Genomic DNA, 57,152 nt, shown 5'->3' with positions numbered 1-57,152 from the left:
GCAAGCTTCCTGTCAGAAGCAGCACCCCGTCGCTGAGCAGAAACACCACCTGATAATAAGGCTGCGGCCACCAGGCGAGCAGCGGGATCAGAAAGCGGCACACCGGCAACAGGATCCCCATGCCCACCATGGCCAGAGCGATGTAACGAACGCTGTGCGCCAGGGAGAGGCTGAGCACGCTGCGCTGGCGGACGCTACGGGTTACCTTCATGCCCTGCCAGATAGCGAACGCGAACAGCCCGGCCGGAAGATACAGCAGGGCCAGCAGCAGCAAACGTCTCGCCATCCCCGGCGCCTGGGCCGGGTTGTCGGTTAACGGCACTTCAGCAAAGTGCAGCAGGGTGGAAAGAAAATATCGTTCGCCGGTAAAGAAAATCCACAGCGGCATGATCAGGGCGAGCATAAAAAAGAGGGGCAGTATGCCGCTAATAATAGCCAGACTCAGCCGGGTTCTGGATTGCTTCACAATTTACCTTCCTGATTGATGAGAATAATTAAAGCACCAGCCGCGCCAAGCATGACATAAGGGCCACGGCGAAGACAACGCTCATCGCCCGGACGCCGCGACGACGGCTGGCAAACCACGGACGGGTCCAGACGCGGTAGAGGCTGAGGGTGATGAACGACGCCTGGATGGTCCAGGTCAGCATCCGAAACAGGTAGCCCATTTTGCCGAGATTCTGCAGGGTCTGGAAAACCTCGGCGAGATAAATAACCCCGGTCGCCAGCAAAACATAATTGAGCAGGCGTATTTTTCGCTGCGCCAGCCAGTCGCCGGAAATAAACAGGATCACCGACAACAGCGTTAACAGCGCCCAGAGGATGTCAATTCCGTTCATTACGCGCCTCCTGTTCATCAGGGGTGGCAGCCAGTAAGAGCTTGATGGCAGGTCCGATCACCGGCCAGGCGGTATCGGAGAGGATCACTACCGCGGTCTGTCGCTGTCGGTCGAAGGCCATCATTGCCTCAAAGCCGCCACTCTGCCCGTCATGCCAGACGATCTCCCGTCCGCGGACGCGGGTAGTGAACCAGGCATAACCCACCCGGGAATCGGGATCATCGGTGGCGAACAGGGAGTGCATACCTTCACTGCCCGCCAGGTTTGCTGCCAGCAGCGCCTGGGCATATTTCGCCATATCGACAATCGTGGCGCGGACGCCGCCGGCGGGGGCGAAGGCGTCCATCACCCATGGCTGCTGAGGGAAACCAGGGGCTGACCAGCCCATGGTAAACGTCGGCGAGGCTGGAGTATTGTGCCGGGCCACTTCCGCGCCCTGCATTCCGGCGGGGGTAAAGACCCGTTGCGCCATCAGTGTGGCAAAATCGCGATGGGACGCCCGCTCCAGCGCCAGTCCGAGCAGGGCAAACCCGGCGTTGGAATAATCAAACCATTTCGTCGGCTGCAGGGTGGCCTGGTTCATCATCGCGATCAGCGCGGGTCGATCGTAGCGCCAGGGATTCTGCCGCCGGGCAATATCGCTCAGAATAGCCAGCCGCTGCCCAACCGACGCGGTGAGCGGTGGCAGTCCTGAACGGTGAGAAACCAGTTGCTCCAGGGTAACATCCCGCACCGGGCTGACAATCTCCGGGACCAGCGCCGACACCGGCGTCTGCGCGGTGACTTCGCCGCGGCGAATAGCCTCCAGCAGCAGGCTGGCGGTCATGGTTTTGCTCAGGCTGGCGATCTCATACTGTGTCGTATACTCGCTCCCCCACAGACCGTAGCGCACCCCCTGAGGCGTAATCAGCGCTGCGGCGACCTGTCCGCGGGCGCCATTAAGCAGGGGCGTTAATATCGAGACCAGCTGTTTATCCCCCGTCGTCCGGGAGCTGGGGGGATGAAAGCCGGGCTGCAGGGCGATCCCCGCCGCCACGATGACGGTAAAAACCAGCACGGCGGCAATGATCTGTCTGTCCCGGCGATAGCGGTTCCAGCGCATGTTTTCTCCTTAACGCGGTACGAAATCCAGGTGAGGGAATACCGCTTCTCCCTGGTGTTAAAGTGAGCGCAGGTTAGCCTGGTGTTTATCGTTTTACAATAAATTTTTATCGTTTTATGATTAACTTTATGAGGAGTAAAGCAGACACTCCCGGCGCGGTGTGGAGAACGCGGGGGGCAATAGAGGCCTGGGGATAAAGTGCGCTGACGAAGGGAGGTACTCGCCAGCGAGAAATGTCGGCTATGCCGGTATACCGGGAGAAGAAAACTTAGCGGATCCGCGACTGCTCGTCGTCGCGTAGCGTCAGCACCTCAAATCCGTTGGCGGTGACGGCCACGGTGTGCTCCCATTGCGCGGAGAGTTTTTTATCGCGGGTGACGACCGTCCAGCCATCTTTTTTGGTTTTGATGCGGCTGTCGCCCTGGTTCACCATCGGCTCAATGGTGAACACCATTCCTTCGCGCAACACGGCGCCTTCCCCGGGGCGGCCGTAATGCAGCACCTGCGGTTCCTCATGCATTTCCTGGCCGACGCCGTGACCGCAATATTCTCTGACCACGCTGTAGCCATGGTCCTCGACCCAGCGCTGAATAGCGTGACCAATATCGCCCAGCGTCGCGCCAGGTTTCACCACCTCAATGCCTTTCCACATCGCTTCATAGGTGGTCTTTACCAGCCGGCGGGCCAGCGGGGAGACATCGCCTATCAGGTACATCTTGCTGGAGTCGGCAATCATGCCCGCTTTCTTCAGGGTGATATCGACGTTAACAATCATCCCGGCGCGCAGATGTTCGGTCGCTTTGGGGATCCCGTGGCACACCACATCGTTAATGGAGGTGTTCAACACATAGGGAAAATCGTATTGCCCCTTGCTGGCCGGGCGGGCATGCAGCTGGTTGACGATAAAATCTTCCACTCGATCGTTAATCGCCATCGTCGTTACGCCGGGAACGATAAAGGTATCCAGCATATCAAACACCGACGCCAGCAGCTGGCCGGCATGGCGCTGACGTGCGAGTTCATCGGCGGTTTTAATGATTATTGATGGCATTGATTACCTCCAGCAGACGGTCAGAGCCGGATTTCAGCATCAGCAGTTTGATCTGCTGGTGGTTAAGCTCGGGGTAGAGCTCGCTCATCATGCCCAGACGGATCCAGTATTCCGCCTGGGCATTGACGGAGCGGGACATAGCTTTGCTGGCATCACGAATATCATCGTGCAATAGATCGGAGATTTTGACGATTCCCATAGAGACAGTCCATATATGATTCGTATATGTATCGTATACAGGCCGGCACGGGATGTCATGGGCATTTTGTGTCGTGACCGGGGGGAGGCGAGAGGCCCACGCAAAAAAGCCCGACCAGCGGGCTTATTTTCAGCATTTTTTTCGGGTTAATCATTCGCGCCATTCACCATGGCGAAAATACCCATTAGATTATCGGTATGCAGAATGAAAATAACATGACGGCGGCGAAGCGCGGCGCATCAATATATTTAATGCAGGTGTTAATTTTGCGTATGAATATTCTCCCGTCAGGCCGGGAATCCGGAGGAGTTACAGCGCGTCAGTGAGTTTATCCACCACCACTTTACCCGCATTATCGAACTGCGTAATGCGAAAGCTGTCGCTCCAGGAGCGGCGGGTGGTGAAACGGTCGAACAGGGATACCCGACCTTTACGCTGACCATCTTTACTCAAAATAACCCATTCAGTCACCGCAGAATAATGCTGGCTATTGTCATGACGGCTCTGTTGTTCAACAAGCTGGTCTTCTTTTTCCACTTTTAAATAATCACGCAACATATTTAACCTCCATAGAAAGTATTATTAACATTACTCCTTTTATTTATTCTTTCAATCAAACTTTTTAATCAATAAAAGTAACTATTAGTGGGCGACCTAAGTGCAAAAATCGTCAGATTGTCATTACCCGGCGCAGTGGATTCCACTACGCTTAACAGAGCTGTCTGGCGCGCTATCTGCGGTTGCCAGGGCCAGAAAGGCGGCAACAAAACGTCTTAACCTTGTATTCATCATGGGCGTTGTTCTGCTATATCTAGTGCGTTTTGCCACGACCGAGCCACAGAGAGCGCTGTACCATGAGTAACGATCACCTGACGGATATCGCCTATCGTCACTTTATTGAAAGTGTTAAAGATTATGCCATATACATGCTGAGCACTGACGGTATGGTCATCAGCTGGAACGAAGGTGCCCGCCGGGCAAAAGGGTACCTGAGCGACGAGATCATCGGTTGCTACTTCGGTCTCTTCTATAGCGAATCTGAGCAACTCTCCGGTGTACCGGCGAAAAACCTGGAAATCGCCCTGCGTAGCGGACAGTTCGAAGGGGAAGGCTGGCGTTACCGCAAAGACGGCTCCCGATTCTGGGCGCATGTCATGATCGATACCATCCGCGATGAGCAGAACACCCTGCTGGGTTTTGCCAAAATCACTCGTGACATCAGTGAACAAAAAGCGATTAATGACCGCATCGCATGGATGGCGCGCTACGATGCGCTGACTGGTTTACCTAACCGGGTGGAGTTCTTTGAGCGGGTGGAAAAGCTGATCACCGGTAATGATGCCCGCCGCTTTGCCATTTTCACCATCGATTTAGACAAGTTTAAAGAGATTAATGACCTGCAGGGCCATCTGATTGGTGACCAGCTGCTGCAGCGTGTGGCAGGCGCCGTGCTGAAAACGCTGCAGAAGGAGGAGATGGTCGCGCGCTTTGGCGGCGATGAGTTTGTGGCCGTTAAACCTTTTGCCGATGAGGGTGAAGTGGATGCCTTTGCTGCGCGCCTCTGGCACTGCTTCAGCGGTAAGCAGACGTTTGCCGCGACGGAAGTGGTTCTCTCCGCCAGCATTGGCATCTCGGTCTACCCGGAGGACGGTACGGATATTAACACGGTACTGAGCAATTCCGATCTGGCCATGTATCGGGCAAAGAGCAGTCTCGACCACAAGATTTGCTGGTACGAACGTGAAATGGATGACAAGACGCGGCAGCGCAATATGATGGCCGCCGATATCCGGCGCGGTATTCACGCAGGAGAATTTTCGCTCCACTATCAGGCTATCCGCAACATCAAAGACCGCCGGATCACCGGTTACGAGGCGCTGCTGCGCTGGCAGCATCCGCAGCTGGGGCCGATCCCGCCTGACGTGTTTATTCCCATCGCCGAAGAGAGCGGCGCCATCGTGCCCTTAGGTTACTGGGTGCTCGAGCAGGTGTGTAACGAATCGCTGGAAAAGGGTCTCAACAGAAAAGTTTCGGTCAATATCTCGCCGGTGCAGTTGCGTCACCGCAGCTTTATCGAAAAAGTCCGCGAGATCCTGATGCGTACCGCCTATCCGGTCAGCCTGCTTGAGTTTGAAGTGACGGAGACGGCGTTCATCATCAATAAGCAGCTGGCCTTTAGCGTCCTGCATCATCTGCAAAAAATGGGGATCAGTATCGCGCTCGATGACTTCGGTACCGGCTACTCCTCCCTGAGCATGCTGCGCGATTTCCATTTCGACGTGATTAAACTCGACCGCAGCTTTATGCTTGATGTGGAGAGTAATCCCCAGGTCCGCTCATTCGTGCGGGCCATCATTTCGCTGGGAAATTCAATTAATACGCCGCTTATCGCCGAGGGTGTGGAAACCGCCGGGCAACTGCAGATCCTCGAAGAGGAAGGGTGTGACGAGATGCAAGGCTTTCTGTTCGGCGAGCCGGTGGATATTAAACACCTGCCTCCGTCGTCCTGATACGCCCACCGGCTGCGGGTGGGCGCTGCGTCATTACTGATGCGCCAGCGGAGCCTGCCCGGAAAGATGCAGCAGAGCCGACTGCAGCGAGACGTCAAACATCTGACCGTGCGTCATACCAGGGTAGCGCCAGAAAGCCACCGTCAGGCCTTTGTCGGCCAGCTGCTGCTGAGTGTGTCGCAACAGACTCAGGGAAGCCACGTGGCCGGTGGGTTCCCGGGCAGCTTTGCCATCACCTTCCAGCAGATACAGCGATTTCCCGATGAAGGCGGTGGCGCTTAAAGCTTCGCTGCCCTTCAGCGGAGATTCCTGCGCCTGGCCCAGCGACGGGCTGGCCGAATAATAGAGATGAAACAACGAGGTCTTCCGCCACGCGTCGAGCACAAACAGCCCGCCGTAGGAGTGGCCCCAGATCGCGCGCTGGTGGGGATCTATTTTCAGGTGAGCTTCCGTTTGCGGCACCATTGTTTCGGTCAGCAACTGACGAAACAGGTCATTACCTCCGGTTTTTCGCGGCGGCAGCGCGGGTTTCCCGACTTGCGGTTTGAAGGCCTTTAGCGGAGGAGTGTAATCCCAGGCCCGGGCGGCGGTATCGAAGGGCAGCGTTGTCTGGTAACCGATAGCGACGATCACCGGCGGGGAGCCGGCGGAGAGCTGCTGCAGAAGGGCGTCGTTAAGCTTATCCATCACCGCGTTACCATCCAGCATATACAGCACAGGATAGCCGGCGGCGGGCGGGGCTTTGTCCGGCACGGCAGTCCACACCCGGTAGTGGCGTTCGCCATCGGCGGAGTCATACTGACGTTGCGTAAAATGATAGTACGCTGACCCTTTATCGGCGATGTTTGGCCCCAGCGGCTGAAGATCCGGTCGGGCGGTGCTACCGCTACTGTAGAAGAGCACGCCAACCGCCAGCGTCAGCAGCCCGCGCGCCCGGATGCTCCTTGAATTCCGCTTCACCTTGTCTAACCCCCTGTATTCTTTGAGCTGTCATTTTGTTGGGCTGACACGGTAACACAGCTTGTTTGATAATGGTTCTCATTTCTTTTGTGCGCTTTGGATCTGCGTGGGATACCGGACGGGGCTGGTGGGGGGGCGAAGCGAAAACGCAGGATACATGGCCGCCTGTCGGCGGCCATCAGGACACGGTCAGGGATCGCCGTTGATGCTACGCAACAGCCTTTTTACCAGCGGGATGAGCGCAATAAGCACCAGCGCAATAACCACGATCAGTAACAGCGTCAGCCCTTTATGATGACTGATAAGCACCCACAGCATCGCCAGCGTCATGAGATGATCCTTGCATTAACAGCGTTAACCACCGCCAAGGTGAATGAAATTTAACAGAATGGTGATGACCACCCAGGCCAGCAGCAGAAAGCGTCGTTTATCGCGTCGAGCTTCCAGCGCAGCGAAATAATTAGCGCTGTACCAGGTTGATATAATAATAGCCAGCGTGATGATGACCTGCCAGACCACTTCGCTAAAGCCCGTCACGATGCTTATCGCGCGAAAGCAAAGCACAATCGCGATGCCGTTAAGCGCGTTACACATCAACCATCCCCACAGGCTTGAGGGACGGCTAAAGAAATATCCAAGTCGTAAAACCAATGTCGTATACACCTTGCCAAAATAATCGCGCTGTAAAATGCAGTTTAATGCCCGACGAGGTATTGATATAAATCAAAATTAATGGAATAGCGCAGTAATCACTGGCATGCAGCGATCGCAGCATGGCAATGGAAAGGCGTAGAGAATGGTGGGTAAAAAAACGAAATCACTTGTTTTTATTGGTGTTTTTTTTAAAATTTATTGTGGCAGTGAAATATTCTCCATGGCCCATTTAACAATATGACGGTAATTTCCATTGTTATTATTTTATGTAGCTCTATCACCAGCTAAATTAAAACCTATTCACTATTCACCGCTGGCCGCTTGCGGGAGTGGTCTGAAACAGCCGGAGCCAAGGCTCCGGCTGGCGTCATACCTAATGAGGCAAGGCATTATGTTGCAGAATTTTCAGGAAGTCATTTTTGTCTGAAATTAATGACAGCGCGTTAGCGATCAGTTCATCGCTAAATATCGAGGCAATTTCTTTGAGCACATCAATATGCTCTTTTTCTTTCGCGATGACGCCGATGGCAATAAACATCACGTTGCTGCGATCCCAGATAACGCCATCAGGGAACTGAAAGATCTCAATGCCGGTTTTGAGAATGATATCCGTCGCGGATTTCGGCAAATGTGGCAAGGTGATGCCATTCCCCAAAAAAGTGGAAACCTGATGTTCACGCTCCAGCAGAAAGTGAACGCACTCCTGATTCACATATCCTTTGGCTTTACACTCCGCGCCAATCATAGCGATCACTTCCGCTTTATTACTGGCCTTGCAGCCGATATGCAAATTATCCAGCGTGATGTTATCGATCATAGCCAACCTCCCTGGTGAGACGCGTAGATTTTTTACCCTCATGATTCGCTGACAGCTCTTCTTCTAACTGCTCGAGCGATTTATTGGAGGTCTCCGGTAGGGCGAAGACCACGAACAGAATCGCTAAGTAGTTGATGGCTGCGAAGATGAAGAAGACCGGCCCAAGGCCCAGTTTCGCCTGCAGCAGCGGGAACAGGTAGCTGACCACCGCGTTCATGATCCACATGAAAAATACCGAGATCCCCATCGACAGCCCGCGGAATTTCAACGGGAACAGCTCAGCTAATACCACCCAGGTAATAAAGCCCATGGAACCCTGCATCACACCGACGAACAGCGCGCCCAGCAGCCAGATGGCGGTGGCTTTCAGATCGCCCACCAGGGTGTAATCGACAGCGGCGATAATCAGGTGCAGCGTCGCCATAATGGCAAAGCCGTTGATAATGATCGTCTTACGTTTGAAACGGTCGACAAGGAACAGCACGCCAATCAGCATACCGCCGACGGAGAAGACACCGTTCAGCACGTTACAGATCAGCGAGGTACGCTCTGAGAAGCCGGCGGCACTCAGAATTTCCGTGCCGTAGTACATAATGACGTTAACCCCAGTAGTTTGCTGCAACGCGGCCCAGGTAATACCGACCAGCAAAATTTTGAGGATCCATGGCGTTTTGAGGATAGTCGTGAAGGTGCCCTGAGCGCTGTACTTATTGCCGGCTTCAATTTTGATCAGGGTGGAGATGTCGTCATACTCCTTCTGCGCGCGTTCCGCCGGGCGGATCTGTTTGAGAATATGCAGCGCTTCCTCGTGGCGATTTTTGCTGATCAGCCAGCGCGGGCTTTCCGGCGCGCGCCACATGCCAACAAAGAGGCAGATAGCGGGAATGGCCTGTACCAGCAGCATATAGCGCCAGACGTCCGGCAGATGGCCCCAGATGATGCCAATGATCGCGTTGATGGCAAACGCCGCCAACTGGCCAATGACGATGGCGACTTCATTCAGGCCGGTCAGCTTACCGCGCATCTCGGTAGGCGCCACTTCCGAAATAAAAGTGGGGGCAGTGACCGACGCGCCGCCGACGGCGTAGCCCAGCAGGGCGCGGGCAATCAGCAGGGTGGTGATATCGGGAGCTGCGGCGGAAAGCAGGGCGCCGATAAGAAAAATAAAAGAGAGGAAGAGTAAATATTTGCGCCGGCCGAAGAAGTCGGCAAACTTGCCGCCAAACACGCTGCCCAGCGCGGCGCCGATCAGCAGGACGCTCATCACCAGCCCTTCGGTAGTCGGGGTCAGCGCCATGTACTGCTTCAGTGAGGAAAAAGCGCCGTTGATAACGCCGGTGTCGTAACCGAAAAGCAGGCCGCCGAAGGTGGCCACTAAGGTGATCTGATGAAGTCGTTTTCTCTGTTGCTGGTTCAGGTTTGTTATAAATGACATGGTAGTCCCTTTATTTTGTTGAACGACACAAGATAAAAATACATCTCCCCAGTCAGGATTTATCACGCCTGTGTTGTCGTATCTAACTGAATTAAATGATTTTCTTCTTTGTGTAATTGCTCAGCACAAGGCAGGGTACGCTAAGCAATGGCGGTCAAAGAGGTTTACGGCTTGGTGTTGATATGGATGTAGTCGATATCCGTTCTCCTTATCGGGTTAGCGGTCTTCAGTGCGTCGGCAGTGCCGACGTCTGCCGGTGGACAGCGCCCTGGTGTGGCACGTTGCTGTCGTTGCGGCGATTTATCGTGATAAGAATATGGCACAAAGAAATGGAATGAGCATGCTACAAGATCACATTATGAAAATTTAATTTCAAATTGGTGTTGCAGAATGGTAAATGCATGAAGCCAATCACAAAGGATACAAGGTGCATATCCCCATGAAAACCAGGTTAAATTTACATCATGGTAATAATGATGTTGTTTTCAGTGGGTTAATGTAAATCAAAGAATACAACGCAGATCACATTTTTACGCCATAATATCCTGGAATAGAATTTATATTTCATTGCTGTAATCAGAGTAAAACGAGGATGGGCGGCCTTCTGGCATCGGTCTGGAGGGGAAGAAAGCCCGTGGGGGAGGTTATAGGATGAATGTGTGGCCGGCGGGAACGCTGGGTAAAAATGCAGAGAAGGGGGATCCTCTGCATTTTACCCATCACGAAAAAGATCAGTGCAGTGCGGGCCAGTAGCCTTCGTTGGCGACGATCAGTTCATCGAGGATGGCTTTCGCCACCGCGGCGCTGGGCACCGTTTTCGATAGCGTAATGGCCTGCCACAGTTTCTGGTAACTACCCTCAACCCAGGCGTCAACCACCAGCTTTTCGACCGCCACCTGCTGCTCCATCAACCCTTTCTGGAACGACGGGATTTTCCCCATCGCCAGCGGCTCCGGGCCATTGACGCCCACCAGGCAGGGGACTTCCACCATCGCCGTCTCATCAAAGTTGGCGATCGCCCCGTTGTTCTCAACGATCAACAGCATCCGCTCCTGGGTGTTAAAAGCGATGGCGCAGGCGAGGTCGACGATAAAGGTGGCATGGGCCCCGGCATGAAAATGCGCGCCTTCCGCCGTGCCCCGACGGGTAATCTCCCGGGCCATATCGAAGACCTCTTTTTCACGTCCGGCCATCACCTCGTTCGCCCGCGTAAAGTCTGGATCGGCGTGCGCCACCTCATAGTCAGGATAGAGGTAGTATTTCAGATAGGTGTTAGGCAGTGTCGACGGATCGAGGGCAAACACATCCTTCACCTTTTTAAAGGTTTCGATCCAGCTTGGCGCTTTATGCTGAAAATCTTCTTTTGGACTGCTGTATCCCTGTTCCGCCACGTGACGCTTCAGCGCCGGCATCAGATCGTTACCGGCTTTATCGGTGATACGGGTCCACCAGCCGAAATGGTTCAGGCCATAGTAGCGGACGTTCAGCGCCTTGCGCGACGGCAGGCCGAGGATGTCGGCAAACAGCCCCTCGATAGCCACCGGCATATCGCAGATGTTGATGATGCGCGCGTCGGGTCGCAGGCGACGGGTGGCTTCCGCGACGATGGCCGCCGGATTGGAATAGTTGAGCATCCAGGCGTTCGGAGCGTATTGCTGCATATAATCGACCAGCTCCAGCACCCCGGCAATGGAGCGCATGCCGTAGGCAATCCCACCCGGACCGCAGGTCTCCTGTCCCGGCACGCCATATTTTAACGGGATCTTTTCATCCTTTTCCCGCATTTCATACAGACCGACGCGAATATGCGCCATCACAAAATCGACGTCAGTGAAGGCCGCCTGCGGATCGGTGGTATAGCTGAACTGCACCTGCGGGAAGCGTTCTGCCACCAGAATAGCGCAGGCGTCGCCGATCGTTTTCTGACGCTGGTGATGGTTGTCGTACAGACGGATCTCCCGCAGGGGAAAGCGCGACATATTTTCCAGCAACATCATCACAATCCCAGGGGTATAAGTACTGCCGCCGCCGGCAATCGTGACCACAAAATTATCTTTCATTTACCACCTCGTTATTCAGTAACACCCAGACTGGCGTTGACCGCCGTTCGAATTTTGTTAACCCCCAGGCCATAGATCACCTGGACATGGTTGCCTTTAATCAGCACGCTGCTCCCGCCGCTCTCTTTCAACAGCGACTGCTGGATGAGGGCGGGGTCGCGCACATCGACCCGCAGACGGGTAAAACAGTTTTCCACTACGCAGACATTCTCTTTACCGCCCAGGCCCGCTATCACCAGCGTACCTTTATCGGCAATCTCGCTTGCCTGGCCCGTCTGCTCGGAAGGCTCCGCATCGGCAGCCGCTTCACGGCCCGGGGTGAGCATCCGCAGACGGGTAATACAGAAGGTGCCGACCAGGTACATGGTGGCGGTCTCCAGCAGGCCGAGGGCGACAAATACCGGCCAGCGCGTCACGCTGGCGCCGGCAGGGAGGTTATAGACGACAAAATCGATAAGACCGTTGGTGGCGCAGACCCGCACGTGAAGCAGCCAGGCCAGCATCTGGAAAAAACCGTCCAGCAGGGAGTAGATAAGCCACAGCAGCGGGGCGGTGAAGATAAAGAGAAACTCAAAAGGTTCGGTGATCCCCACCAGAACGGAGGTCACAATTAAGGGGATCAGCGTGACTTTAAGCCGCTGCTTATTCTCCGGTTTCGCCGTACGGTAGAAGGCGAGCGCCATGCCGGCGGTGCCGAAGATCTTCACCATCCCGTAGGTTAAAAACCGGGCGGAATCACTCAGCGCCCCGATGGGATGACGGGCGATTTCGGCAAGGAAAATAGGCTTGGCGCCAATAACCGTTTGACCATCAATCAGCAGCTGTCCGCCGATGGAGGTAAAGACAAACGGCGACCAGATAAGATGATGCAGCCCGGTCGGGATCAGGAACCGGTTGAGAAAACCGTACAGGAAGACCCCGATGGCGCCAAAGGATTTCATAAAGCCGGTCAGCGCCGAAATGCCCAGCTCAACCACCGGCCAGAGATAGACGGTGGCGATAGCAAACAGGCCAACCAGCGGCAGCATTACGATCAGCACCAGCTTACTGTTGCCGTAGATCGACAGCGCGCCGCGAAACTCAATGCCGACCACGCGGTTGTGGACAAAGGCGACGGCGCAGCCAAGGATAATCCCAAGGAACACGCCCATATCAATGACCTGAAAACCAAAGATAAAGGTTTGTCCACTGCCGTACAGTTGCGCGTTGGTGGCACCGGACGCCAGGCGATGGGTCAGGGTCAGCCAGCTATTGTTCGCCGCCAGATACACCAGCCAGGTCATCGCCGCCACGAAGGCCGCTTCGGCTTTGCGGGTTTTCGCCAGGCCGCTGGCCAGCCCAAGGCAGAACAGAAACCCGAGATGGTTCATCAGCGCCCAGAGCATGCTGGAGACGAATTTCCCCAACAGGTAGAGCGCGCTGCTTTCATCCACCCACAGCCGGTTGGTGGTCATGCTGAACAGGGCGATCAACAGGCCGATAGCCGGCAGATATAGCACCGGCCCGATCATTGCTTTGGAAAAGTCCTGAAGCTTTTTCACGCCAATCATGGTTGTCCTCTCGTCTTCGCAGACCTGATGAATAGGCTTTTCAGACTAGGAGCAGACCACCGGGATCCCGAGCAGGAAAAGGGCCATCTGTGATGAAAGTCATATATATTGTTGCTGGACAGATATATAAATATGGCGAGATTTATAGATGAGTTAGTGTTGAAATTTTCGCTGCAATGTAAAAATAATCTTTTATTTACATTAAATTATCCGATTATCTGTTTGACGAGCGCCACCTTAGCGAGACATCTAAAAGTGATTTATAAAAAGATTGCCACTGAACTGAAGGCCCGCATCAACAGCGACGACTATGCCGTGGGCGATATGCTGCCCAGCGAAAAAGCGCTCGCTGCGGAGCTGCAGGTCTCGGTGATGACGCTGCGCAAAGCGCTGGCGCTACTGGAGGAGGAAAAGCTGATCGCGCGGCGGCACGGCAGCGGAACCTGCATTGTGCGTAAAAGTAACTATCACGGCGGAGAACTGGAGGGCTTTAACTACCAGATGCAGGTGGTAGGCGTCACCAACTACCGTAACAAAGTCATTGAATTCACGCTGCTTGATGCTCCTCCGGCCATCGCCCAGCAGTTAAAGATCCAGCCGGGGGAAAAAGTTTACTACGTCAGGCGGCTGCGGCTGATTGATGAGGTCCCGATCCTCGTGGAAAACAGCTATATTCCATTCGCCACCTTTCCCTGGCTCAGCGTGGGTAACCTCGAGCAGTCTAAATTCAACTATTTCAAAAAAGAGTGTCATATCACCATCATCGAGAGCCACCGCAGCTATACGCCGGTGCTGGCGACCCGCGAGCAGGCCGAGCTGCTGCAGGTGGCGCCAAACAGCCTCCTGCTGCGGGTGCAGTCGGTGAGTTATGCGCAAAACCGGGCGATCGTCGATTTCTCAGAGATCTACCAGAACACCAGTAAGTACAACGTGAAGCACATTACCCGCCGCTAGCGGATTCAGGTCAGCCATCCCCTGGCGATCAGCTCCATTCCCAGCGCCAGCAGGAACAGCAGAAAGCCCTGACGAAAGCGTCGCGGGCTGAGACGCGAGCGGATCCACTGTCCCAGCCACATGCCGAGTAGCGCGGGCAACAGCGCCAGCCCCGACAGCAGCAGCGAATCAGCATGCCAGCCATCGTGCAGGGAGAGGCCGGCCGCCATCGCCAGGGTGGAGAGGGTAAACGACAACCCCAGAGCCTGCACCAGTTCGTCTCGACGAAAGCCCAGCGTCTGCAGCCAGGGAACGGCCGGAATAACAAATACCCCGGTCGCCCCGGTGATAACGCCGGTCAGACCGCCCATGAGCGGCGACAGCCACTTCTCCACGCGGGCGGAAACCTGCAACGCCGGGCCACAGAGCGCATACCCGGCATAGGCTATCAACACGGTGCCAAGCGCCAGCGCTGAGCACCGAGGATTGAGGCTGATCAGCAGTGACGACCCCGCCAGCGTTCCCATAATAATCCCGGTCATCATAAGCCAGAGGCGGCGCACAATCTGCGCCAGCGCGGGGCCAGCCAGCAACTGCCAGAGATTGGTTAACAGCGAGGGAAGTACCAGCAGCGCCGCTGCGGCCTGCGGCGGCATCAGCAGACCAAGCAGGCCCATCGCCACGGTGGGTAATCCCATGCCGGTCACCCCTTTGACCAGTCCGGCGGCGATAAAGATCAGCAGTAAATAAAAGATGTGGAGATCGAACATCATGGCTCACTTTTCAGGATAGAAAGGGACATTGAAACCACTGGTCGCTAAAGCCACAATGCGGTATGTTGCCCTAAGACTACGGGAAAACCGAAGGGTGGGGAGGGTGTGATGCGGATGGATCTGGCCGATCTGCGACTGTTTATCGCCATCGTGGATAGCGGCAGTATTACCGGTGGGGCCGCCATGGCCCATCTCGCCCTGGCCTCCGCCAGCGAAAGAGTGCGCAAGCTGGAGGCAGAGGTCGGTGTTCCCCTGTTGCAGCGTCATGCTCGCGGCGTGACGCTGACTGAGGCCGGGGAGGTACTGGCGCGCCATGCACGCCCGCTTCTTGCGCAGCAGCAGCGTCTGCGCCAGGCGATGAGCGCCTTCGCCCGCGGTCAGCAGGGGACGCTGCGGCTGTTCGCCAACACCTCGGCGATGTCGGCTTTTCTGCCGGGCAAGCTCGCCGCCTGGATGGCAGCGCATCCGGCGGTGCAAATCGACACCGAAGAGCGCACCAGCGCGGATATCGTCAGCAGCATTCTGGCGGGTGTGGCGCAGGCTGGAGTGGTGTCCGATGCGGTCGACCCAGGGCCGCTGCATCTGGATCCTGTCGCCGATGATCCCCTGGTGCTGATTGTGCCGCCGACTCACCCTCTGGCCGGCGCGAATGAAGTGGCGTTTGCGGCGGTCATCAACGAGCCGCTGGTCGCCCTCTACCAGACCAGCGCACTGCAGCAGCATATTGAACAACATGCCGCCGGGCTCGGCCAGGGGCTAAACGTCCGGGTCCGGATGAGCCATTTTGAAGGGCTTTGCGAGATGGTGGCTCACGGCGCCGGCGGGGCGATCCTGCCCCGCGTCATTGCCGAACGCTACCAGCAGCGCTACCGGTTTGCCGTCATCGCGCTGCAGGATCGCTGGGCACAGCGCCGCCTGTGTCTGTGTTATCAGGATGATGCCCGGCTGATGCCAGCGATGCGCCGTTTGCTGGCGTGGCTCCGACAGCCGTGAGACCATGAGTGACAGCGTCACTTTTTATGGCGGTTATTGCTACTGACATCCGTGTCAGAGATGCGATAGTAGACGTCCGACATTTATTAACACGCGAATCAGGACAGACAAGATGAGTACATTACCAAAGGTCGCGGTGCTGGGACTCGGCGCCATGGGACATGCTTTTGCCAGCAATCTGCTGAAGAAAGGCTTTACCGTCGCTGGCTGGAACCGTTCGCCAGCACGCGGCGAAGATTTACAGGCGCAGGGATTATCCCTGCATACCACGCCGCAGCAGGCGGTCGCTGATGCCGAGGTGATCATCAGTATGCTCGCCGACGGTCAGGCTACCCTCGAGGTACTGGCGCAAATAGCGCCTGCCTGTCAGCCGCAGGCGATCTATTGCCAGATGGGCACCATCGGCCTGCCGGAGACGCAGGAGGCTATCGCCTTGCTGCGGGCGCTTCAGCCGGCGATGACCTTCGTCGATGCCCCGGTTTCAGGGACCAAAGCCCCGGCGGAGAAGGCGCAGATCCTGGTGCTCGCCAGCGGAGATCGTGAAAAGTGTGCCGCTGCCGAACAGGTGTTTGCGGCTATCTCCCGCGGGACGCAGTGGTTTGGCGAGGCCGGCAACAGCCAGAAAATGAAGCTGGTCCTCAATGCCTGGCTGATTTCGATGATGCAGGGCATCGCGGAAAGCGCCCGGCTGGCGAAGACGCTGGGCTTTACCCCCGACCAGCTCTGGAGCGCTCTGGAAGGCGGCCCGCTGGCCGCACCGTATGTCAAAGTCAAACTGGACGCCATCGCCAGCGAGCAATTCGCGCCGCAGATGCAACTGGCGCATGCGCTGAAAGATGCCCGGCTGGCGCTATCCCTGGCCGAGCCGCACACCATGCCGGGGCTGGATAACATTGCCGAACTGTGGCAGCAGGCGGCGGACGCGGGATATGCCGGAGAGGATTTGTCAGCGGTATATCAGTGGCTGTCGACGTCGGCGAAAGCGTAGTACCGCATCCTCAGGAAAAAGTGGCCGTGGTGGCCACTTATCCAGAGAAGAGTTATTTCCCGGAGAGAGCCGGGCGAGTGTCGATCCCTTCGTCAATGCGCTTGATCATATAGGGAAAGAACGGATTGGAAGACTGACGCATCAGCGAGTCCAGACCCACAACCAGCACCGAACGCTCGCCGCGAGCAGCAAACGTGCCGAGGCTGATCCCATATTGATTCAGCGGATGGGGATAGCGCCCGTACAGCGAATCGCTTAACGGGAAGGGGAGCGCGACATGAGAAAGGGAGTATACGTCCGGCAGGTAGCGCATTCCCTGCAGCTTTTCCACTGTGGTGTCTGTTTTCCCGGCAGGTGTTGTGCGGATTTCCATATCGGTACTGGCTGAATTCGCGTTAGTGATGATCGTGGTCTGATAAGCGCGTGGCGGCGCGGGCAGCAACCGCGCCAGCGCGGTGTAAGACGTCCGGCGTAATAATGAATTAAACCTGACGGCATGATTCAAATCGAAGAGGACAATTTCACTGCCATTTTCCGGCAAACGGTTATACAGCGCCGTCACGATCGCCCGCGTACTGACCGTTGAATCCACAACGGACTGAAAGGTCAATACCGGCGGTAAGCTGTTAAGTCTGTGATTTCTCGAGTCAGTCACTATCTGCTTTTGCAGCGCTTTGGTCAGCAGGAAGGACTGCCGGGCGGCGTTCGTCGGGAAGGAGTTATATTTGAACGGATTAAACTCGGGCATGATGTTTAACCATGCGGCTTTCGAGAAGGCGGGAAGAAACGCGGGCCAGCCAGCGAGGCCGGAAAAACGCGCGAAGCTGGTAATACCGATCATCGGAGAAATCAGGATCACCCGCTGGGGTTTTGCCAGTTCGGCATTATCCAGCGCGTCCAGCGAATATTTCATTGCCAGCGCGCCGCCGTTGGAAAATCCGACGATATGCAGGGGCACATCATTACCCGTCAGTCGTTTCGCTTCTCTCACCGCAAGGCGCGTGGCGGCAAGCCAGTCCTGCCAGTCCACATCGGTCAGCCCGGCGGGAACCGTCCCATGGCCCGGTAATCTGATACCGATGGCGACATACCCCTGTTGCCGGTAATTTTCAGCGATATGCCGCAGGCTGTAGGGGGTATCTGTCAGACCATGCAGCAACACCACGGCGCCTTTCGGTTTGCCATCCGGCATCATGATATATGACCGATTCCAGTTGGTTGGAAACGAGTCCGGATAGATGGGGCTGTGACTATAGTAACGATTCAGTTCGGTTTGCTGCTCAGCGTCCAGCTTATCGGTAACCTGGCGTTTTACCTCACTGAAGAGCGCATTCTCTTTGTTGATGTAATCGTTCCAGTCAGCATTGTCGATTTCATCCGCGTCCATCTCATGCGGAACCCAGGTATGCCAGAGCTGCAGCTCGGGTCCGCGCTGAATGTCATAAAGGCGTAGTCCCAGAGCGCCAACGATCAACAGCAGCAGGGACAACACGATACGTTTTAACCAGGTTACCCATTTCAACGCGTAGCTTCCTTTCTTAATGACATGTTTTCTGAGTATAAATAAACATGGTCAGGGAGATTTACTTTTTTACGCAGGACGGGGCGTGAAGCGCGCTGAGCGGTTCTATGGCATTGGGTTTAGCGATGCAAGGCCAGTGGAGGGATCCATCAATGGCCAAAGGCGCTTACTGGCTGACGGCTTCAGCGGGACAGCGTCGAACATTCGCCCTTTATGTCATCTCTTAATAAACAAAAATTCCAGCGCCGTCCGTCACTGCGCAACTCGGTGATGCTGAGCGGGTGAACGTCGATACGTGCAAATGAGTGAAGTGGGGCGCCGAGAACGTTGAGGAGCATGGCACGGATAGTGGAGGCAGACGCAATTACACCGTGTCGGCCTGGAATATCGACGTGTTTTGCCAGCCAACGGCCACAGCGCGCCAGCAACTGAGCACGTGACTCTCCGCCCGGCGGCGGATCGCCCTCCAGCCAGGCCAGGAAAGCGTCGGCGTCTTGCGTCATCACCTCACGTACTGGCCGACCGGCCCAGATGCCGTAGTCGGGTTCCGCCAGCTCCATCACCGGGGTACCCTGTAAAGAGAGCGCTGCGGCAGTTTGTCGGGCGGCGGTCTCCGGGGAGATCCAGACGCGGTGACAACGGGCGACACGGCTTTGTAACTGACGCGCCCGCTGCCATTCCCGCGCCTCCAGAGGGTCATCACAGGGGAAATGTGAACCTCGGGACGCTGCCGTTTCTCCCTGACAAATCAACGTTAGCGACGCTCTCATGATGTGTTAACCGCGGCGGAAGGCTGGGCGCTGCACACCTGTCGCCGGCGTGCGTTCGGCTAAGGCACCGAACGCCACACCGATGACGCTCCAGAGCACCAGGTGCGTGCCGAAGGAGCTGATACGGAAACGCCATAGCAGGTCCGCCGGGAAGTGTTCGGGCACTTCGTTCACTGTCGGCATCAGGGCACAAACCACGAGCATCAGCGCCACCGCGAACAGCGTTGCCCACATCATCGCATTCCCTCTACCGAGGCGCGGTATTAGCTGATGTGATAACCACGCGGCCGCGATGACGATGCCGATGGAAAGCAACATCATGACGAAGTACAGTTCGGTACGATAGCCGATGGTCTCCGGGTTACCGACCGCGGGCGGATTGGGTGGGTATTTCAGACCAGGCATCAGGCTCATGACCAGAAAGCCGACCAGCGCCAGGCCTAACGCTAACAGACGCGGGTTCGATGGTCCGAAGCGCTGATAGCTAAAGGCCCAACTCAGCGCCAGACCGCCGCCCAGCGCTGCGCCGAACAGCACCATGCCGGCCATTAGCCCGATCCCGGACTGGGTTTGACGGCTAAACACCTCTTCTTCACCGCCGTCAGCCGACGCGCTGCGTTGGTGTGAATGAGTGGCCAGACTTTCTTCAATCCCGATAGCGCGATCGACCTGCGGCTCGCCGAAATGGTGTGCAAAAGCAAATGCCACCAGTCCAGCCAGAATGCCTGCTATCATCCCCTTGAATAATAGTTTCCCAATCATGTCCGCCTCCTTAGTGGCAGGGAAAACCCAGCAGATGTCGTGCGTCGTGGAAGAATTCATGCACCTGGGTGCCGGAAAACATCGACGTCGCACCTTGTTCCGCACCGACGAAATAGATCGCTAACAGTGCCAGCAGGGTGGTAAACAGTGCCCAGGGCAACAGCGCCGCGACCGGTATCGGAGTGGCCGGGGTGTTGGTGGTAAGGGTAATATCGCTCATGATGTGACTCCGTTGTTAATTTGGCTGATGGAAGATTGTGCCGGGCTCACCGTGACCGGAACGCCGAGTGGAAGCGAGTGGTGGTTATGCGCCGGCGGACAGCTGGCATTGGCCAGGACGATCGGCTGACCATGCGGCGTGTTGATATACGCCAGTCGCCATTCCTGGGTCCGTCGGCCAATGTCATCCGGTGTGGTCAGGTGGAGGGCGGTGATCATGTTCTCCATTGCTGTCGCCCACTGGCGATAGTAGGCATCGTTCACACTTTCGCCGGGTTGCGCCGGAGCCGCCTTGATCGCTTCGCTGAACGTCCGTACCCATTCTGCCCACGGGAACAGCCCCGCCCGGTGCAGATGGACGATCAGGGAGAATGCTTTCGCCTGCCAGGGCTTATCAAAAACCGGCCCCTCCTCGTCGCGGGGTAACCCGACGGCGGCGTAATCATGCTGTGTCGCAATGCTCATGCTTCCTCCAGATAGTCGTCCCACAGATCGATGTACACGTTGTCCGGGCGCGGCGTGCCCCACAGTTCCAGCGCGGTGAAGCTGACGCTGTAGACGTGCTGAGGATGTTCGCCCAGACCGTGCGCCGCGGTGTCCGGCGTGATGAACACGCCATGATCGGTCTCAATACGGCCGATTTTCCCGCGCACGTAACGCGGCAGGCGGGTGTGGGTGGTTGGGTTGATGTTTTTTGCCCGAACCCGGTCTCCGGCCTTAAAGCGGGGAGCAATATCGTGACTGACGCGCGCGGAGGCGCCGGTACTGACAACCATCGCCACGATGTCCTGCGTCAGCACCGGCGTGCCCGGAGCGCAGGGGGCAGGGGTCGAGCCACCCCAGAGTTCATCGGCGGTGATCACCCCTTTTTCCAGCAGCAGCGTTTCAAATGCGTGCAACCAGTGCTCGTAGTAGCTCGCCTCCAGGTAGTGGGCTGGATCCATGCGTTCAATGGCGTGGCGGAATTCATCCACATTGAAATGTCCGCCGACGAACAGCGAGGCGAACAGCGGAAATACCCGGCGCTCCCATTCATGATGGAAATACGGCTCATTTTCCTCGTTGAGGATCGGCCCGAGGCCGTGCATACCGCCCAGATCATGTATCCCGTTCATGGTTTTCTCCTCTTATTATGGCGCGGCGACCAGGCCGGTGCCGATCATGGAATCGCGGGTGACCAGTTCGATCAGCTGCGCTTCGCTCCAGCCGTCGGTACCCGCCGGACGTTCTGGCAGGACCAGATAGCGCAGTTCCGCGCTGCTGTCCCAGACGCGCACCTCTTTACTTTCTGGAATGTTTACCCCGAATTCGGCCAGAACGCCGCGCGGGTCGATAACGATACGCGAACGATAGGGGGCCGATTTGTACCACACCGGTGGCAGACCCAGCACCGGCCAGGGGTAGCAGGAACATAATGTACAGACGGTCACGTTGTGCACGTCCGGCGTGTTCTCCACTACCTGCATGTCTTCACCCTGCACGCCGGAGAAACCCAGCTCGGCGATGGCGGCTGTGGCGTCCGCCAGCAGCCGACGTTTATACTCCGGATCACTCCACGCTTTAGCGACCACCTGCGCGCCGTTACGGGGGCCGACCTTGTGCTCATAAGTGTCAATCAGTTCATCCAGTGCCGCCGGGTCAATCAGTCCTTTCTCCTGTAGCAGGGATTCCAGCGCCCGGACGCGTAGCTCGATGTCCGCCGGCGGTTCAGTATGGTCGTGGTCGTGTTGATGGCTCATTTTATGGTTCCCGATGGTTAAGGGTTAAAACATCCGCCAGTCGCCGGAAGCTTCAAATGCGGCGGCGGCCTGATAAAGGGTGCTTTCGGCGAAGTGGCGTCCTACCAACATCATTCCTACCGGTAAGCCGTCGACCAGCCCACAAGGGAGAGTCATTGCCGGATGGCCGGTAATATCCTGCGGCGCGGTATTGCCGATCATTTCAAATGCGCGGGAGATGTATTCGGTAATGGAGCAGTCAGGTTCCGGTAATGGCTGAGCGACAAGTGGTACAGTGGGCATCACCAGCAGGTCGAAGTCCGCCAGCGCCCGGTCATAGCCCGCACGCGCGCGACGCGCGATATTCTGCGCCTTGGCATAGTAGCGGCCATGGTAGCGTTCCAGCCCGTACTGGCCGACGAACATGCATATCTTCAGCGATGGGGAAAGCGCATCGGCGTTGTCACGCCACTGGGCGTGCTTGTCCAGCAGCGCTACGTCATATTGTCCTTTCCAGTTAAAGCCCATGCCGTTGCCATGCATCATCTGCGCGGTCAGCCCCTCGCAGCCGATAGGGGACCAGAGCGCCCCCGCCAGGCTATGCTCCGGTACCGAAATCTCGCCGACCGTCGCGCCCAATTCCTGCAGACGGGCGACGGCAGCGCGAACTTTCTCCGCGACTCGCGCATCCAGGTTCGGCAACTGAAAACCTTCGGCCATAATGCCGATCTTTAAGCCACGGACTCCCTTACCGAGCGCCTCGGTATAGGCTTCCACTTTGGGAGCATACTGACGTGGGTCCAATCCGTCCGCGCCGGCAATGACCTCAAGGACTAAGGCATTGTCTTTTACGCTGCGGGTCATCGGCCCGGTATGGTCGAAAGTGGCTTCGATCGGCATGATGCCGGTATAAGGCACCAGACCGTGGGTCGGTTTCAGGCCATAGAGGCCACACCATGCGGCGGGAATACGCGCCGAGCCCCCTTGATCGCCCCCCATGGCCAAATCGACTTCCCCGGAAGCGACCAAAGCGGCGCTGCCAGAAGATGAGCCACCGGCCGAGTAGCCGCGGCGCAACGGGTTATGCACTGGCGCCGGATCGGAGGTATGGCTGCCTCCCGACAAGCAGAAGTGCTCGCAGGTGGCTTTGCCGAGAATAGTCGCGCCGGCATCCAGCAGTCGGGTGGCAACGGTGGCGTCGTAGAGGGGGACGAAGCCTTCCAGCGTCGAGGCGCCGTTCATCATTGGTACGCCAGCCAGCGCGATGTTGTCCTTGAGCACCACGGTGCGGCCGGCCAGTTTACCGGTTGCTGCACCTGTCACCTCGGTCTTGTAATACCAGGCATTAAGCTGGTTTTCGTCGCCTTCAGGACGATAGCCGGCGGCGCGTGGGTAGTGCACCGCGGGGATCTCGTCGGGCAGGGCGTCAATGAGATCATAGGCGTCGAAATTGGCCTGCATCAGCGCCAGATATTCTTCGGCTTGTGCAGGCGTCAATCGTATGTTTAGCCGACTGGCGAGCGCTTGCAGCTGTTCAATGGTAGGACGTTCAATAGCCATGGAGTTCCCTTTATATGGTGTTTGCCAATGCAACCTGCCTTCAACATAAGCCCGAAATGTCATCACTACATGGTTGTGCAGGTCAGTCATTTGGCTGAGACGGACACCCGCCTGTTGCGCGGATGTCCTTCCTCGGTTAAGACGGTTTATCTGTTTTCGGCCAGTGAATGCCGACGCTTTTCATCCCTTTGGTGACGTCCATGTCAGGGTGCGCGAGTACCACATCCCGGTATGAAGGGCTGCCGATGACGGCGGGTTTGAACTGGGTCAGGAATGCGGTAACCTCTTCACGGATATCCTGCGGAACGTTGAAGTTCTCGTAGCATTCATCAATTGCCTCGAATACGGCTTTCCAGTGCACTTCGGTCAGCCCCATTCCGCGGTGCGCGGTCACCATATCTCGTCCCCGGTAGACAGTGTTGCCGCCCCAGTGCTTGCACAGAAAATCGACAAAGTTGATATGCTCTTTCTGGAACGACGATTCGGATACGTGCGCCCAGATATGGCCGATATCGGGATGCTTCATACAGGTCTTCAACACTTCTCCTGCGAAAGCGTAAACGGCGTCATAACCACCGAGACGTTCATAAAGTGTGGGTTTTTGCTGCTGATCGGTCATGATGGATTTCTCCGTTGCGGGTGAGTAGTGAGTCTGGGGATGTCTCTGTGCCGATTCGCATCAGAACAGTTTCATCACGCGCAGGGTGGTATGTAGATCTTCCTTAAAACCGCCATCGACGTTGAGGTCGCGCTGGAGCAGACCCTGTACCTGCACCGTGGGGGTGACGAATTTCGATAATTCCAGCCGGACCTGATCGACGCGCGTCGCCTGTCCGTTCTCGATACCGTCAAGCTGCTGTTTGCCGCCCCAGTATTGGGAATAACCGGCGGCCAGGGTCCAGCTCTTATCGGCGGGCGGCGTCCAGGTCACCCAGCCCTGAAACTGATAGGTGTTGTCCTGCTTGAGTCGACCGGTGCCGATGCCCGAGGCGTCGTCGTTGACGCCATACCACATCACGTCCGTGGAAAGTTGGGTGGCGAAACCGTTACCCAGCTGCTGCACGCCGCCGAGCTGAAGGTCGAACTTCCAGCGATTTTCACCAACGTTTAGCGTGCGTCCGGCGTCGTAGGAGCCCGCGGGGAGGTACAGGTAAGGCACAATGGCAAAGGTTGTGCTGGGGTTGTTGACCAGCCAGACCGGCGCGGCAAGGATGGGATCGCCCAGGCCGCTGGCTGAATCAAGTCGAACGCCGTTTAGTGAGCCATTGTAAAGGCGTCCGTAAGGCAGCAGCACTTGCGGCGCAACCGTAAAGCCACCGACGTCCATGTAGTGAACGTAACGAAAGATGCTGACGAAGGAGTCGAGCCCGGTCTCTTGCTTAAGTTCACCGCCCCCGGTGGGGGTGAAGCTATCTCTCGTCGCGTAGGTGAAATATCCCAGAACGGCATCGGTGCCGGCGGGGGCGGGAATGAGGTCCTGCGAATTGAGATCGACCGCATGGGCCGGGCCGGTTGCCAGCCACAGTGTGCAGGCGGCCAGGCTGGTGCGAAACGTAGCGTTACTGAAAGTCATGACGTTCCCCCTCTTGTCTGATGTCGTGTTATGTCCGGAGCACGGTGTGGCCGGAAGACCTTACGCTTACTGATACTAGGGAGAAATTTGCGGCGTACTTGCTTCAGCAGGACAGTCGTTTGGCTGGAAGGGACATTCGGTTGCGGGCCTGCCCCTCGTCGTGTGATGGTCCGCCATAGTGCAGACGCCGCACGTTTAGGGTGCGGTTCCACGTTTTGTCGTTCCGCTATTCGACGCCCTATATGCCAGCAGAAAAGGGGGGGCGCGGATTTTCAGTGATAGTTCCCGGTAACTTAGCGCCGATCGGCGTAACTGAAAGAGGGTGTATTAGCTCGTTGGCATGATAGTTGCTGTCTGCGGAAACGTTTCTGTCGTTTTGGCGGAATACCCGGCGCGAGGTGAATGATGATGAATAGCATGCAGTCTGCGGGCAGTCTCCACTATTCAACCGTTGGCGTTACCGAGTCGCGCCGCTTCGAGTACTGGAACGACGTAGTGTTACGCCACTGTATTCCAGCCGCCAGCGCCCCTCTGGCTGGGGTCGACTTTGATGCACGGCTGACGGTACGTGGAGTGGGTCTGGTGGATATGTGTTCACTGTCCGCGCCGCTACACAGCTGGGATCGCACGGCACGTTATTTGCGCCAGGGCCCCGACGACGATCTGTGGTTGGGGTATATGCAGGATGGATACGGTCAGCTTGAACAGGGGGGACGCAAGGCGACGCTGGCAGCGGACAGTCTGGTGCTCTACGATGCCGCCCAGACATTCCGCTTCAGTCTTGGCGGGCGCGATAATCATCTGGTGCGGATCCCCCGCCATTTGCTGAGCTGTCATTTACCTGGGGTCGAACACCTCACCGCGATGGTGCTCGACGACCGCCGCCCGGGCGTGATCCCATTGCGCGAAATGCTGCGTCAGGCGGCAGCGATGCCCGCCTGTCTGAACACAGCGGATATCTCCGGCCGCTTCTCCCAGACGTTGCTGGATCTACTGGTACTGAGCCTGGAGCTACAGGACCTGAACAACGTTGGTGTTGAGCGCGATCTGTATTCCCGGATGATGAACTACATCCGGCGGCAACTTGTCGATCCCGATTTGAACATCGAAAGCTTGGCACGGGCGCACCACGTTTCCGTTCGCACCGTCACGCGTGCTTTCGCCCGCCATAAAAAAACGCCGATGGCAGTGATTTGGCAGGAGAGGCTGCAGGCGAGCCGAGAGGCTATCGAACGCGGACGAGTCAGTAGCGTGTCCCAGGCGGCGCTGGATTTCGGCTTCTCTGATTTCTCTCATTTCAGCCATGCCTTCCGCAAAGCCTTCGGCATTTCTCCTCGTTCTCTGCTGCCGAAGAAGCAGTAAAATTAGGTCTCCTGTTATCCACGCGTTGCGCCAGCAGGTGGATGACACGATGGAGCAAGTTCTTTGTCTTGCAGCGAATAACCTGGCAGACCCCTGAGGCGAGGATACGACGGCACGCTACTCATTTTTCACGAGTCTCGCCTGAGGACGTCATTCTCAGGTGTAACAACAGGCTAAACGATGCCGGTAAAACGGTCAGTGTAACCAGCGTGGCAACCAGTAGTCCCCCGATAATCGCATAGGCCATCGGTCCCCAGAATACCTGATGAGAGATGGGGATCATTCCCAGAATGGCGGCACAGGCAGTCAGGCAGATGGGGCGCGCACGATGCTCTGCGGCCGCAATAATGGCGGCATCGCTTGCCATCCCCTGAGCAAGGTTGCTGTCAACCTCGCTAATCAGTATGACGGCGTTACGAATGATCATGCCAGCGAGCGCAATCACGCCAAGCAGAGCGACAAATCCCATTGGTGTTCCGCCAGGTAACATAGCCAGCACGATACCCGGTAAACCAAACGGGGCCATCAGTATAGCCAACGCCATACGGGAATAGTTGCGCAACTGGAGCATCAACAGCAAGAGCATGATGACCAGTGTCACCGGCAGAATCGCATAGACCGAACTATTACCTTTTTCAGACTCAGCAACCGCGCCCCCTTCTTCAATGCTGTAGCCTTCAGGCAGTTCCGCGCGCAACCTGTCTACCGCAGGTCGCAACGCTGCGGATACTGCTTCGGCGCGAAGTCCCGGGGCGAGGTCAGTTTGCACGGTGATGAAAGGCAAACGCTGTCGACGCCAGATAACCGGATCATCCACGCCCCAGACTGGCGTGGCAAAGGCGCTGAGGGGAATTTGTTTACCGTCATTCCCCTGAATAGTCAGCGAAGAGAAGGTGGCAAGGTTAAGACGCTCATTGTCCCTGGCCCGGAGCACCACATCGACAAGGCGGTCATTATCGCGAACCGACGTGACTATACTGCCGGACCAGACGGTATTGAGCATCCGGGCCAGACTTTCTGACGACACGCCCGCAGCCCGGGCTGCGGGCTGATTGACCTTGAGGGTAATGACTCTCTCCGGTTCGCCTGCCGTCTGATTAACCTCGCGAGAGGAGGGGGACCGGCCAATGACATCGCTCAGGCGGTTCGCGATCGACCTGACCTTCAGATAATCTGGCCCACTCACCCGGTATTTCACTGGCCAGCCGACGGGAGGCCCAAGTTCCAGGGGCGATACGCGCGTGATGATGTCGCTAAAGCGCGTAGCCAGTATCCTGTTTAACTGCCGATGAAGACGATCCCGCGCTTTAAGATCTTTAGCCACCACCACCATCTGGGCGATATTTTCATTTGCCAGAAGCACATCCATAGGCAGGTAAAAACGGATCGCTCCCGACCCAACGTATGTCGAAAAGCGCTCAACGTTGCGGTTGCCTGCCAGGGCCTTCTCCAGCTTTTCAGCCGTATTTTGCGTTTCCGACTGCGAGGCATTTGCCGGTAGCGTCAGGCTTACCAGCAATTCTGGCCTGTCGGAGGCGGGGAAAAACTCCCCCTGCATAAAGGTTGTTCCGTAAACGGACAGACCAAGCGCAATGAGAGCAAGACACACGGTGGCGAAGCGGTGACGCAACGCCTTGCGCAGTAGCCACTGGTATCCGCGGGCCATCCGTCCAGGACCTTTCGCCTTCTGTCTGATGTTGTCAGATAACAGCCACGTCCCGGTTAACGGTGAAAACAGGATCGCGACAACCCATGAGCACAGCAGGGCGATGAGCACCACGGCAAACAGGGAAAAGCAATATTCACCGGCGCTGGACGCAGCAAATCCCACGGGAATAAACCCGGCAATCATCACAAGGGTGCCCGTCAGCATCGGAAATGCGGTCGTTTTAAAAGCCCGGGTCGCCGCCTGCCGGCGGGAATCCCCGGCTTCCAGACCAGAGACCATGGTTTCCACGGTGATCATGGCGTCATCGACCAGCAGACCCAGCGCGATAATCAATGCGCCGAGAGAAATACGCTGCAGACCTATTCCTGCCAGCATCATTCCCGTAAAGGTCATGGCCAGAACCAGTGGGATGGCCGCAGCCACTACCAGTCCGGCTCGTAAACCCAGAGAGACAAACGAAACGGCCAGGACGATCGCCACGGCTTCGATAAGCACCCGGATAAACCCGCTTACGGCGTCGCTGACCACCGCTGATTGATCGGCAACCTTGACCATCTCAATACCGTGCGGCAGCGTGACGCTGATGGCCTGCATTTTTGCATTCAGCGCGGCGCCGAAACGCAGCATATTACCGGTCGGCGCCATCGAGATAGCCAGCCCGATGGCGGGTTTGCCGTTGACCCGGTAAACCGGCTGGGGAGGCTCGGCGTTTTCCCGACTAACGGTGGCAATATCCGTCAGAGGAAGGTAACGATCGTTAATATGCAGCGTGACGGCACGTAAGCTCGCTTCAGAAGTCAGTTCCCCGCTGACCTTTATCGCCATATTTTCCTGTCCGGTGCGGATCATACCTGCCGGGACAACCGCATTTTGTGCTCTGAGGGCATCCGCTACCTGCTGGATGTTCAACCCCATACCTGCCAGACGCGCTGGAGAAAAAGAGAGAACTATCTGTTCCTGCTGCTCACCCAGCAGGCTGGTTTTTCCGATATCCGGTAACGACATGAGTTCCCGGCGGATTGTCTCAACACGGTCCCGGACCTCCCGCAGGGTATAGCCCTCAGGTATAAAGCCATAGATCGTACCGTACGTGTCATCAAACTCGTCGTCGACGGCGGGGCCCTGAACGCCTTCTGGCAAAGAGGGGGCAATATCCTGCATTTTCTTACGTACCTGATACCAGATATCCGGCACCTTTTGCGGCGGGGTATCGTCACGAAGATTGACATGAATAACGGAGCTCCCGGCGCGGGTCTCACTTTCGAGATAATCAAGCCAGGGGGTTTCCTGCAGCTTTTTTTCCAGCGTATCGGTCAGCAGTCGGGTGGTATCCGTTACGGATGCCCCGGGCCATTGCGCAGAAACAACGGCCGTTTTAATCGTAAACGCCGGATCTTCGTTACGTGGCAGGTTCTCATAACAGAACGCGCCCATAGCAATGATCAGCAGCATGAAGAAACTGACCATCTGCTGATGATTTAGCGCCCATGAGGACAGGTTAAATTTCTCATGCAATACGGGTTTCATGATTCGCACTCCCCGGCAATCACCGGCTCGCCGGAGCGTAATTTACTCACGCCGGCGGTAATCACCCGGTCGCCTGGTTCAAGGCCGCCGGAGATAATGACCGAGGTGGCGGTATAGTATGCTGGCACCACCACGCGAAGCTGCGCTTGCGACTGTGGGTTAATCACATAAACCGCCGGTTTGTCGTCGACACGGCTCAGCGCTGAAGCGGGAAGGGCGTATCCATGCGGACCCGTTGCGGGTAACGTGACGGTGACGCTGGCGCCCAGCGCCATTGCCAGCGGTGGGTTTTGCAGGGTAGCCCTGACGCGCCATGTGCGGGTCTGAGGATCGGCCTGCGGGCTAATATCTCTTACCGCGGCGGACGCTTGCACCGACGGGTCGCTGAGGAGGGAAACTCGCAAGCCAGCCTGTTCCTGTGGCGGGATCGCCTCGGGTTTAGCGATATCAAACACCACATCGCGGGCTTCACCGGTCGCCAGCGTCAACACCGACTGACCACCATTGACCACCTGACCCGCAGAGGCGCTTACTTCGGTGATCACGCCGCTTCGCGGCGCAATCAGACGCGTCCAGCCAAGGCTTTCCCGGGCATTACGCAACGCGGACTCGCTGTTTTTTAAACGCGCGCGGGCGACAAGCCAGTCTGCGCGGGCGGTATCGAGCTGCGTGCGGGCAATCGCGCCTGTTGGCATAAGCTTTTGCATTCGGTTGACGTTAAGTGCAGCAACCTGAGCAGAGGCTTTGGCTCCTTCATAATCAGCCTGTGCGCCATCGAGCTGATTCTGACTGGTTGTATTTTCAAGCGTGGCCAGCAGTTGCCCTGCATTGACCCGATCGCCAATATCGACGCTACGCGTCACTATCCGGCCGCCGGTACGAAAGCTCAGAATCGTTTCATCGTGCGCATGGATCTCTCCGGTTCTTTCCAGCGCGGGAAGGGTTTGCGCTGAGCCAACAACAACGTAGCGCACCGTTCGCACAGGATCAGTCGTATTACCCTGGTTGTCCCCGCATCCGGGCAGCAGAAAAATCACTACCGAAAGAATGGTCAGGGGGAGAAAGTGCAGCCAGGAAAGGGTGCGCGCCACGTCGTACAAATGGTGCAGACTGTGGCGGAGGGAGAGTAAAAATTCATCTGACATAACGCCGCTCCATAAAGGTGATGGCGTTATTAAATGCGCGCTTAGTCGAGAAAGATTCGACGTTTCGTCAAGGTATTATCAAGAGCGGCTATTTTCCATCTCAGACGACGTCCAGGGTAACAAAAGGGTGACTGCGAGTCCGCCGGTTTCAGGTAACGACGCGCTGATACTGCCACCATGGGCCTGACAAATCGCGCGAGCAATCGACAAACCGAGACCGCTGCCGCCGGAGTGGCGGGCACGAGACTGCTCCTCCCGGCTAAAACGGTTGAACATTTCCGGCAGGAACTGGGAGGATACCCCCGGGCCGTCATCGCGAAATTCGAGGCAATATTGCCCGCTGGCGTAGTGCAGCGTGACATCAAGATGGCCGCCATCACGCCCGTAACGGAGGGCATTTTCCATAAGAATGGTGATAACCTGGCCCATACGGAACGTATCGCCTTTGAAGGGACACGCCTGAGGATGATGAAGCCTGATTGTAAAACGATGTGCATCAGCCTGGGGCATGATCCATGTCGCCCGTTCTTTAAGCAGCTCATCCAGACGAAAGGGTTCGTTTTCCAGCACCAAATTCCCGGCATCAGACAGCGAGAGCAGATGAAGTTCATCGGTCAGGCGATTCAGGTGCTGAAGCTGTTTCATTACCATGGCCAGTTGTTCCGGGCTGGCATCAAACACACCATCCAGCATGCCCTGCAAACGTCCGATAGCGGCAGTCAGGGGGGAGCGAAGCTCATGCGCCATGGCCACATGAGAGGTACGTAACTCTTTTTCATAGCGGGCCAGTTTCCCCGTCATGGCATTAAAGTCACTGGCAAAGCTGACCATTTCAGCCGGCGCATTCCTGATGAGCTCAGCCTGGCGGCCAAATTGCCCTTCGGCGACGTCCTTTGCCGCATCACGCAGTCGGCTGAATTGCAGCGCCAGTGGCCTGGCATATCGCAATCCCATCACCACAATAAAAGGGATCATGACCAGGACCAGTAACGCCACGGTGACCCAGTCCGCCGAGGCGATGGATGGGGTTGAATAACTCAACCCCCACCAGGTATCGACGATTTGATGGAAGCGCGCCGGGTTCGCCTGCGGGTTCTGGCTGAGCGCGAGAAACTCTTGTCGGACCGATGCCGGCATTCTGCCTATGTTCCAGTAATTCTGCACCGCATAACGTAGCCACATACAGGTCGCAATGACAATTACGCTTCCGATGGCCAGCGCTAATATACGTGCGCAAATCCAGCGCCACAGGGAGGAGTAGCGGGTTTTTGTCATGGTTGTCTGAACCTGTAGCCTACGCCGCGAACGTTAACCAGCACGCCGGAAATACCCGCCGCCTCGAGTTTTTTACGCAGGTTATAAATATGGGTATCCACCACGCGCTCCAGGGCTTCACTTTCCGGCAAACAGTGCTCAAGTAAATGCTGGCGGGAAAAAGGACGTGAAGGAGAGCGCATAAGCGTGGTCAGTAGTGAAAATTCGGTTGGGGTCAGATCCAACGTACGCGGTGTGGTGTCCCCGTCGACAATGCTCGCCACGATGGCCGTAACATTCACTTCAAGCGATTGCCAGCGAAGGATCTCTTCCTTTGTTTCTGTTTGATTGCTGCGGCGCAGTACCGCCTGCACCCGAGCCACAACTTCTCCCGGATGGTAAGGCTTAACAACATAATCATCAGCGCCATAGCGCAAGGCGCCAATACGATCGGGTGTATCTCCCATGGCGGTGACCATGATCACCGGAACATCATTTTTACGGCGCAGGCCAGCCAGGACTTCGGTGCCGTTAAGCCCCGGAAGCATCACATCCAGCAGGATCAGATCGGGTTTCCACCGGTGCGCCATATCCAGCCCGGAAAGACCGTCTCCGGTAATGACGACATCGTAATTTTCACGGCGTAAATAGGCTTCGAGCACGCCAGCCGCATCGGCGTCATCTTCAATAATCAGCACTCTTCTGGACAACATCCATTCACCTTGACCGTTTCTTAACACTATCCCGACGATTCATTGATTTTGCCAAATCATACTGCGCCAACATTTTGTGGCGGCTCCTGCCTCAGGAGAAGCCGGCGTCTGTGAGGAGAACAGTATGATAGCGATAAAAAAAGCCCTGTATATGACCGTACCGCTTTTGACGGCCATGACATCCTGCGTACAAGCAAATGATGACACTTCCTCCGGCACCTTCACCATTGGGCTGGGAGGCCACTACACTCCGCGATATTCAGGTTCAGACAAGCAGGTATGGCAGGTGGTTCCTGTACTTCAGGGGCGTAACGGCGCATTTTTTATTGATACGCAGAAAGGGGTGGGATATGACCTGCAGAACGCCAGCGGCTGGTACTTCGAACATACGCTGGGATACGATCTGGGAAGGGCGGATAAAAACGCCAGCTGGCGGGCAGGGGCAAATAATCTGAAAGGGATGGGAGACATTGACGCCTCCCTGAACACGGCCCTTGCCGTCGGCTGGCAGGCGCTTTCGTGGCTCAGTGTTGAAGGTAAAGCGACGCTGCCTTTAACGGACAGCCAGGGGGTAAGCTACCAGGCATCCTTGACGTTGCTCCCTGTACAAACTGACCATGACACGGTCGCCTTTCAGACGGCGGCCCTGTTTGGCGACAACCGTTACCTGAATACCTGGTATGGGGTGGATCCGCAGCAGAGCCAGCGCTCAGGTTATAGCCGCTATTCAGCACCGGGGGGATTTTATGGCATAGACAACAGTCTGACCTGGAGTCACCAGTTTGATGCCCACTGGGGCACGCTCCTGAGCGCTGACTATACCTGGCTTGGGGAGCATGCAAATGAGAGCCCGATCGTGTTACGACGTAACGAGGCGGCACTGACAGCAGCTGTCATCTGGACATTTTAGGGCGGAGAAAGCGCGGCGTGCGGTTTGTCGGGTTAGCATTGAGTGAGTCGGCATTGTTTGGCAGATACGGAACCAGAAACGAGACATGATGTTAACGGCGCCGGAAGACCTGGTGCGGTCCTCGTGTCACCGGCGTGCGTTCGGCTAAAGAACCCAACGACGGTCGAGAGCGCCACATGCGTGCTGGAGGAGTTTATGCCAAAACGCCATAGCTGGTCCGCCGGGAGGTTTTCGTATACGTCGTTCACGGTCGGCATCAGAGTCCCCTGAGTGAGAGCGGCACGTGATGGAAGGGGCCATATCCAAACGTGTCAGCAGCCGCTGAATGACAAGATGGTGTTTATGGATTTCATGGGGAAGAGTTGGCGCTATGGGGGGATTACGCGCCCTGATATCATATTTAACATAATATACATTATGCGCACTCATATGGTGGTGGCTAAGTTGTAAGGTCTGCTCCTGGATAAGTTACTCGTAGATTCAGCATCGATAGATTCTGATGACGGCTCATGCGGCGGAGTTTTTTGCTTTGGATAAAGTTAACCGACTCAAAGTTATTAGGACGTTATCGTTCGGCGTCTGACTACACTTGATGGCCACACAGCGCCTGAGCATATCTGACAGCCTGTGCCGATGCCTTCTGTCGCGTTACCGTGAATCTGGCCCGCTGGGTATGGCTAGCCGTCGTCGTTGAAAACCCAGCAATAACCAACGACCTGATGGTCTTGCCCGGTACGTACTCAATATTATCCGCTTGAGATATCTGACAGACACTGCCGACGGTTGTTGGAGCGCTATCGTGAACATGGGCCGCTTTCACTTGTTAACCGTCGTCGTAGCCAGCCTGGCAACCGGCAACTGAGAACGTGTACTGCGTACTATCCGCGAACATTACGCTGATTTTGGTCCGACAGTACGCCAGCTGATGACACCGACTGGTTTAGGGAACCCTGGCAAATTACGGCCGCGCGTACATCAATCTCGCCTGCGTCGGGCCTGTACCACAGAGCGCATCCAAATTGATGTCTGCGGGCATCACGGGTTCGAGTGATCGTAATACGCTTATCGCCCTCCTCCATTTGTCAATATGTGTGCTTTCTGTTGACCTAATTTGACAATTGGTGACCAGGCAGTAATTATCATGTTAATTACTGACCAGGCAGCTATCATGAATACCCCAATCGACTCTTCCCATAAAAACCTGCATCTGGGTTTGCTGTTCCATCTGGCAAACCAGTTTAAGGACCTGCTTATCGGCCATTACTTTGCCGACAGCGGCATTACCGCACCGCAATTTAAGGTATTGATTAATATATTTAAAGGTAACACCAGCCCGGCAGAAATCTGCAAGAGCCTGCAGATGGATACCGGGGCAATGAGCCGTATGGTTGCACGTATGGTGAAGAACGACCTGGTCGAGCGCCGCCCGAATCCGCACGACAAGCGCCAGGTGATCCTGGCCCTTACGGCAAAAGGTCAGACGCTGTGCAATACGTTTCAGAATGAAGCACTGAATACCATCCTCGCGGACTTAACGGCGCGTCTGACGCCCGAAGAATCCCGGCAGCTCGCAGATATTCTTATCAAAATGCTGCCCGATGAATTCACGGCCCCCCATCGCTAATTAAGGTCACCGGTTATGTCTATGGAAAATAACGCGCCTCCCTCGGACAAGCGCCCAGGCAAGCGTACAAGAAACTTCGCCATTTTATTACTGATCCTGATCCTCGCGGCAGGAGGCTGTCTGGCCTGGTATCTGCTTTACGCCCGCTATTACGAGAGCACCGACGATGCTTACGTCAACGGAAATCAGGTCACCCTGACACCGCAAATCACCGGTACCGTGACTCAGGTGACCGTGGATGAAGGCGATTATGTCGAAAAAGGCCAGCCCCTGGTTCTGCTGGACCCAAGCGATACCGCCATCGCCCTGCAGCAGGCTGAAGCCAATCTCGCCAGCACAGTGCGTCAGGTGCGTGGTCTCTACAGCACTGCCGACAACTACCGTGCACAAGTTGCTGCCAAAAAAGTAGCCCTGCAAACAGCGAAAAGTGACTACGTGCGCCGGGAAAAAATTGTCAGTTCCGGCGCCATTGCGGTGGAAGATCTGGCGCACTACCGTGATGCCGTGACCAGCGCGCAAAGCGATTTACTGGCTGCCGAGCAAGCGCTCAAAACCAATCAGGCGATGGTTGATGACACCGTGGTGGATAACCATCCTGAAGTCAAAACCGCCGTTGCGACGCTGCGCCAACGCTATCTCGATAACTCCCGCAGCACCATTGTTGCGCCCGTCAGTGGTTACGTCGCTAAACGTGCTGTGCAGCTCGGGATGCGTGTCACCTCCGGCACCACGCTGCTTGCCATCGTGCCGCTGAATGAAGTGTGGGTGGATGCCAACTTTAAAGAGAGCCAAATGCAGGACATGCGTATTGGGCAAAAAGTAGAGCTGAATGCGGATCTCTATGGCGATAACGTGAAATATCACGGCACCATCGAAAGTCTCGGCATTGGTACCGGTAGCGCATTCTCACTGTTGCCAGCCCAGAACGCCAGCGGCAACTGGATCAAAATCGTCCAACGCCTGCCGGTACGCATCACGCTTGACCCACATGACATGCAGAAGCATCCGCTGCGTGTGGGTCTGTCGATGAACGCTGAGGTGGATATCCGCAATCAGGGTGGTCACCTTCTGCCACAAAAAACCGTCGAACAGCCGCGATTCCGTACCGATGTGTATGAAACGCCAATGGAAGCAGCCGATAAACTGGTGGCGAAAATCCTTCATGACAACACCAGCGCTGTAGCCCAGCGCTAAGAGAGAAGCTATGTCAGAGCCGAAGGCAGCCTTTACGCCCCCCAGCCTGTTCCTGGCGACGCTTGCCCTGTCGCTGGCGACCTTTATGCAGGTGCTGGACTCCACCATCGCCAACGTGGCGCTGCCGACTATCTCCGGCAACCTGGGCGTTAGCGCCGATCAGGGGACATGGGTTATCACCTCTTTTGCGGTGTGTAACGCTATTGCTCTACCGTTGACAGGCTGGTTTACCCGCCGATTCGGGCAGTTGCGGTTGTTTATCGCCTCGGTGATGTTCTTTACCCTGACGTCATTTCTGTGCGGCTTCGCCCACAGCATGACGGAGCTCATCATCTTCCGTGCGCTGCAGGGCTTTTTCGCCGGGCCGATGTTCCCGATGTGTCAGACGCTGTTGCTGGTTATCTTCCCGCCGATGAAACGCAGCATGGCGCTGGCGCTGCTGTCGATGGTGACCGTGGTGGCGCCTATCGTGGGGCCTATCACCGGCGGCTGGCTTACCGATAACTACTCCTGGCCGTGGATCTTCTACATCAACGTGCCGATTGGGATTTTCGCCTCCATCGTGGTCTGGTCGCAGCTGCGCATGCGTGAAGAAACAACGCAGTCATCGCCTGTCGACTATATTGGCATCGCGCTGTTGGTGCTTGGCGTGGGCCTGCTGCAGGTGGTGCTGGATAAGGGCAACGACGAAGACTGGTTCTCTTCTACGCCCATTATCGTGATGTCTATTGTCTCGGCGATCAGCCTGATTTGCTTTGTGATATGGGAGCTGGACGAACGTCACCCGATTGTGAACCTGCGGCTGTTCAAAGACCGCAACTTCGCCATCGGCACGTTGGCGCTGATGCTGGGCTATGCCGCGTTCTTTGCCATCAACATTATTCTGCCGCAGTGGTTGCAGACCCAGATGGGCTACACGGCTATCTGGGCCGGTCTCGCCGCTGCGCCGATGGGCTTCTTACCACTGGTGCTGACGCCAGTCATCGGACGTTACGCCACCAAAGTGGATTTGCGAATTTTATGCTCAGTGTCATTCCTGACAATGGGGGCATCCTGTCTGATGCGCGCGCAGTTCAATACTGACGTGGATTTCCGCACCATCGCCAGCGTGCAGATGTTTATGGGGATTGGCGTGGCCTTCTTCTTCATGCCGCTGACAACCATTGTGCTGTCGAATCTGCACGGTAACGAAGTGGCGGAAGGCTCAGGACTGGCCACGTTCTTTCGCGTACTCGGCGGCTCCTTTGCCTCATCGTTAACCACATGGATCTGGCAGCGACGTGAAGTTTTCCACCACGCGAATCTGACCGAGAGCGTGACACAGTACAACCCAGCGGCTATGGATTACGTAAATAAGATGGGTGGCCCGACGCAGCAGCATCTTGCGATGATTGACCAGGTGGTTACCCAGCAGGCCTACATGATGTCGACAATCGACTATTTCTGGGTGCTCGGCTGGGGTTTTATGGCGCTGATTATCATCATCTGGTTCACCCGCCCGCCGTTCGTGAAATCGGGTATGCCAGGCGCGCCCGCAGCAGGTCACTAAACTGAAATTCACACAGGCAAACTTCGCTGAACGAGCACTGCGTACGGATGGCTCTATCGAGCGCCGGGCCAGTGGCTCTTCCCTGCCCTATATCACGCAAGACCGCCTGGAACGGGCTCTGGAGATGATAAGAGCGTTGAATAACATTGACCCCATTTCTGATAACGGTGTTTAACGTTTACTGCTCAGTTATATCGCAACGGCGTCTGCCCAACAGCTGATAACAATTGTCGAGTCCACGGGTGGCGTGGCGCCCGAAAAATTTGATCCACACTGCCGCTTTCGACTACCTCGCCGTCTTTCATCACTGCAATACGATGACTCATATGCTGCACCACGCCCAGATCATGAGAGATAAACAGCATTGACAGATGCAAACGGCGTTGCAGCGCTACCAGCAAATCCAACACTTGCGCCTGGGTGGTGACATCCAGCGCCGACACCGGCTCGTCGCAAATCAGAATATCCGGCTCGCAGGCCAGGGCCTGGGCGATGGCGATACGTTGCCGCTGCCCACCGGAAAGCGTGGCCGGACGTCGCGTCAGCAGATCGGGACTTAAACCAACCAGCGCCAGCAACGCCTGCGCACGTGACAACCGGTCCGCGGCTGTGAGCGTCGTATGCAGGCGCAGAGGCTGTTGCAGCAATTGCGCCACGTTATATTGCGGATTAAATGAACCCAGCGGATCCTGCACAATCGTCTGGATACGCGCCCGCAACGGCTGCCGCTGACGTTCTGTCAGCCTGCTCCATGGTTGCCCAGCGAGAAGGATCTCGCCCTGTTGCGGTGCCTGCAGCGCCAGCGCCAGTTTGCCTAGCGTGGTCTTGCCGCTACCGGATTCGCCCACAATGCCCAGCGTTTCGCCCTGCGCGACCTCTAACGTCACCTGATTGACGGCCTGCAAGCGACGGCCATCTGGCAGAACATACGCCAGTGATACGTTATCGGCAGCCAGCACGGGTGTGGTGCTGTCGGTACTGATGTTCTCCCGCACTACCGTTTGACCCAGCGGATCGTTTCCTGTTAACCACTTCCCACGCGTACCGGCAGAGGGAATGGCCGCCAGCAGACGGCGGGTATAAGGGTGTTGCGGCGCATGCAGCACCTGTCGCACCTTGCCGCTCTCCACCGCTTTGCCCTGCCGCATCACCACCACACGGTCGGCAATATCCGCCACCACCGACAAATCATGGGTGATCAGCAGCACGCCATGCCCGGCATCCGCCAGGGCCCTGAATACATTCAAAACTTGTTTTTGTACGGTGGCGTCCAGCGCGGTAGTAGGTTCATCGGCAATGAGTAATCGCGGCCCCGCCGCCAGCGCCGATGCGATGAGCGCACGTTGGCGCAGGCCACCGGAGAGTTCATGTGCATACTGCGCCATCCGGTTATGCGGATCGGGGATGCCGGTTTGCGTTAACAGCTCCGCCACGCGTTCGCGAACTGCCGTCCCCCGTTCCAGGCGGTGCGTCAACAACGGCTCCGCGACTTCCTGACCAATCCGGCGCAGCGGGTCAAGCGAGGTCAGTGCATCCTGCAAAACAAAACCAATTTCGCGCCCGCGTAGTTGCTGCCAACGGCGGGCATCGCACGCCAGTAAATTCTGCGACAGGCCATCGTGCCCCTGCAATATCAGGGACTCGGCGCGAACAGCCGCTCCGGCCCCCGCCAGCCCGACTAATGTCCGGGCCGTGACGGATTTACCCGAACCGGACTCGCCCACCAAAGCCAGGACTTCACCGGCATGCACGTCAAACGATAAGGCGTTAACCGCCTCAATCACCCCCTGCGACGAGGGGAAGCTGACGCTCAGTTGCGCCACCTGTAACAGCGGTTGCTGGAAGGTCTCTGTAGTCATGCGATCCCGCCTTTGGCAATAAGGGTTTGAACACGTCGGCCCAGCAGCGTAATGGCAATCACCGACAGCGCGACAACGCTGGCGGGCAGCAGGCTGACCCACGGGGCGCTATCGAGAAAATTACGTCCCTCAGAGAGCAATGCGCCCCACTCCGCCGTCGGCGGAGTCACCCCAAGTCCAAGGAAACTGAGGGCCGAGGCGGATAATATGGAATAGCCTATCCCCACCGTTGCCAGTACCAGCAGCGGGCGCAGCGTATTGGGCACAATATGGCGCAAAATAATCACCATTGGCGGCTCACCCAGCGCCACCGCATGCTGCACATACCCCGATAACCTGACCTGCAACACTTGCGCGCGCACCAGCCTGGCATAGCCAGCAATGCCGGCCAGTCCGACCGCCAGCAGGGTATTCTCTGGCCCACGCCCCAACACCGTGATAGCCAGCAGCGCCAACAGCAAATCGGGGAACGCCAGCATAATGTCCAGTAGCCGTACGAGTAACTGCCGTACCGCCCTGGGCGCAAGACCTGCCAGTGTCCCCAGCACAATACCGCCCGCGCTGGCAATCAGGGTCGCGCCGACCCCAATGCTCAGCGACAGCGAGGTGCCATACACCACGCGGGTAAACACATCACGCCCCAACTGGTCAGTACCGAACCAGTGTCTGAGGTCCGGCGGCTGCAAAATCGCGCTGAAATCCATCTGTTCGGGGGTGTACGGCGTGAATAGCGATGGAAAAAACACCGCCACCACGAGCAGTAGCACCAGTAACAACGGAATGCTGGTACCCGGCGCCAGCCACGGGTTACGATAGCGCCCCCCGTCGCGGCGGGCCACCCGCAGTAAAAGATCACTCATCAGCATGCCCTCGCAGACGTAGACGGGGATCGATCAGTAAATAAAGGGTATCAATCAGCAGGTTAATCACCACAAACAACAGCGCGGAGAACATCACCACCCCCAGCACCAGGGGCATGTCTCGGTTCTCAATCGCACCGAGAGTGATTTGTCCCAGCCCCGCCCGACCAAATACTGTTTCGGTCAGAATTGAGCCGCCTAATACGCTGGCCAGCAGCGTCCCCGTCAGCGTCGACACCGCCAGCGAGGCATGGCGCAACGCATGCCGTAAGCGCAGCGCAGTTTCACTCACCCCTCGCGTACGCACGGTCATGGCGAACGGCTGCGAAAGCGCCTCCTCCAGCCCATCACGCAGCACCTGGCTGAGTGTCGCAGCCAGCGGCAGGCTGAGCGTCACCACCGGCAGCACAAGGGCGATCCAGCCATCGTTACCGGTCACCGGAAACCATTGCAGTTTGAAACTGAAAATGCTCAACAACACGATGCCGATCCAGTACACCGGTGTGCTAAGCAGCATCAGCTCCAACCCGGCAAGCAGAGACCGCAGACGCGGATGACGTCCGGCTGTCAGTAATGCGTTAAATACCGCCAGTACCAGTGCCAGCGCCAGGGCGCTGACGGCCAGCGGCACCGTCTCTTTCAACGCTGCGCTAATCACCTGCACAACAGGCTGGCGATACTGATAACTCACGCCAAGGTTGCCCGTCAGCGCCTCGCCACAGTAGCGCAAATATTGCCACCACAGTGGCTTATCCAGGCCGAACTGGCGGGTCAGTGTCTCGCGAAAACTATCATCCACAACGCTGTTGGCGCTGCCTATCAGAATTGCCACAGGATCGCCGGGGATCAGTTTTACCGCAACAAACGTCAGCGTTGCCGCGCCCCACAGCACGGCGAAAATGGTCAGCAGGCGCTTGCCTGCTGCCAGCAGCTTAGCGTTGGATCCAGACATCATAGAAATTCGGCTTCGCGTTCGTGGCCCAGCTAATGCCCTGCACCTGTTTGGCTTTCCCTAACTGATATGCCGGGATGTATATTGGCACCGCCCAGGCCTGATCGATAATCTGCTGCTGGATGGCATAGTAGATGCGTTTACGCTCGGCTTCGCTGGCACCGACAGCGGTTTCCAGTTGGCTATCCAGCGCTTTAACGCGGCTGAAGTTGTTCCCCTTCGGCGGAATATAGTTGGAGTGAAAAACGGTACGCAGGATGTCCGGCTCCGGGCGAACAAAATAGTTCGAGATAATGTCGTACTGGTTAGCCGCCGTGCGGCTGCTGAGAATGCCTGAATCCACCGGATCGAGTTTCAGTTCAAAACCGGCTTGTTTTACCTGGTATTGAATTGCCTGGAACAGCGTCACGTCAGCGGCTTCGACATCGTTTGAAGAATAGGTAAATTGCACAGTAAGGCGTTTACCCTCCTTGACCCGGTAGCCTTCGCTATCGGTTTGCTGCCAGCCGGCTTCATCCAGAAGACGGCGGGCTTTTTGCAGATCAAACCCCCACTGGCTGGCAATGGCCGGATCGTAATCCAGCGTAGCGGGTCCAAGAATATTGTCGGCAGGTTTCAGGATGCCAAAGAACGCGGCTTTAACGGCAGTAGTGCGATCGATGGCGCTCTGGAAGGCCTGCCGCACTTTCAGGTCGCTGAAGATCCCTGTGTCGCTATTCAAATAAAGGACGCGCGGAACGCCGGGGTTTTCCCTGGTGATCACATCCAGCTTCGGGTTATTTTTTACCTGCGCATAATTCACCGGCGGAATGGCATCGATCACCTGTACCTGCCCGCTATTCAGCGCGCCAAGACGTACCGCTGACTCCGGCAGGTACTTAAATTCGATCTTATCCAGCCATGCCGGGCCTTTATGGGTGGCATAGCCCGGACCCCAGTTGTAATCGGCGCGCTTGCTGAGTTTACTCCCACTGCCTTTGACAAACGATTCGAGGATAAAGGGACCGGAACCGACCACGGTATTGCTGGTATTCGCCGTTTTCTGCAGATAAGCCGGTGACTGAATACCGAGATACGGCAAGCTCAGCCCCTGCAGCAGCGGTGCGAAAGGCGTTTTATAGCGGATCACCACGGTGTACTCATCTGGCGTAGTGATCGCGTCAATCGGCCCCAACAACGATTTGGAGTAACTGGAGGTGGTTTTCGGATCGAGTATGCGTTCAAAGTTATATTTTACCGCCGCAGCATCCAGTTTTGTGCCATCACTAAAAGTCACATCCTTGCGAAGATGGAAGGTGTATTCGCGGTTATTGTTTTTAATTTCCCAGCGTTCCGCCAGCCATGGTGTAAAGCTGTTATCTTCCGCCTGGCCGACCAAAGAATCCACCACGTTACGCGTAACCAGAGCGGTGACGGAATAAGCGGTAATAGAGGGGTCAATAATCGGGGTATCGCTGCCCAGAGCGACCGTCAGCACACCCCCCGCGACAGGTTTATCCTGTGCGTGAGTGGTGAAGCTGGCAGTAAGCGTTAGCGCGGAAAGCAGACTGATGCGCAATAAACTGTTCTGTGAATAAATGCTTCGTTTCATCCCTTTTCCTTGGCCTGGTTTTTGTTAAATATCTGGCAATTAAAGTCCATTGTAGGGGGAGAGCCGCCGTCGAGTAACGATGGATAATTTATATCTATTTCTGAAAATAGCTTTTTCTTCAGGTGGGAAGAAAAGAAAAAAGAGAGCCCCGAGCTACAGGCCCGAATAAAATAACATAAATGCTCGCCCTCTATAATTTCTCTCAAAAGAGTCAGAAGGCAGCTAAATTAACCCTCCGACTTTATTAAGATAAAAATGTGAAATAAGAATCGGCATTAACGGTAATGGTAAGTTTCGCCAACAAGACGCAGAACGTCGAGATATAACCCGTATTCAGGAGGCGCCGCGTCCGGCGCCCCCTGTGATCCACCTCGCGGCTACTCCTCGTATGCCGCGTGATGGAAATCAATTTCCCACTGCAGCACCTCGCCGTAAAGCGCCGATAACGCCTGCTTTTCGTCTTCACTCAGCGCCATGGCGCAGCGGTCGAGTTCGTTTTTAAGCCAGAGAGCCTGCTGATAAAATTCGTCCTCCGCGTGCATTTCCACCCAGCGTCGTAAATCAGCATCGCTCTGATAATATTCGCTCGCCCGTCGGCACCAGAAATAGTACATCCATTCCGCACCGAACATCAGGGTCACAATCTGCTCATAGCTGCCCTCGCGGGCGGTCCGCAGCATACCGTCGCGAAAGCGCCGTACCCCGGGCAAATCATCCGGGTACTCAGCGGGATCGATCTGCCGCGCTGACAACACCTGTTCAAACCACGCGATCTGTATATCAACCAGGGCATTCAGCACGCCAATCAGCCAGCGCTGCTGTTGAATACCCGGCGCTTTGCTGACCCCGAGGGCAACAATCGCGATTGCCGTCGCGACAAAGTTGCCCTCAAACACCAGATAGCGGTTGAAGACGACTGTCGGCAGACGATCCTGTTCGATATCAGTCACAAACGGGTGCTGCTGCATCGCCTGCCACGCCGGTTGATGTTCGCGCAGCAGGCGCGCGCTAAACGCTTCCATTAAGCTTCCTCCAGCGCGGCCTGCGCGACCGACATAAAATGCTTCACCCGGGCCAGCTCAACATCGTTCCACCAGACGCCATCGACCTTCATTGTACTGGCCACAATGACCCCCTGAGTCCGCCCGAGGATCTGCTTCACGTTAGCCGGTGTCACCCCGGAGCCCACCAGGAGCGGTAGTTCCGTCGCCGCGCGGATCTCGTCAATTTCCGCCATCGTGGCGCTATCGCCCGTACGCTGGCCGGTGGCGATCACCGCGTCAGCCTCGAAGAAATCGACATCGCGCGTCAGTTCCTGAATCGAACGATCGGCGACAATGGCATGGCTACCGTGCTTAACGTGGCTATCGGCAAAAACGCGAATATGTTCAGCGCGCAGCATACTGCGGTAGCGCAGCGCCTTAGCGGCCGCCCCTTCTATAAATCCTTCGTTGGCGATATAGGCGTTGGCCCACTGGTTTACGCGGACGAAATCGGCGCCTCCCGCCAGGGCGATCGCCATTGCCGGGATCGCCGCGTTAGCCAGAACGTTAATGCCCAGCGGCACAGCAAAACGTTCACGAACTTTCTCGGTAATGACCGCCATCAGCGCTGAGGTTTCATGGCCGATATCCTCAGGTTTAGAGAAAGGAATATCGCCATGGTTTTCAATAATCAGACCATGAACACCGCCTGAAATATAATTTTCAGCATCGCGAAGCGCACGTTCAACAATATCCGAGACTGATTTTCCTCGATATTTTGGCGAGCCAGGAAATGGGTCGCAATGAATAACACCAATAACAGCCTTGCTTCGTGAAAAAATAGCTTGTATTGCATTCGTTTTTTCTGCTGAGATAGCAACCATCTTATCCATCCTGTTAAGGGAACACTATGCGTGTTTACGTTACTGGTAATATTACCGTAGATGAAACCTGGTCCATTCCGGATATACCGAAAAAAGGAGCCTCCATTCACGGCGTTAAAGTGTCGCAGGATATCGGCGGTAAAGGCGCGAACCAGGCGATTATATTATCCCGCTGCGGAATAGAGACGCGTTTAATTGCCGCCACGGGAAATGACAGCAACGGCGCGTGGATCCGCCAGCAGATAAAAAATGAACCACTGACGCTACTACCCGACGGCCATTTCAATCAACATAGCGATACCTCGATTATTTTAAATAGCGCTGATGGCGACAACGCCATCATTACCACTACGGCGGCGGCCGATACATTCAGCCTGGATGAAATTATTCCGCATATGGCGGATGCCGTCGCTGGCGATATTCTGCTGCAGCAGGGCAATTTCTCCCTCGATAAAACGCGGGCGCTGTTCCAGTACGCCAGAAGCCGCGGCATGACGACGGTATTCAACCCCTCACCTGTCAATCCTGACTTTTGCCATCTGTGGCCGCTCATCGACATCGCGGTGGTCAATGAATCCGAGGCCGAGCTGCTCCAGCCATACGGGGTGAGAACCTTAGTGATTACCCAGGGCGCCGCAGGCGCCTGGCTGGTCCAGGAGGGCCAGCGTCAGTTTTGTCCCGCCGTGCCCGCCGAGGCGCTTGATACTACCGGCGCGGGCGACACGTTCCTCGCCGTCATGTTGGCCTCCGCCCTGCTGCGCGGCGTCGTGCCGGATGCGCTGGCGCTGGCGCACGCCAGTCGCGCTGCCGCCATTACCGTTAGCCGCCGGGGGACGCTCAGCGCGTTTCCCGGCAGCCGTGAGCTCGCCGCCCTGTTAACCACGGACAGCGCGCGCTGACCTACTTAAACAGCGGACGGTATGAATCGACGTTCGCTTTGGTCACCACCGTCGCCGGAACCAGAATGGTTTTCGGCACGGTTTTACCCGACGTGATGCTGTTCAGCGCATTCAGGGCTTCGGCGCCCATCTTTTCCGGGTCCTGCTGCAGTACGGCGGTGACGTAGCCGCCGTCCATACCGGAAATCGCCTTCGCCGTCAGATCCCAGCCAAAGACTTTAATATCTTTCTGCCGCCCCTGGTTTTCTACGGCGGCGATAGCGCCGAGCAGCGCGGGTTCGCCGGTGGCATAAATCGCTGTCAGATCCGGGTTACCGGTGATCAGGTTTTCCGCCGCGGTCATCGCTTTATCCTGCACGTTCTGCCCGTCGACCACGTTAGCGATAGTAATCTTCGGATTGCTTTTCAGCGTCTCTTCGAACCCTTTCTGCCGCTGGTTCTGAATGGCCGAATTCAGCGCACCGACAATACCCAGTCGCGCCTGGCCGCCCATCTCTTTCTGCACGTAGTCCACAAAGTATTGACCGATAATTCTGCCGCCTTCAATATTATCAACGCCGACCTGAGCTGCCTGTGGCCCGGCCGGTAATACGGCATCAATCGCAATCACCGGAATGTTTGCGGCGGCGGCTTCTTTAACCGCTGGCATGATCCCGTTAACGTCGATAGCAGCAACCAGAATGCCTTTAACGCCTTGCTGAATATAGTTTTCTATCGCGTCGTTTTGCGCCACGGGATTATCGTTAGAGTTAAAAATAACTAAATCCTTGCCACTGGCTTTGGCCGCATCCTGTGCGCCTTTATTCATCAGATTAAAGAACAGCGCCTGTTGGTTGATTTGTACCAGCGCATAAGTCGGACCGGCAGCGCTGGCGGCAGAAATAAAACTCATTGATGCCAGCATGGTCGTGGCGACAGCAAGTAAACGCAGTTTTCCGGTGTGAAATAACATCATCAGTATCCTCGTCGGGAATAGTTGATAGCCAGCAGAGTTCCGCGCCGCATGCGAACGCAGAAGGATTATTTTTTTGGCGGGCAAATATCGTCTATATCGCCAGAACAATCATTGAACGTTCGGCGGATACCTGCTTAATGTCATCCCGGCAACCGGTCCGTGTCGGTGCGCGACTGGAATAACTTAAACGGGGTTGGGAATGACTTCCCGGATGATGCGGTAAACTGCCTATACAATTCTCTGCTGATTAAAATTTGTCAAGCATTTATTTTTGGTGATTGTTCGCAGAGAAATTGCTGTATCCACCGCGCTTAACTATGTTACAGATAGCCGATTCTGGCAGAAATGGCGCAGGAAATGAGTATAAAACGCGTATTGTTATCCGATGTGGCAAAGCTGGCGGGGCTGTCGAAGGCGACCCTGTCGCGCTATATGAACAACAGTATTGTGCTGCCGCAGGACACCATCGACCGCATCGAAACCGCCATTCGCGAACTGGACTATCGCGGCAATAGCCTGGCACGCCGTCTTAGCAAAGGCGGCAGCGAAACGCTTGGCCTGGTGCTTCCCGATATTACCAACCCCTTCTTTGCCGAACTGGCCGACGCTGCCGAAGAGGCCGCTTCTGCCAGCGGCTACAGCCTGGTGCTGTGTATCACCCGCAACAACCCGGAAAAAGAGTGCCAGTTCATTCGCTGGCTGGATACCTGCCAGGTCGACGGTCTGCTGTTCACCACCAACCGCCCCGATAACGGCCTGCTGCGCAAGGAGGTCCAGCGTCACGAACGCATTGTCCTGCTGGATGAAGATATTCCCGGCAGTAAGGTACCGAAAGTGTTTGCCGATAACGTCCAGGGCGGGCGGATCGCCACCGAAAAACTGATCGCCGCCGGGCATCGCCATATCGCTTTCGTCGGTGGCCCGGACAAGCTGATGAGCGTCCGTGAGCGCTATCAGGGCTTTTGCACCGCGATGGAGCAAGCGGGCCTTAGCTGGCCGCCCGAATGGGTGATGTATGGCGACTACCAGCGCGAGTTTGGCCAGCAGGCGCTGCGGTACCTGTTCAGCCAACCGGTTCGCCCCACCGCCGTCTTCGCGGCCAGCGACTATCTGGTGCTCGGCCTGCTCGATGGCTTGCGCGCCAGCGGGCTCCAGGCGCCGGAGGCGCTTTCGTTAGTCGGCTTCGATGACGCCAACTACGCCGATTTTACCCAGCCGCGGATCTCCACTATCCGTCAGCCCGCCCGCGAACTGGGCCGTACCGCGGTGAACATCATGATGCGCCTGCTAAACGACGATCCGGACATCCCTGCGGAAACCCGCCTGCCGGTTGAATGGATTGGCCGCGACTCGATCAAGATCTGTTAAGCCCGTCCCAAAATGGCGCAAAAGCGCCCGCTTTTGGCGCAAAAAACGATCAATTAACAATTTATTCACTATAATCAGTAAACCGGTTTACCGGATTTTATTCAATTAAGTGTATTGAATACATAAGGTTAAGTTACAGGGCTGCTGTGTGGTTCCTGCCCTGGCACGGATGCTGCAACGTTCTTACTGGCGAACAAATATCTTACATAGCGTTTGTCCTGACTGCCCTGGCGAGTGCTCTATTCCGCAGGTAAACCGGTTTACTAGATTGTAAACCGTGTCGGATAGAGTCCCTCCCGCAGGATGGCGAACATTTTCCCGGCCACAGCGATGGGAGTTATCAGATGCAGCAGCCACAAACTACCCCGCCAAGGGTAGAGATGATCAATATCACCAAGACCTACGGGTCGATACGCTCATTGCGCGGAGTCAACCTTGAGCTGGCCCCGGGCGAAGTGCTGGGCTTAGTGGGCGATAACGGTGCGGGGAAATCCACCCTGACCAAAGTGCTCTCTGGCGCGGTGATCCCCTCCAGCGGCACGATTCGTATCGACGGTGAACAGCAACAGTTTACGAATCCGGCCGATTCGCGCCGTTGCCATATCGAGATGGTCTACCAGGATCTGTCGCTCTGCGACACGGTCGACGTCGCGGGCAATCTGTTTATGGGCCGTGAGCCGATGAAATCGGTCCTCGGCATCCCCTTTCTCGACGAGGCCAAAATGCACGCCGATGCCAGAGAGATGCTTAAAGGGCTCGGGATCTCCATTCCGGATACTCACCTTCTGGTGCGAAATCTCTCCGGCGGCCAGCGCCAGGCTATAGCCATCGCCCGCGCCGCGGCCTTTGACCCGAAAGTGCTGATTATGGATGAACCCACCGCCGCGCTGGCCGTCGCGGAAGTTGAAGCGGTTCTGGAGCTCATTCGCCGCGTTTCCGCTCGCGGGGTGAGCGTGATTCTGATTACCCACCGCCTGCAGGACCTGTTCCTGGTCTGCGACCGGATCATGGTGATGTATGAGGGTACTAACGTCGCCGACAGACGGGTGTCCGACACCAGCCTGAGCGATATCGTTAACCTGATTGTGGGCGAAAAATTCACCGCCCGCTCTGCGGCAGCACATTGAGGTAACAGGATGAGTATCATGAACTTAAGCAGCTCCCGCATGATCCAGCATTCGCTGCCGCGCCGCCTGCTGCATAACCACTCAGGCGTGGTCAGCATCGCGCTCTTTTTCGTCTTCTGCTGCGTGGTGTTTTCGCTGATCACCAGCAACTTTCTCACCGGCACCAACTGGCTCAACATTATCCGTCAGAGCGCCCCGCTGCTGATCGTCGCGACGGCAATGACTCTGGTCATTACCACCGGCGGTATCGATCTGTCGGTAGGCTCCACCCTGGCGCTGGTCGGCGCGCTCTCCGCTATCGCCCTGAATAGCTGGGGGCTGCCGTGGCCGGTGGTACTCCTCGGCGGCCTGCTGCTCGGCGGATTCGTTGGCGCCATCAACGGCTTCTTTATTGCCTATGAAGGCATTCCGGCGTTCATCGTCACGCTCGCCACCCTGGCCGTAGTTCGCGGCATCGCGCTGCTGGTCACCCAGGGCTACTCGATTCCGGTACCGGCTGACAGCCTGTTTACCTTTATCGGACGCGCGTGGGTAGTTGGTATCCCCATGCCCGCGCTGATCGGCATGATGATACTGGTGATCGGGCATATCGTTCTCAACCATATGCGCTTTGGCCGCTACGTGACCGCTATCGGCGCCAACGCCGAAGGCGCGCGGCGCAGCGGCATTAACACCAAAGCGGTCACCATGAAGGTCTATATCATCAGCGGAATGGCCGCCGCGCTGGCGGGGATGATCATTACCGCACGCCTCGGCAGCGGCTCTTCCAACCAGGGCGAAGGCTTTGAACTGCAGGTCATTGCTGCCGTTGTGCTAGGCAGCACCAGTCTGTTTGGCGGCTTCGGGACTATTATTGGCACGCTGCTGGGCGCGCTGTCGATTGCGGTCATTCAGAACGGGCTGATCCTGTCGCATATTTCGCCGTTTTACACCCAGATAGCCACCGGCACCATTATCCTGCTGGCTATCTGGCTGAACACCCGCATTCTCAACCCGACGCGCTCCGCGGCAAAAGGATAGCTGATGAAAGGATCAATTTTTCGCCATCCCTCCCCGCTGCCGGTTGGCGTCAGCAGCGGTTACGTAATGACTGTGCTTGGCCCACTACCGATTAACGAAATGGGCGTTACTCTGATGCATGAGCATATTCTGCTGGATGCCTCCGGCAAATGGGTACCGCCCTGCTGCTGCAGCGATCGCCATCTTGCCGAAATGCCGGTGAAAATGGAAAACCTTGGCGAACTGTCGCTTAACCCGCTGATGAGCCGCGATAACTGTCAGCTGTTTGATGTCGACGTTGCGATTGACGAGCTGACTAAATTTCGCGCCCTTGGCGGAGAAACGGTGGTCGACCCGACCAATATCGGCATTGGCCGCGATCCGAAAGCGCTGGCGCGCATCGCGCGTCTGACCGGTCTGAATATCATTATGGGGACCGGGCTCTATCTGGAACCTTCGCACCCTGAGTGGGTAAAAATCAGCAGCGTCGAACAGCTGACCGAACGGCTGATTTACGATCTTGGCGGCGCGGAGGAGAAACCGGAGGTGCTCGCAGGACTTATCGGCGAAATCGGTATCTCCAGCCGCTTTACGCCGGATGAGGAGAAATCCCTGCGCGCTGCGGGTCGGGCCAGCGCCGCGACCGGCGTGCCGATCGAGGTCCATCTGCCTGGCTGGGAGCGGCTGGGCCATCGGGTGCTGGATATTCTCGAGCAGGAAGGCGCCGATTTACGCCATACCGTGCTGTGCCATATGAATCCCAGCTTTGCCGATAAGCGCTACCAGCGCGAACTGGCGCAGCGCGGGGCGTTTCTCGAATACGACATGATTGGCATGAGCTATTACTACGCCGACGAGTCGGCGCAGTCGCCCTCCGACGAGGAGAACGCCCGCGCGATCCGCGAGCTGATTGACGACGGCTACATCCAGCAAATTCTGCTGTCGCAGGACGTCTTCCTGAAAACCATGCTCACCCGCTACGGCGGCCACGGTTATGGCTACATACTCAAGCATTTTGTTCCCCGTCTGCGGCGCCACGGCGTCAGCGGCGAACAACTTGAAACCTTAATGATTGGAAACCCCCAGCGGGTCTTTGGCGGATAAAAGGAAACGTCATCATGCAGAAAAAAATCTTACTGGTCGGTGAGTCCTGGACCAGCACGTCAACGCACGTTAAAGGCTTCGACCAGTTTGCCACCGCCACCTGGCACACCGGCGCAACGGACTTTCTGGCCGCGCTCGCCGACAGTCCCTATGCCATTACCTATATGCCCGCCCACGCGGCGGCGACCGACTTTCCGCTGACGCTGGAAGCGCTGCAGGAGTGGGATGCGATTATTCTCTCGGACATTGGCGCCAATACGCTGCTGCTGCATCCGGACACCTGGCTGAAGAGCCGCCGAACCGCCAACCGTTTAACGCTCCTGCATGATTACGTGGCCGGCGGGGGGGCGCTGATGATGATCGGCGGCTATTACAGCTTCCAGGGAATCAACGGCGGCGCGCGCTACCGCCATACCGCGGTGGAGAAAGTGCTGCCGGTACGCTGCCTGGCCTGGGACGACCGCATTGAAACCCCGGAAGGCTGCTATGCCGAAGTGACGGAGTCTCACCCCCTGTTTAACGATATTCCGGGCGAATGGCCGTGGCTGCTGGGCTATAACGAAGTTGAAATGCACCCGGAAGGCAAACTGCTGGCGACCGTGGCCGGTACCGGTCATCCGCTACTGGCTGTTCGCGAATATCAGCAGGGTCGTTCGCTGGTGTGGACCAGCGACATGTCGGCGCACTGGCTGCCGGAAGAGTTTGCCAAATGGCCCGGCTATCGCCAGCTATGGATTAACTGCCTCGACTGGCTGACGGAACGCCGCTGATGACCACGACCCTTGAGCTCGCCCGGCAGCTGCTGGGCTTTAACACCATCAACCCGCCAGGCAGCGAAGCCGACTGCATGCGGTTCTTCGCCGACTGGCTTGACGAGAGCGGTTTTGAGGTTTCGCTGTCGTCGTTCGGCGAGGGACGCTGCAATCTTATTGCCAGCCTGCCCGGGGCGAAGAGCGGTAAACCGCTGGCCTTTACCGGACATCTGGATACCGTCCCGCTGGGAAATGCCCGCTGGCAGTACGATCCTTTTGGCTCGCAGATGGAAGACGGGCGTCTTTATGGCCGCGGATCCAGCGATATGAAAGCGGCGATAGCGGCGTTTGCCGTCGCCTGCGTTCATCAGCGGGAAGCGATCCTCGCCGGACGCGGCGCGGTATTGCTGATAACCGGCGGAGAAGAGACCGGCTGCGACGGCGCGCGGGCGCTGATCGCCTCCGCAACGTTGCCGGAGGTGGGCGCGCTGATCGTCGGTGAACCCACCACCAACTATCCGGTTATCGGCCATAAAGGCGCGCTCTGGCTACGCTGCGAAACGCGGGGGAAAACCGCCCACGGCGCGATGCCGGAGCTGGGGATCAATGCTATCTATCTTGCGGCGGATGCGTTGGGTAAGATTCAGCATTTTTCGCCAGGCGCGCCGCATCCGCTAATGAAGCAACCCACCCTCAACGTCGGACGCATAGAAGGCGGACTCAATATTAATTCCGTACCGGACCGCACGCGTTTTGATGTCGATATCCGCAGCGCGCCCAATTTACAGCACGCCACTATCCGGGAGCGCTTGACGACGCTGCTTGGCGAAAGCGTCACCGTCTCCACGCTGGTCGACCTGCCCGCCGTCCTCAGCCGGGAGGATCACGCGTGGATTAAGCAGGTTTACCAACGCTGTCAGCCGCTGCACGCTGAGCCGATTGCGCCGCGCGTGGTGCCCTACTTTACCGACGCCTCGCTGCTGCTGCCTGCATTGGGCGATCCGCCCTGTATTATTCTCGGCCCCGGCGAGCCGTCGATGGCGCATCAAACCGACGAGTACTGCCTGCTCAGCCGACTGGCGGAGGCAGAACAGCTATACGGTGACATTATTCGCGACTGGATGGCATCACCGCCCGCGACGAAAGTAAAAAATGAGTGACACTGTCACTGAAAGCGCGTGCCATGCATTCAGCGTTTGAATAATTTCGCGGAATAACAGAGGATAACCGCCTCGTACACGACGGTATCCCCACCAGCAAGGAGGCTTAGCATGTCCGTGAAAACCAACGCTGTGCTCGTTTGCACCCTCTCTTTACTTCTTTCCGCCTGCTCGGGTGGTGCTTCTGCGCCGGACAGCGCCGAAGACGCTAAAATATCGGCTGAAGTGGATAAGATACTTCGCGATTATCAAACGGGTTCCGATACTTCACCCCAGGCCAATGCCTCACGCTATCTGGCGCGGATCCAGGCGGCTATCTTCGCTAACATAGACCAGCCGGCCTCCTGGCAAGGGCAAAAATGCTCGGTGCGCTTTATGCTGCAGCGTGACGGGACGGTGCAGGATCCAACGGTCGAGAGCGGCGATCGGCCATTCTGCGCGCAGGTGATGTCCGCGCTGAAAAAAGCCAACATCCCGCCCGCGCCGGACGAAAAAACCTATCAAACCTTCAGTCATGTCGTGCTGGACGTGAAGCCCTGAGCTTGCCGGCAGAAATGGCCCCGGCCATCACCAGGGCCATTTCGAACAAGATAAGCTGACAGCCCTTCTTAACAGACGCTTTTTGGCGATCAGCGAGGAATGATTCAATAGTAACAGGCTGGCGCAAGCCTGTTTTTTTTCCATTCTTCAGGATCGTGGCCGGGTATGAATACCGCATGATATCGCTCGGTAAGCTGACGCAGCTTTCGCACTGACTGAGCGACATCAGTAGCAGACGTCATTAGCCCCGGGAGCGCCTTCTCATGGTAATGATCTAAGGTATAAGCCGCATCAATCGCTAGCTGTAGCGAATCGCGTTTGAAATCCCCCCGACTCGCATTTATCCCGTTTTTCTGCTCAAGATAACTGCAAATGAAAATAGCGCCCTGCTCAAATTAAGTGCAACTGTGCTCGCATTTATCCTCTCCGGATTGCATTCCATTGCCCCGGAATCACGATAACTGCAAATCAGCACCATTATATTGGCAGACCCACTGCCAGCATCCTGTCACGCAGTTCTGCCGTTCTGGCCGGGTCCAGCTGATTACTGAATAATGCCCTTATTTCAGAGGGTTTGGCATCAAACTGCTCCACCATATCCTTCAGACGGTAGCCGTGTCGTGTCAGGGTTGGTTCCAGATCGTCAAGCTGCCGGGACAGCACGGATTCAACCAGCGCGGCAGTAACCGGCTTTTCACCCGCCAGGTAACCACCTTCCAGTGCCAGCGCCAAATGCTGTTGTACCTGCAGGGGGGTGCGGAGTTTTGCGGCCAGCAGATCAATGGCATCGCTGGTCAGAATCTTTTCAGGCTTTCCCTTACCGGTGCTGGTTTTCAGCAGCCAGTGGATGTACTCACGCTGACTGCCGGCGATCCCGTCCAGGGTGAAAATATCGGTCCGGTAGCCAATTTCTTCCATCGTCGGGCGACGTAAATCATTGCGCAGCTTCGGGTGACCGGCCAGCACCACAGACAGGCGGCCACCACCATCCTCCACCACTTCCATCAGCCGTTTGAGTCCTGTCAGAGTATTCCCGTTCAGGTCATGAGCCTCATCAACGAACAGTGCCACCGGGCGTTTTCCCTTTTTGACCAGCTCCTGGAGCTCACGCTCGCGTCGTTCCCCCTGTTTGGGGATCTGTACCTGTCTGTCCGGTGCCAGATCGTAAAACAGGGCGCTGATCAGCGTGGCAAGCCGTATAGTATGTTTTTCCACCGAGAGCGAACGGGCAACGATGATTTTATTTTCGTCCGTCAGCTGTTGCTGTAAACGTCGCAGTGTCACGGTTTTACCGCTCCCGACCACACCGCAGACCGCGACGAGTCGACCTTCATGTATTGCACCTTTAATGTCCTTCAGCAGCTGTTTATGGTGCGCCGTTTCATAATATCCGGCCTGATCGATGGGCCGTGTCAGCCCGTAATGCTCCATCACTTCAACCCGCATGATCTTCTCCTGATTGTCTGTTACGGAAATAAGCCCTGACGCGGGCGAGTACTTCACTGCGGATGAGGGTTTCCGCCAGAAGACTGTCGATAAACGTCCGATCTTCGCCTGACATTCTGGCCAGAGGAATTGCCAGGTCACCGGCGATGGCCAGTTTTGCCGCAATCACCGTGGGGTACTGGTATTCAGACTCCGGGGGAATAAAAGGCTGATGGGGCAGTTCATGCTGAGTCTCCGTGGTTTCGCTGACCAGCCGGATATCACTCCCGGCGAGAGCACTGACGGGCAAGCCCAGTTGCGCGGCCAGGGCATGGATACGGTCAGCGCGCTCTGCTGCCTTCCCCTGGCGGAACGCCCGGTATTGGTGCAGCGGAACCGGGCCGGAGACCGGATGTTGGAAGGCGACATATCAAACTGCCAGCAGTCATTGCTGTATTCCGCCTGAAACCGGGTGGCCGGAGGTTCCCGCAGCAGGCGGGGCTGGTCGAGACGGTACAGTGAGAGCCAGCGGTTAACCGTGGGCACACTCAGCACGCCTGCAGGGGCCCTGACGAGACCCTGTTGTGTTTCCACGCCATACTCTTCAAGCAACTGGATTGCACGCCCGGTCGACAGATGGCGTCCGGCTTTGTTGGTGGTGCGCAGCTTCAGCGCGGCGATCAGCTCGCAGTAATATTCCAGGTCCGGGCGGGACATCACCCGCGGGCGACCATGATCCCGCCGGTGGGCCGTACGGGGGCGGAGTGTGCGGTGGAGAGAGCGATAAACCGTGGTGGCAGAAACACCGTACAGCTGAGCGACAGTGGCGATCTGAACGGCCCGTTCGGGACTTTTGGGCGGAAGACGATCAAGCCGCTGTCGCAGTTGCAACAGGGAGTCTGAGGGGATGGATTTACGCCGGCTGCTCATAGTTATCCAGCACCCGGTAGACTGATGCCCGTCCAATACCCAGCTGGCGGGCAATTGCCGTGGCACCCATTTTCTCGTCTACATACAGACGGTACACCTCAGCAGGATCAATGGACGGTTTGCGGCCACGGTAAACCCCGCGCGCTTTGGCAGCAGCGATGCCTTCCATCTGACGCTCCCGGCGCAGGTTGGTTTCAAATTCCGCGAACACACCCAGCATATCGAGGAAAGCCTTGCCGGCAGCACTCATGGTATCTACCGGCTGCTCTGTGGCCCTGAGGGTGATCCCGCGCTGATTCAGGCTGTAAACGATATCCTGTAAATCCCGGATGCTGCGCGCCAGGCGATCCACCCGCGTCACCATCAGCGTGTCACCCGGGCGCAGGAACTCAAGCAACAGACTGAGTTCTGTCCGCCCGTCCCGGCTGCTGCCGCTGGCTTTTTCAGAACGAATGATTTCACACCCGGCGGCACGCAGGGTCTGCGTCTGGAGTGTAAGGTCCTGCTCGTGCGTGGAAACGCAGGCGTAACCGTAAAGTGCCATAAATAATGAAAACTGTCTCGTTAGCCTTTAGATGATGAAAACGTAGCACCGGGACGAGACAAAAACGACCCAAATGAGACAGAAAAACTGTCTCACCAGGATGTCTGTTTTGGGTGTACCCAAAACAGACACACAAAATGATCCGGAGGGATTTCATTGTCACTGAGCAAGTGCTGCAATTCTATTGCAGCCTAAGCAACGGAGGTAACAAAAGGGCTGGTCATCCATACATCAGCGCGCTTTGCGTTTGATGACCATCACCAGGCTTAGCAACGTAAAAACCAT

Annotated in this window: 55 protein-coding genes and 3 pseudogenes (2 of these 58 only partly in view); 18 read left to right on the top strand and 40 right to left on the bottom strand. The window is 56.7% G+C overall.

The genetic code is table 11. The features are described from left to right. The 6 genes from R0140_RS13755 to R0140_RS13730 form a co-directional block, all read right to left on the bottom strand. A protein-coding gene (locus R0140_RS13755) for a hypothetical protein (RefSeq protein WP_032739904.1) crosses the window boundary here: on the bottom strand, positions 1-466 show its 5' portion. It extends 68 nt beyond the left edge of the window; only the first 466 of its 534 coding nucleotides appear in the window; its start codon is at positions 464-466; the stop codon falls past the left edge of the window. Positions 467-494: 28 nt separating this feature from the next. Continuing rightward, on the bottom strand, positions 495-839 hold the full coding sequence (locus R0140_RS13750; protein WP_012968238.1) for a hypothetical protein: 345 nt from the start codon (positions 837-839) through the stop codon (positions 495-497). Continuing rightward, positions 826-1,941, bottom strand: a complete 1,116-nt coding sequence (locus R0140_RS13745; protein ID WP_317703817.1) for a serine hydrolase domain-containing protein — start codon at positions 1,939-1,941, stop codon at positions 826-828. The genes R0140_RS13750 and R0140_RS13745 overlap by 14 nt, the downstream gene beginning before the upstream one ends. Positions 1,942-2,209: 268 nt before the next feature. Beyond that, positions 2,210-2,992: a type I methionyl aminopeptidase gene (gene map, locus R0140_RS13740; protein ID WP_117144863.1), complete on the bottom strand. Its 783-nt coding sequence runs from the start codon at positions 2,990-2,992 to the stop codon at positions 2,210-2,212. Further along, positions 2,973-3,191 (bottom strand): ParD-like family protein, encoded by a 219-nt coding sequence (locus tag R0140_RS13735; protein WP_002904808.1) that lies wholly within the window; start codon positions 3,189-3,191, stop codon positions 2,973-2,975. The genes map and R0140_RS13735 overlap by 20 nt, the downstream gene beginning before the upstream one ends. 309 nt (positions 3,192-3,500) lie before the next feature. Next, positions 3,501-3,749, bottom strand: coding sequence for a hypothetical protein (locus tag R0140_RS13730; RefSeq protein ID WP_008804908.1), 249 nt, complete (start codon positions 3,747-3,749; stop codon positions 3,501-3,503). Positions 3,750-4,045: 296 nt separating this feature from the next. Here R0140_RS13730 and R0140_RS13725 point away from each other — a divergent pair, with 296 nt between their 5' ends. Beyond that, a complete protein-coding gene (locus R0140_RS13725; protein ID WP_012968236.1) occupies positions 4,046-5,701 on the top strand; it encodes a putative bifunctional diguanylate cyclase/phosphodiesterase in 1,656 nt (551 codons plus the stop codon). A 33-nt stretch (positions 5,702-5,734) separates the two neighbouring features. On the opposite strand, the gene R0140_RS13720 is transcribed toward R0140_RS13725, so the two are convergent. The 7 genes from R0140_RS13720 to R0140_RS13690 form a co-directional block, all read right to left on the bottom strand. Then, positions 5,735-6,661 (bottom strand): alpha/beta hydrolase, encoded by a 927-nt coding sequence (locus tag R0140_RS13720; protein ID WP_032739906.1) that lies wholly within the window; start codon positions 6,659-6,661, stop codon positions 5,735-5,737. A gap of 189 nt (positions 6,662-6,850) precedes the next feature. Next, positions 6,851-6,991 carry a hypothetical protein gene (locus R0140_RS13715; protein WP_012541739.1) on the bottom strand — a complete coding sequence of 47 codons (141 nt, stop codon included), beginning with the start codon at positions 6,989-6,991 and terminating at the stop codon, positions 6,851-6,853. 24 nt (positions 6,992-7,015) lie between these two features. Further along, complete coding sequence (locus R0140_RS13710) at positions 7,016-7,255, bottom strand: hypothetical protein (protein ID WP_008804905.1); 240 nt, start codon at positions 7,253-7,255, stop codon at positions 7,016-7,018. Between the two features lie 433 nt (positions 7,256-7,688). Beyond that, entirely contained in the window at positions 7,689-8,132 is a 444-nt protein-coding gene (locus tag R0140_RS13705; protein ID WP_008804904.1) for a PTS sugar transporter subunit IIA, read from the bottom strand. Beyond that, complete coding sequence (locus tag R0140_RS13700) at positions 8,122-9,567, bottom strand: sugar porter family MFS transporter (protein WP_023340130.1); 1,446 nt, start codon at positions 9,565-9,567, stop codon at positions 8,122-8,124. The genes R0140_RS13705 and R0140_RS13700 overlap by 11 nt, the downstream gene beginning before the upstream one ends. 731 nt (positions 9,568-10,298) lie before the next feature. Next, entirely contained in the window at positions 10,299-11,627 is a 1,329-nt protein-coding gene (locus R0140_RS13695; RefSeq protein WP_032739908.1) for a 6-phospho-alpha-glucosidase, read from the bottom strand. Between the two features lie 11 nt (positions 11,628-11,638). Then, positions 11,639-13,177, bottom strand: coding sequence for a PTS transporter subunit EIIC (locus R0140_RS13690; protein ID WP_008804901.1), 1,539 nt, complete (start codon positions 13,175-13,177; stop codon positions 11,639-11,641). A gap of 255 nt (positions 13,178-13,432) precedes the next feature. Here R0140_RS13690 and R0140_RS13685 point away from each other — a divergent pair, with 255 nt between their 5' ends. Beyond that, complete coding sequence (locus R0140_RS13685) at positions 13,433-14,131, top strand: GntR family transcriptional regulator (RefSeq protein ID WP_012541735.1); 699 nt, start codon at positions 13,433-13,435, stop codon at positions 14,129-14,131. Between the two features lie 5 nt (positions 14,132-14,136). Here R0140_RS13685 and R0140_RS13680 read toward each other — a convergent pair whose 3' ends face one another. Next, complete coding sequence (locus R0140_RS13680) at positions 14,137-14,880, bottom strand: sulfite exporter TauE/SafE family protein (protein WP_012541734.1); 744 nt, start codon at positions 14,878-14,880, stop codon at positions 14,137-14,139. Positions 14,881-14,991: 111 nt separating this feature from the next. On the opposite strand from R0140_RS13680, the gene R0140_RS13675 reads away from it, so the two are divergent. Together R0140_RS13675 and R0140_RS13670 are read left to right on the top strand one after the other, a co-directional pair. Further along, positions 14,992-15,876: a LysR family transcriptional regulator gene (locus R0140_RS13675; protein WP_016161019.1), complete on the top strand. Its 885-nt coding sequence runs from the start codon at positions 14,992-14,994 to the stop codon at positions 15,874-15,876. A gap of 112 nt (positions 15,877-15,988) precedes the next feature. Further along, a complete protein-coding gene (locus R0140_RS13670; protein ID WP_016161020.1) occupies positions 15,989-16,864 on the top strand; it encodes an NAD(P)-dependent oxidoreductase in 876 nt (291 codons plus the stop codon). A gap of 52 nt (positions 16,865-16,916) precedes the next feature. Here R0140_RS13670 and R0140_RS13665 read toward each other — a convergent pair whose 3' ends face one another. The 10 genes from R0140_RS13665 to R0140_RS13620 all read right to left on the bottom strand — a co-directional run bounded on the left by R0140_RS13665 (position 16,917) and on the right by R0140_RS13620 (position 24,988). Beyond that, entirely contained in the window at positions 16,917-18,386 is a 1,470-nt protein-coding gene (locus tag R0140_RS13665; protein ID WP_012968232.1) for an alpha/beta hydrolase, read from the bottom strand. Positions 18,387-18,568: 182 nt separating this feature from the next. Beyond that, positions 18,569-19,156 (bottom strand): histidine phosphatase family protein, encoded by a 588-nt coding sequence (locus tag R0140_RS13660; RefSeq protein ID WP_012968231.1) that lies wholly within the window; start codon positions 19,154-19,156, stop codon positions 18,569-18,571. Between the two features lie 6 nt (positions 19,157-19,162). Continuing rightward, on the bottom strand, positions 19,163-19,918 hold the full coding sequence (locus R0140_RS13655; protein WP_032735580.1) for a CbtA family protein: 756 nt from the start codon (positions 19,916-19,918) through the stop codon (positions 19,163-19,165). A 10-nt stretch (positions 19,919-19,928) separates the two neighbouring features. Continuing rightward, positions 19,929-20,138: a CbtB domain-containing protein gene (locus tag R0140_RS13650; protein WP_008804893.1), complete on the bottom strand. Its 210-nt coding sequence runs from the start codon at positions 20,136-20,138 to the stop codon at positions 19,929-19,931. Further along, on the bottom strand, positions 20,135-20,602 hold the full coding sequence (locus R0140_RS13645; protein ID WP_032735582.1) for a nitrile hydratase accessory protein: 468 nt from the start codon (positions 20,600-20,602) through the stop codon (positions 20,135-20,137). Before R0140_RS13645 ends, R0140_RS13650 begins: the two co-directional genes overlap by 4 nt. Continuing rightward, the gene (nthB, locus tag R0140_RS13640; RefSeq protein ID WP_012541728.1) at positions 20,599-21,252 is read right to left on the bottom strand and encodes a nitrile hydratase subunit beta; all 654 of its coding nucleotides are present in this window, start codon (positions 21,250-21,252) and stop codon (positions 20,599-20,601) included. Before nthB ends, R0140_RS13645 begins: the two co-directional genes overlap by 4 nt. A gap of 15 nt (positions 21,253-21,267) precedes the next feature. After that, complete coding sequence (gene nthA, locus R0140_RS13635; RefSeq protein WP_008804890.1) at positions 21,268-21,876, bottom strand: nitrile hydratase subunit alpha; 609 nt, start codon at positions 21,874-21,876, stop codon at positions 21,268-21,270. Positions 21,877-21,900: 24 nt separating this feature from the next. Continuing rightward, positions 21,901-23,415, bottom strand: a complete 1,515-nt coding sequence (locus tag R0140_RS13630; RefSeq protein WP_048268422.1) for an amidase — start codon at positions 23,413-23,415, stop codon at positions 21,901-21,903. Between the two features lie 136 nt (positions 23,416-23,551). Then, a complete protein-coding gene (locus R0140_RS13625) occupies positions 23,552-24,034 on the bottom strand; it encodes a group I truncated hemoglobin (RefSeq protein WP_008804888.1) in 483 nt (160 codons plus the stop codon). 60 nt (positions 24,035-24,094) lie between these two features. Next, positions 24,095-24,988 (bottom strand): transporter, encoded by an 894-nt coding sequence (locus R0140_RS13620; RefSeq protein WP_012541726.1) that lies wholly within the window; start codon positions 24,986-24,988, stop codon positions 24,095-24,097. Between the two features lie 408 nt (positions 24,989-25,396). On the opposite strand from R0140_RS13620, the gene R0140_RS13615 reads away from it, so the two are divergent. After that, positions 25,397-26,350, top strand: a complete 954-nt coding sequence (locus R0140_RS13615) for a helix-turn-helix domain-containing protein (protein ID WP_032730996.1) — start codon at positions 25,397-25,399, stop codon at positions 26,348-26,350. Positions 26,351-26,471: 121 nt separating this feature from the next. On the opposite strand, the gene R0140_RS13610 is transcribed toward R0140_RS13615, so the two are convergent. The 4 genes from R0140_RS13610 to R0140_RS13595 form a co-directional block, all read right to left on the bottom strand. Then, positions 26,472-29,546, bottom strand: a complete 3,075-nt coding sequence (locus tag R0140_RS13610; RefSeq protein WP_317704049.1) for an efflux RND transporter permease subunit — start codon at positions 29,544-29,546, stop codon at positions 26,472-26,474. Next, a complete protein-coding gene (locus tag R0140_RS13605; protein ID WP_012968228.1) occupies positions 29,543-30,691 on the bottom strand; it encodes an efflux RND transporter periplasmic adaptor subunit in 1,149 nt (382 codons plus the stop codon). The genes R0140_RS13610 and R0140_RS13605 overlap by 4 nt, the downstream gene beginning before the upstream one ends. A gap of 78 nt (positions 30,692-30,769) precedes the next feature. Further along, complete coding sequence (locus tag R0140_RS13600; RefSeq protein ID WP_317704048.1) at positions 30,770-31,966, bottom strand: sensor histidine kinase; 1,197 nt, start codon at positions 31,964-31,966, stop codon at positions 30,770-30,772. Further along, complete coding sequence (locus R0140_RS13595) at positions 31,963-32,658, bottom strand: response regulator (protein WP_012968226.1); 696 nt, start codon at positions 32,656-32,658, stop codon at positions 31,963-31,965. The genes R0140_RS13600 and R0140_RS13595 overlap by 4 nt, the downstream gene beginning before the upstream one ends. 124 nt (positions 32,659-32,782) lie before the next feature. Here R0140_RS13595 and R0140_RS13590 point away from each other — a divergent pair, with 124 nt between their 5' ends. The 5 genes and pseudogenes from R0140_RS13590 (at position 32,783) to R0140_RS13575 (ending at position 37,935) form a co-directional block, all read left to right on the top strand. After that, positions 32,783-33,568, top strand: a complete 786-nt coding sequence (locus R0140_RS13590; RefSeq protein ID WP_012968225.1) for a MipA/OmpV family protein — start codon at positions 32,783-32,785, stop codon at positions 33,566-33,568. Positions 33,569-34,067: 499 nt separating this feature from the next. Next, positions 34,068-34,331: pseudogene (locus R0140_RS27820) on the top strand (ISNCY family transposase); the annotation flags it as partial. Between the two features lie 405 nt (positions 34,332-34,736). After that, complete coding sequence (locus R0140_RS13585; protein WP_008804876.1) at positions 34,737-35,192, top strand: MarR family winged helix-turn-helix transcriptional regulator; 456 nt, start codon at positions 34,737-34,739, stop codon at positions 35,190-35,192. A gap of 15 nt (positions 35,193-35,207) precedes the next feature. Beyond that, a complete protein-coding gene (locus R0140_RS13580; protein ID WP_022065822.1) occupies positions 35,208-36,386 on the top strand; it encodes an efflux RND transporter periplasmic adaptor subunit in 1,179 nt (392 codons plus the stop codon). Between the two features lie 10 nt (positions 36,387-36,396). Beyond that, entirely contained in the window at positions 36,397-37,935 is a 1,539-nt protein-coding gene (locus tag R0140_RS13575; protein WP_012968223.1) for a DHA2 family efflux MFS transporter permease subunit, read from the top strand. Between the two features lie 185 nt (positions 37,936-38,120). Here the strand turns inward: R0140_RS13575 and R0140_RS13570 are convergent, their stop codons facing one another. The 6 genes from R0140_RS13570 to R0140_RS13545 all read right to left on the bottom strand — a co-directional run bounded on the left by R0140_RS13570 (position 38,121) and on the right by R0140_RS13545 (position 45,064). Then, positions 38,121-39,794, bottom strand: coding sequence for a dipeptide ABC transporter ATP-binding protein (locus R0140_RS13570; RefSeq protein WP_047666572.1), 1,674 nt, complete (start codon positions 39,792-39,794; stop codon positions 38,121-38,123). Next, positions 39,791-40,654 (bottom strand): ABC transporter permease, encoded by an 864-nt coding sequence (locus R0140_RS13565; protein WP_012968221.1) that lies wholly within the window; start codon positions 40,652-40,654, stop codon positions 39,791-39,793. Before R0140_RS13565 ends, R0140_RS13570 begins: the two co-directional genes overlap by 4 nt. After that, entirely contained in the window at positions 40,647-41,609 is a 963-nt protein-coding gene (locus R0140_RS13560) for an ABC transporter permease (RefSeq protein ID WP_008804871.1), read from the bottom strand. Before R0140_RS13560 ends, R0140_RS13565 begins: the two co-directional genes overlap by 8 nt. Then, the gene (locus R0140_RS13555) at positions 41,587-43,197 is read right to left on the bottom strand and encodes an ABC transporter substrate-binding protein (protein WP_032754400.1); all 1,611 of its coding nucleotides are present in this window, start codon (positions 43,195-43,197) and stop codon (positions 41,587-41,589) included. The genes R0140_RS13560 and R0140_RS13555 overlap by 23 nt, the downstream gene beginning before the upstream one ends. 377 nt (positions 43,198-43,574) lie before the next feature. Next, positions 43,575-44,219: a TenA family protein gene (locus R0140_RS13550; RefSeq protein ID WP_032754401.1), complete on the bottom strand. Its 645-nt coding sequence runs from the start codon at positions 44,217-44,219 to the stop codon at positions 43,575-43,577. Beyond that, the gene (locus R0140_RS13545) at positions 44,219-45,064 is read right to left on the bottom strand and encodes a BtpA/SgcQ family protein (protein ID WP_004176161.1); all 846 of its coding nucleotides are present in this window, start codon (positions 45,062-45,064) and stop codon (positions 44,219-44,221) included. The genes R0140_RS13550 and R0140_RS13545 overlap by 1 nt, the downstream gene beginning before the upstream one ends. A 26-nt stretch (positions 45,065-45,090) precedes the next feature. On the opposite strand from R0140_RS13545, the gene R0140_RS13540 reads away from it, so the two are divergent. Next, on the top strand, positions 45,091-45,963 hold the full coding sequence (locus R0140_RS13540) for a PfkB family carbohydrate kinase (protein ID WP_032735597.1): 873 nt from the start codon (positions 45,091-45,093) through the stop codon (positions 45,961-45,963). Position 45,964: 1 nt separating this feature from the next. Here R0140_RS13540 and R0140_RS13535 read toward each other — a convergent pair whose 3' ends face one another. Further along, positions 45,965-46,918, bottom strand: a complete 954-nt coding sequence (locus R0140_RS13535; RefSeq protein WP_012541714.1) for an ABC transporter substrate-binding protein — start codon at positions 46,916-46,918, stop codon at positions 45,965-45,967. A gap of 345 nt (positions 46,919-47,263) precedes the next feature. Between R0140_RS13535 and R0140_RS13530 the strand changes: the two genes are divergently transcribed. The 7 genes from R0140_RS13530 (at position 47,264) to R0140_RS13500 (ending at position 53,968) form a co-directional block, all read left to right on the top strand. Continuing rightward, positions 47,264-48,286: a LacI family DNA-binding transcriptional regulator gene (locus tag R0140_RS13530; RefSeq protein ID WP_004190069.1), complete on the top strand. Its 1,023-nt coding sequence runs from the start codon at positions 47,264-47,266 to the stop codon at positions 48,284-48,286. Positions 48,287-48,666: 380 nt separating this feature from the next. Next, complete coding sequence (locus tag R0140_RS13525; RefSeq protein ID WP_074186512.1) at positions 48,667-49,413, top strand: ATP-binding cassette domain-containing protein; 747 nt, start codon at positions 48,667-48,669, stop codon at positions 49,411-49,413. 18 nt (positions 49,414-49,431) lie between these two features. Next, positions 49,432-50,433 carry an ABC transporter permease gene (locus R0140_RS13520; RefSeq protein WP_008804867.1) on the top strand — a complete coding sequence of 334 codons (1,002 nt, stop codon included), beginning with the start codon at positions 49,432-49,434 and terminating at the stop codon, positions 50,431-50,433. 3 nt (positions 50,434-50,436) lie between these two features. Beyond that, a complete protein-coding gene (locus tag R0140_RS13515; RefSeq protein ID WP_012541711.1) occupies positions 50,437-51,516 on the top strand; it encodes a phosphotriesterase family protein in 1,080 nt (359 codons plus the stop codon). A 14-nt stretch (positions 51,517-51,530) separates the two neighbouring features. After that, complete coding sequence (locus R0140_RS13510) at positions 51,531-52,286, top strand: glutamine amidotransferase (protein ID WP_008804865.1); 756 nt, start codon at positions 51,531-51,533, stop codon at positions 52,284-52,286. Beyond that, positions 52,286-53,428, top strand: coding sequence for a M20 family metallopeptidase (locus R0140_RS13505; RefSeq protein WP_016161046.1), 1,143 nt, complete (start codon positions 52,286-52,288; stop codon positions 53,426-53,428). The genes R0140_RS13510 and R0140_RS13505 overlap by 1 nt, the downstream gene beginning before the upstream one ends. A 111-nt stretch (positions 53,429-53,539) precedes the next feature. Next, the gene (locus R0140_RS13500) at positions 53,540-53,968 is read left to right on the top strand and encodes a cell envelope integrity TolA family protein (RefSeq protein WP_016161047.1); all 429 of its coding nucleotides are present in this window, start codon (positions 53,540-53,542) and stop codon (positions 53,966-53,968) included. A gap of 104 nt (positions 53,969-54,072) precedes the next feature. Here the strand turns inward: R0140_RS13500 and R0140_RS13495 are convergent. The 5 genes and pseudogenes from R0140_RS13495 to R0140_RS13475 all read right to left on the bottom strand — a co-directional run. Beyond that, positions 54,073-54,270: pseudogene (locus tag R0140_RS13495) on the bottom strand (N-acyl homoserine lactonase family protein); the annotation flags it as partial. A gap of 175 nt (positions 54,271-54,445) precedes the next feature. Continuing rightward, entirely contained in the window at positions 54,446-55,471 is a 1,026-nt protein-coding gene (locus tag R0140_RS13490) for an ExeA family protein (RefSeq protein WP_110184994.1), read from the bottom strand. Next, positions 55,404-56,323, bottom strand: a pseudogene (locus tag R0140_RS13485) (hypothetical protein). The gene R0140_RS13490 and the pseudogene R0140_RS13485 overlap by 68 nt, the downstream one beginning before the upstream one ends. Beyond that, positions 56,307-56,867 (bottom strand): recombinase family protein, encoded by a 561-nt coding sequence (locus tag R0140_RS13480; RefSeq protein WP_046619827.1) that lies wholly within the window; start codon positions 56,865-56,867, stop codon positions 56,307-56,309. Before R0140_RS13480 ends, R0140_RS13485 begins: the two are co-directional and overlap by 17 nt. Positions 56,868-57,098: 231 nt before the next feature. Continuing rightward, positions 57,099-57,152, bottom strand: the 3' end of a protein-coding gene (locus tag R0140_RS13475) for a multidrug effflux MFS transporter (RefSeq protein ID WP_032735605.1). The gene runs 1,149 nt beyond the window's last position; only the last 54 of its 1,203 coding nucleotides appear in the window; the start codon falls outside the window, past its right edge; the stop codon is at positions 57,099-57,101.

It is taken from the genome of Klebsiella sp. w6 (assembly GCF_033100215.1).
Taxonomy (GTDB): domain Bacteria; phylum Pseudomonadota; class Gammaproteobacteria; order Enterobacterales; family Enterobacteriaceae; genus Klebsiella; species Klebsiella variicola.
Note: the sequence above shows the minus strand (reverse complement) of the source record. Positions and strands in the feature narration are given on the sequence as shown.

Coding starts and splice junctions, on each gene's coding strand:
- R0140_RS13750 (WP_012968238.1), bottom strand. CDS start 839: ATGAACGGAATTGACATCCTCTGGGCGCTGTTAACGCTGTTGTCGGTG.
- R0140_RS13745 (WP_317703817.1), bottom strand. CDS start 1,941: ATGCGCTGGAACCGCTATCGCCGGGACAGACAGATCATTGCCGCCGTG.
- map (WP_117144863.1), bottom strand. CDS start 2,992: ATGCCATCAATAATCATTAAAACCGCCGATGAACTCGCACGTCAGCGC.
- R0140_RS13735 (WP_002904808.1), bottom strand. CDS start 3,191: ATGGGAATCGTCAAAATCTCCGATCTATTGCACGATGATATTCGTGAT.
- R0140_RS13730 (WP_008804908.1), bottom strand. CDS start 3,749: ATGTTGCGTGATTATTTAAAAGTGGAAAAAGAAGACCAGCTTGTTGAA.
- R0140_RS13725 (WP_012968236.1), top strand. CDS start 4,046: ATGAGTAACGATCACCTGACGGATATCGCCTATCGTCACTTTATTGAA.
- R0140_RS13715 (WP_012541739.1), bottom strand. CDS start 6,991: ATGACGCTGGCGATGCTGTGGGTGCTTATCAGTCATCATAAAGGGCTG.
- R0140_RS13710 (WP_008804905.1), bottom strand. CDS start 7,255: ATGTGTAACGCGCTTAACGGCATCGCGATTGTGCTTTGCTTTCGCGCG.
- R0140_RS13705 (WP_008804904.1), bottom strand. CDS start 8,132: ATGATCGATAACATCACGCTGGATAATTTGCATATCGGCTGCAAGGCC.
- R0140_RS13700 (WP_023340130.1), bottom strand. CDS start 9,567: ATGTCATTTATAACAAACCTGAACCAGCAACAGAGAAAACGACTTCAT.
- R0140_RS13695 (WP_032739908.1), bottom strand. CDS start 11,627: ATGAAAGATAATTTTGTGGTCACGATTGCCGGCGGCGGCAGTACTTAT.
- R0140_RS13690 (WP_008804901.1), bottom strand. CDS start 13,177: ATGATTGGCGTGAAAAAGCTTCAGGACTTTTCCAAAGCAATGATCGGG.
- R0140_RS13680 (WP_012541734.1), bottom strand. CDS start 14,880: ATGTTCGATCTCCACATCTTTTATTTACTGCTGATCTTTATCGCCGCC.
- R0140_RS13675 (WP_016161019.1), top strand. CDS start 14,992: ATGCGGATGGATCTGGCCGATCTGCGACTGTTTATCGCCATCGTGGAT.
- R0140_RS13670 (WP_016161020.1), top strand. CDS start 15,989: ATGAGTACATTACCAAAGGTCGCGGTGCTGGGACTCGGCGCCATGGGA.
- R0140_RS13660 (WP_012968231.1), bottom strand. CDS start 19,156: ATGAGAGCGTCGCTAACGTTGATTTGTCAGGGAGAAACGGCAGCGTCC.
- R0140_RS13655 (WP_032735580.1), bottom strand. CDS start 19,918: ATGATTGGGAAACTATTATTCAAGGGGATGATAGCAGGCATTCTGGCT.
- R0140_RS13650 (WP_008804893.1), bottom strand. CDS start 20,138: ATGAGCGATATTACCCTTACCACCAACACCCCGGCCACTCCGATACCG.
- R0140_RS13645 (WP_032735582.1), bottom strand. CDS start 20,602: ATGAGCATTGCGACACAGCATGATTACGCCGCCGTCGGGTTACCCCGC.
- nthB (WP_012541728.1), bottom strand. CDS start 21,252: ATGAACGGGATACATGATCTGGGCGGTATGCACGGCCTCGGGCCGATC.
- nthA (WP_008804890.1), bottom strand. CDS start 21,876: ATGAGCCATCAACACGACCACGACCATACTGAACCGCCGGCGGACATC.
- R0140_RS13630 (WP_048268422.1), bottom strand. CDS start 23,415: ATGGCTATTGAACGTCCTACCATTGAACAGCTGCAAGCGCTCGCCAGT.
- R0140_RS13625 (WP_008804888.1), bottom strand. CDS start 24,034: ATGACCGATCAGCAGCAAAAACCCACACTTTATGAACGTCTCGGTGGT.
- R0140_RS13620 (WP_012541726.1), bottom strand. CDS start 24,988: ATGACTTTCAGTAACGCTACGTTTCGCACCAGCCTGGCCGCCTGCACA.
- R0140_RS13615 (WP_032730996.1), top strand. CDS start 25,397: ATGAATAGCATGCAGTCTGCGGGCAGTCTCCACTATTCAACCGTTGGC.
- R0140_RS13610 (WP_317704049.1), bottom strand. CDS start 29,546: ATGAAACCCGTATTGCATGAGAAATTTAACCTGTCCTCATGGGCGCTA.
- R0140_RS13605 (WP_012968228.1), bottom strand. CDS start 30,691: ATGTCAGATGAATTTTTACTCTCCCTCCGCCACAGTCTGCACCATTTG.
- R0140_RS13600 (WP_317704048.1), bottom strand. CDS start 31,966: ATGACAAAAACCCGCTACTCCTCCCTGTGGCGCTGGATTTGCGCACGT.
- R0140_RS13595 (WP_012968226.1), bottom strand. CDS start 32,658: ATGTTGTCCAGAAGAGTGCTGATTATTGAAGATGACGCCGATGCGGCT.
- R0140_RS13590 (WP_012968225.1), top strand. CDS start 32,783: ATGATAGCGATAAAAAAAGCCCTGTATATGACCGTACCGCTTTTGACG.
- R0140_RS13585 (WP_008804876.1), top strand. CDS start 34,737: ATGAATACCCCAATCGACTCTTCCCATAAAAACCTGCATCTGGGTTTG.
- R0140_RS13580 (WP_022065822.1), top strand. CDS start 35,208: ATGTCTATGGAAAATAACGCGCCTCCCTCGGACAAGCGCCCAGGCAAG.
- R0140_RS13575 (WP_012968223.1), top strand. CDS start 36,397: ATGTCAGAGCCGAAGGCAGCCTTTACGCCCCCCAGCCTGTTCCTGGCG.
- R0140_RS13570 (WP_047666572.1), bottom strand. CDS start 39,794: ATGACTACAGAGACCTTCCAGCAACCGCTGTTACAGGTGGCGCAACTG.
- R0140_RS13565 (WP_012968221.1), bottom strand. CDS start 40,654: ATGAGTGATCTTTTACTGCGGGTGGCCCGCCGCGACGGGGGGCGCTAT.
- R0140_RS13560 (WP_008804871.1), bottom strand. CDS start 41,609: ATGATGTCTGGATCCAACGCTAAGCTGCTGGCAGCAGGCAAGCGCCTG.
- R0140_RS13555 (WP_032754400.1), bottom strand. CDS start 43,197: ATGAAACGAAGCATTTATTCACAGAACAGTTTATTGCGCATCAGTCTG.
- R0140_RS13550 (WP_032754401.1), bottom strand. CDS start 44,219: ATGGAAGCGTTTAGCGCGCGCCTGCTGCGCGAACATCAACCGGCGTGG.
- R0140_RS13545 (WP_004176161.1), bottom strand. CDS start 45,064: ATGGTTGCTATCTCAGCAGAAAAAACGAATGCAATACAAGCTATTTTT.
- R0140_RS13540 (WP_032735597.1), top strand. CDS start 45,091: ATGCGTGTTTACGTTACTGGTAATATTACCGTAGATGAAACCTGGTCC.
- R0140_RS13535 (WP_012541714.1), bottom strand. CDS start 46,918: ATGATGTTATTTCACACCGGAAAACTGCGTTTACTTGCTGTCGCCACG.
- R0140_RS13530 (WP_004190069.1), top strand. CDS start 47,264: ATGGCGCAGGAAATGAGTATAAAACGCGTATTGTTATCCGATGTGGCA.
- R0140_RS13525 (WP_074186512.1), top strand. CDS start 48,667: ATGATCAATATCACCAAGACCTACGGGTCGATACGCTCATTGCGCGGA.
- R0140_RS13520 (WP_008804867.1), top strand. CDS start 49,432: ATGAACTTAAGCAGCTCCCGCATGATCCAGCATTCGCTGCCGCGCCGC.
- R0140_RS13515 (WP_012541711.1), top strand. CDS start 50,437: ATGAAAGGATCAATTTTTCGCCATCCCTCCCCGCTGCCGGTTGGCGTC.
- R0140_RS13510 (WP_008804865.1), top strand. CDS start 51,531: ATGCAGAAAAAAATCTTACTGGTCGGTGAGTCCTGGACCAGCACGTCA.
- R0140_RS13505 (WP_016161046.1), top strand. CDS start 52,286: ATGACCACGACCCTTGAGCTCGCCCGGCAGCTGCTGGGCTTTAACACC.
- R0140_RS13500 (WP_016161047.1), top strand. CDS start 53,540: ATGTCCGTGAAAACCAACGCTGTGCTCGTTTGCACCCTCTCTTTACTT.
- R0140_RS13480 (WP_046619827.1), bottom strand. CDS start 56,867: ATGGCACTTTACGGTTACGCCTGCGTTTCCACGCACGAGCAGGACCTT.